Annotated in this window: 65 protein-coding genes, 2 pseudogenes and 1 riboswitch (1 of these 68 running past the window's edge); of the genes and pseudogenes, 14 read left to right on the top strand and 53 right to left on the bottom strand. The window is 36.6% G+C overall.

Translation table 11 applies throughout. From position 1 onward, the window contains the following. From WAK64_RS08785 to WAK64_RS08770, 4 genes are all read right to left on the bottom strand, one after another. Window positions 1-23, bottom strand: the start of a protein-coding gene (locus WAK64_RS08785; protein ID WP_336586589.1) for a hypothetical protein. It extends 487 nt beyond the left edge of the window; only the first 23 of its 510 coding nucleotides appear in the window; its start codon is at window positions 21-23; its stop codon lies beyond the left edge, outside the window. 358 nt (window positions 24-381) lie between these two features. Next, a complete protein-coding gene (locus tag WAK64_RS08780) occupies window positions 382-996 on the bottom strand; it encodes a CPBP family intramembrane glutamic endopeptidase (protein ID WP_336586588.1) in 615 nt (204 codons plus the stop codon). Window positions 997-1,000: 4 nt separating this feature from the next. Further along, window positions 1,001-2,467, bottom strand: a complete 1,467-nt coding sequence (locus WAK64_RS08775; RefSeq protein ID WP_336586587.1) for a RecQ family ATP-dependent DNA helicase — start codon at window positions 2,465-2,467, stop codon at window positions 1,001-1,003. Beyond that, the gene (locus WAK64_RS08770; protein ID WP_336586586.1) at window positions 2,464-3,516 is read right to left on the bottom strand and encodes a YpbB family protein; all 1,053 of its coding nucleotides are present in this window, start codon (window positions 3,514-3,516) and stop codon (window positions 2,464-2,466) included. Before WAK64_RS08770 ends, WAK64_RS08775 begins: the two co-directional genes overlap by 4 nt. Before the next feature lie 265 nt (window positions 3,517-3,781). Here WAK64_RS08770 and WAK64_RS08765 point away from each other — a divergent pair, with 265 nt between their 5' ends. After that, entirely contained in the window at window positions 3,782-4,030 is a 249-nt protein-coding gene (locus tag WAK64_RS08765) for a ferredoxin (protein WP_336586585.1), read from the top strand. A gap of 64 nt (window positions 4,031-4,094) precedes the next feature. Here WAK64_RS08765 and WAK64_RS08760 read toward each other — a convergent pair whose 3' ends face one another. The 16 genes from WAK64_RS08760 to WAK64_RS08685 form a co-directional block, all read right to left on the bottom strand. Beyond that, complete coding sequence (locus WAK64_RS08760) at window positions 4,095-4,676, bottom strand: ECF transporter S component (protein ID WP_336586584.1); 582 nt, start codon at window positions 4,674-4,676, stop codon at window positions 4,095-4,097. A gap of 155 nt (window positions 4,677-4,831) precedes the next feature. Further along, window positions 4,832-4,969: riboswitch (FMN riboswitch) on the bottom strand. Between the two features lie 272 nt (window positions 4,970-5,241). Further along, entirely contained in the window at window positions 5,242-6,438 is a 1,197-nt protein-coding gene (locus WAK64_RS08755; protein WP_336586583.1) for a hypothetical protein, read from the bottom strand. Next, window positions 6,404-6,964: an RNA polymerase sigma factor SigX gene (gene sigX / locus WAK64_RS08750; protein WP_336586582.1), complete on the bottom strand. Its 561-nt coding sequence runs from the start codon at window positions 6,962-6,964 to the stop codon at window positions 6,404-6,406. Before sigX ends, WAK64_RS08755 begins: the two co-directional genes overlap by 35 nt. Before the next feature lie 172 nt (window positions 6,965-7,136). Continuing rightward, window positions 7,137-8,921, bottom strand: a complete 1,785-nt coding sequence (locus WAK64_RS08745) for an ATP-binding protein (protein WP_336586581.1) — start codon at window positions 8,919-8,921, stop codon at window positions 7,137-7,139. Further along, a complete protein-coding gene (locus WAK64_RS08740) occupies window positions 8,918-9,640 on the bottom strand; it encodes a response regulator transcription factor (protein ID WP_419465923.1) in 723 nt (240 codons plus the stop codon). Before WAK64_RS08740 ends, WAK64_RS08745 begins: the two co-directional genes overlap by 4 nt. 80 nt (window positions 9,641-9,720) lie before the next feature. Beyond that, a complete protein-coding gene (gene ccsB / locus WAK64_RS08735) occupies window positions 9,721-10,908 on the bottom strand; it encodes a c-type cytochrome biogenesis protein CcsB (protein WP_336586579.1) in 1,188 nt (395 codons plus the stop codon). 14 nt (window positions 10,909-10,922) lie between these two features. After that, window positions 10,923-12,524, bottom strand: coding sequence for a cytochrome c biogenesis protein ResB (gene resB, locus WAK64_RS08730; RefSeq protein ID WP_336586578.1), 1,602 nt, complete (start codon window positions 12,522-12,524; stop codon window positions 10,923-10,925). A 16-nt stretch (window positions 12,525-12,540) separates the two neighbouring features. Beyond that, window positions 12,541-13,071 (bottom strand): thiol-disulfide oxidoreductase ResA, encoded by a 531-nt coding sequence (resA, locus tag WAK64_RS08725; RefSeq protein ID WP_336586577.1) that lies wholly within the window; start codon window positions 13,069-13,071, stop codon window positions 12,541-12,543. A 212-nt stretch (window positions 13,072-13,283) separates the two neighbouring features. Continuing rightward, window positions 13,284-14,009, bottom strand: a complete 726-nt coding sequence (rluB, locus tag WAK64_RS08720) for a 23S rRNA pseudouridine(2605) synthase RluB (RefSeq protein ID WP_336586576.1) — start codon at window positions 14,007-14,009, stop codon at window positions 13,284-13,286. Between the two features lie 173 nt (window positions 14,010-14,182). After that, window positions 14,183-14,713 carry a spore maturation protein gene (locus WAK64_RS08715; RefSeq protein WP_336586783.1) on the bottom strand — a complete coding sequence of 177 codons (531 nt, stop codon included), beginning with the start codon at window positions 14,711-14,713 and terminating at the stop codon, window positions 14,183-14,185. 6 nt (window positions 14,714-14,719) lie between these two features. Then, window positions 14,720-15,310, bottom strand: coding sequence for a nucleoside recognition domain-containing protein (locus WAK64_RS08710; RefSeq protein ID WP_336586575.1), 591 nt, complete (start codon window positions 15,308-15,310; stop codon window positions 14,720-14,722). Next, complete coding sequence (locus tag WAK64_RS08705; RefSeq protein WP_336586574.1) at window positions 15,303-16,436, bottom strand: D-alanyl-D-alanine carboxypeptidase family protein; 1,134 nt, start codon at window positions 16,434-16,436, stop codon at window positions 15,303-15,305. Before WAK64_RS08705 ends, WAK64_RS08710 begins: the two co-directional genes overlap by 8 nt. A gap of 114 nt (window positions 16,437-16,550) precedes the next feature. Next, a complete protein-coding gene (locus tag WAK64_RS08700) occupies window positions 16,551-17,429 on the bottom strand; it encodes a superoxide dismutase (protein ID WP_336586573.1) in 879 nt (292 codons plus the stop codon). 52 nt (window positions 17,430-17,481) lie between these two features. Then, on the bottom strand, window positions 17,482-17,973 hold the full coding sequence (locus WAK64_RS08695) for a YpuI family protein (protein ID WP_336586572.1): 492 nt from the start codon (window positions 17,971-17,973) through the stop codon (window positions 17,482-17,484). Window positions 17,974-18,096: 123 nt separating this feature from the next. Continuing rightward, the gene (scpB, locus tag WAK64_RS08690) at window positions 18,097-18,687 is read right to left on the bottom strand and encodes an SMC-Scp complex subunit ScpB (RefSeq protein ID WP_336586571.1); all 591 of its coding nucleotides are present in this window, start codon (window positions 18,685-18,687) and stop codon (window positions 18,097-18,099) included. Continuing rightward, complete coding sequence (locus tag WAK64_RS08685) at window positions 18,674-19,438, bottom strand: segregation/condensation protein A (protein WP_336586570.1); 765 nt, start codon at window positions 19,436-19,438, stop codon at window positions 18,674-18,676. Before WAK64_RS08685 ends, scpB begins: the two co-directional genes overlap by 14 nt. Window positions 19,439-19,630: 192 nt before the next feature. On the opposite strand from WAK64_RS08685, the gene WAK64_RS08680 reads away from it, so the two are divergent. Beyond that, on the top strand, window positions 19,631-20,149 hold the full coding sequence (locus tag WAK64_RS08680; RefSeq protein WP_336586569.1) for a DUF309 domain-containing protein: 519 nt from the start codon (window positions 19,631-19,633) through the stop codon (window positions 20,147-20,149). Window positions 20,150-20,184: 35 nt separating this feature from the next. On the opposite strand, the gene WAK64_RS08675 is transcribed toward WAK64_RS08680, so the two are convergent. The 17 genes from WAK64_RS08675 to spoIIM all read right to left on the bottom strand — a co-directional run bounded on the left by WAK64_RS08675 (window position 20,185) and on the right by spoIIM (window position 35,555). After that, window positions 20,185-20,532 carry a GNAT family N-acetyltransferase gene (locus WAK64_RS08675; RefSeq protein WP_336586568.1) on the bottom strand — a complete coding sequence of 116 codons (348 nt, stop codon included), beginning with the start codon at window positions 20,530-20,532 and terminating at the stop codon, window positions 20,185-20,187. Window positions 20,533-20,901: 369 nt separating this feature from the next. Then, window positions 20,902-22,215 (bottom strand): diaminopimelate decarboxylase, encoded by a 1,314-nt coding sequence (lysA, locus tag WAK64_RS08670; protein WP_336586567.1) that lies wholly within the window; start codon window positions 22,213-22,215, stop codon window positions 20,902-20,904. An 83-nt stretch (window positions 22,216-22,298) separates the two neighbouring features. Next, complete coding sequence (locus WAK64_RS08665) at window positions 22,299-23,783, bottom strand: spore germination protein (RefSeq protein ID WP_336586566.1); 1,485 nt, start codon at window positions 23,781-23,783, stop codon at window positions 22,299-22,301. Next, window positions 23,776-24,345, bottom strand: coding sequence for a stage V sporulation protein SpoVABEA (gene spoVAEA / locus WAK64_RS08660; protein WP_336586565.1), 570 nt, complete (start codon window positions 24,343-24,345; stop codon window positions 23,776-23,778). The genes WAK64_RS08665 and spoVAEA overlap by 8 nt, the downstream gene beginning before the upstream one ends. A 23-nt stretch (window positions 24,346-24,368) precedes the next feature. Beyond that, window positions 24,369-24,791 (bottom strand): stage V sporulation protein AB, encoded by a 423-nt coding sequence (locus tag WAK64_RS08655; protein WP_336586564.1) that lies wholly within the window; start codon window positions 24,789-24,791, stop codon window positions 24,369-24,371. Next, window positions 24,781-25,401, bottom strand: coding sequence for a stage V sporulation protein AA (locus tag WAK64_RS08650; RefSeq protein WP_336586563.1), 621 nt, complete (start codon window positions 25,399-25,401; stop codon window positions 24,781-24,783). The genes WAK64_RS08655 and WAK64_RS08650 overlap by 11 nt, the downstream gene beginning before the upstream one ends. 115 nt (window positions 25,402-25,516) lie before the next feature. After that, the gene (gene sigF / locus WAK64_RS08645; protein WP_336586562.1) at window positions 25,517-26,275 is read right to left on the bottom strand and encodes an RNA polymerase sporulation sigma factor SigF; all 759 of its coding nucleotides are present in this window, start codon (window positions 26,273-26,275) and stop codon (window positions 25,517-25,519) included. A 12-nt stretch (window positions 26,276-26,287) separates the two neighbouring features. Further along, the gene (gene spoIIAB, locus WAK64_RS08640) at window positions 26,288-26,728 is read right to left on the bottom strand and encodes an anti-sigma F factor (RefSeq protein WP_336586561.1); all 441 of its coding nucleotides are present in this window, start codon (window positions 26,726-26,728) and stop codon (window positions 26,288-26,290) included. Continuing rightward, window positions 26,729-27,088, bottom strand: a complete 360-nt coding sequence (gene spoIIAA, locus WAK64_RS08635; protein ID WP_336586560.1) for an anti-sigma F factor antagonist — start codon at window positions 27,086-27,088, stop codon at window positions 26,729-26,731. A 146-nt stretch (window positions 27,089-27,234) separates the two neighbouring features. Next, window positions 27,235-28,395: a D-alanyl-D-alanine carboxypeptidase family protein gene (locus WAK64_RS08630; protein WP_336586559.1), complete on the bottom strand. Its 1,161-nt coding sequence runs from the start codon at window positions 28,393-28,395 to the stop codon at window positions 27,235-27,237. Window positions 28,396-28,704: 309 nt separating this feature from the next. After that, complete coding sequence (locus tag WAK64_RS08625) at window positions 28,705-30,009, bottom strand: pyrimidine-nucleoside phosphorylase (protein ID WP_336586558.1); 1,305 nt, start codon at window positions 30,007-30,009, stop codon at window positions 28,705-28,707. A 15-nt stretch (window positions 30,010-30,024) separates the two neighbouring features. Then, window positions 30,025-30,840, bottom strand: coding sequence for a purine-nucleoside phosphorylase (locus WAK64_RS08620; protein WP_336586557.1), 816 nt, complete (start codon window positions 30,838-30,840; stop codon window positions 30,025-30,027). Window positions 30,841-30,853: 13 nt separating this feature from the next. Further along, entirely contained in the window at window positions 30,854-32,038 is a 1,185-nt protein-coding gene (deoB, locus tag WAK64_RS08615; RefSeq protein WP_336586556.1) for a phosphopentomutase, read from the bottom strand. Window positions 32,039-32,231: 193 nt separating this feature from the next. Beyond that, window positions 32,232-33,125, bottom strand: coding sequence for a site-specific tyrosine recombinase XerD (xerD, locus tag WAK64_RS08610; RefSeq protein ID WP_336586555.1), 894 nt, complete (start codon window positions 33,123-33,125; stop codon window positions 32,232-32,234). Between the two features lie 4 nt (window positions 33,126-33,129). Continuing rightward, complete coding sequence (locus WAK64_RS08605) at window positions 33,130-33,357, bottom strand: YqzK family protein (RefSeq protein ID WP_336586554.1); 228 nt, start codon at window positions 33,355-33,357, stop codon at window positions 33,130-33,132. A gap of 986 nt (window positions 33,358-34,343) precedes the next feature. Then, on the bottom strand, window positions 34,344-34,793 hold the full coding sequence (fur, locus tag WAK64_RS08600) for a ferric iron uptake transcriptional regulator (protein ID WP_336586553.1): 450 nt from the start codon (window positions 34,791-34,793) through the stop codon (window positions 34,344-34,346). Window positions 34,794-34,910: 117 nt separating this feature from the next. Further along, a complete protein-coding gene (gene spoIIM / locus WAK64_RS08595; protein WP_336586552.1) occupies window positions 34,911-35,555 on the bottom strand; it encodes a stage II sporulation protein M in 645 nt (214 codons plus the stop codon). Between the two features lie 147 nt (window positions 35,556-35,702). On the opposite strand from spoIIM, the gene WAK64_RS08590 reads away from it, so the two are divergent. Then, entirely contained in the window at window positions 35,703-36,317 is a 615-nt protein-coding gene (locus WAK64_RS08590) for a GNAT family N-acetyltransferase (protein ID WP_336586551.1), read from the top strand. Window positions 36,318-36,459: 142 nt separating this feature from the next. Here the strand turns inward: WAK64_RS08590 and WAK64_RS08585 are convergent, their stop codons facing one another. Both WAK64_RS08585 and WAK64_RS08580 read right to left on the bottom strand, forming a co-directional pair. Beyond that, window positions 36,460-36,930, bottom strand: a complete 471-nt coding sequence (locus WAK64_RS08585; RefSeq protein ID WP_336586550.1) for a GNAT family N-acetyltransferase — start codon at window positions 36,928-36,930, stop codon at window positions 36,460-36,462. An 88-nt stretch (window positions 36,931-37,018) separates the two neighbouring features. Then, window positions 37,019-37,157 (bottom strand): annotated as a pseudogene (locus tag WAK64_RS08580) (IS1595 family transposase); the annotation flags it as partial. 84 nt (window positions 37,158-37,241) lie between these two features. Between WAK64_RS08580 and WAK64_RS08575 the strand changes: the two are divergent. Continuing rightward, entirely contained in the window at window positions 37,242-37,601 is a 360-nt protein-coding gene (locus WAK64_RS08575; RefSeq protein ID WP_336586549.1) for a hypothetical protein, read from the top strand. A gap of 200 nt (window positions 37,602-37,801) precedes the next feature. On the opposite strand, the pseudogene WAK64_RS08570 reads toward WAK64_RS08575, so the two are convergent. The 4 genes and pseudogenes from WAK64_RS08570 to WAK64_RS08555 all read right to left on the bottom strand — a co-directional run. Continuing rightward, window positions 37,802-37,903: pseudogene (locus WAK64_RS08570) on the bottom strand (excalibur calcium-binding domain-containing protein); the annotation flags it as partial. A gap of 87 nt (window positions 37,904-37,990) precedes the next feature. Further along, window positions 37,991-38,785, bottom strand: a complete 795-nt coding sequence (locus tag WAK64_RS08565) for a thermonuclease family protein (RefSeq protein ID WP_336586548.1) — start codon at window positions 38,783-38,785, stop codon at window positions 37,991-37,993. 168 nt (window positions 38,786-38,953) lie between these two features. Next, window positions 38,954-40,117 carry an endonuclease Q family protein gene (locus WAK64_RS08560; protein WP_336586547.1) on the bottom strand — a complete coding sequence of 388 codons (1,164 nt, stop codon included), beginning with the start codon at window positions 40,115-40,117 and terminating at the stop codon, window positions 38,954-38,956. Further along, on the bottom strand, window positions 40,117-40,671 hold the full coding sequence (locus WAK64_RS08555; RefSeq protein WP_336586546.1) for an NUDIX hydrolase: 555 nt from the start codon (window positions 40,669-40,671) through the stop codon (window positions 40,117-40,119). The genes WAK64_RS08560 and WAK64_RS08555 overlap by 1 nt, the downstream gene beginning before the upstream one ends. A gap of 69 nt (window positions 40,672-40,740) precedes the next feature. Here WAK64_RS08555 and mciZ point away from each other — a divergent pair, with 69 nt between their 5' ends. Both mciZ and WAK64_RS08545 read left to right on the top strand, forming a co-directional pair. After that, window positions 40,741-40,875 (top strand): Z-ring formation inhibitor MciZ, encoded by a 135-nt coding sequence (gene mciZ, locus WAK64_RS08550; RefSeq protein WP_336586545.1) that lies wholly within the window; start codon window positions 40,741-40,743, stop codon window positions 40,873-40,875. A gap of 70 nt (window positions 40,876-40,945) precedes the next feature. Then, on the top strand, window positions 40,946-41,884 hold the full coding sequence (locus tag WAK64_RS08545; protein WP_336586782.1) for an aldo/keto reductase: 939 nt from the start codon (window positions 40,946-40,948) through the stop codon (window positions 41,882-41,884). A gap of 122 nt (window positions 41,885-42,006) precedes the next feature. Here the strand turns inward: WAK64_RS08545 and katA are convergent, their stop codons facing one another. From katA to WAK64_RS08520, 5 genes are all read right to left on the bottom strand, one after another. Further along, on the bottom strand, window positions 42,007-43,452 hold the full coding sequence (katA, locus tag WAK64_RS08540) for a catalase KatA (RefSeq protein ID WP_336586781.1): 1,446 nt from the start codon (window positions 43,450-43,452) through the stop codon (window positions 42,007-42,009). A 718-nt stretch (window positions 43,453-44,170) separates the two neighbouring features. After that, window positions 44,171-44,425: a YqkE family protein gene (locus WAK64_RS08535; protein ID WP_336586544.1), complete on the bottom strand. Its 255-nt coding sequence runs from the start codon at window positions 44,423-44,425 to the stop codon at window positions 44,171-44,173. Window positions 44,426-44,527: 102 nt separating this feature from the next. Further along, entirely contained in the window at window positions 44,528-45,193 is a 666-nt protein-coding gene (locus WAK64_RS08530; protein ID WP_336586543.1) for a 3-oxoacid CoA-transferase subunit B, read from the bottom strand. Between the two features lie 15 nt (window positions 45,194-45,208). After that, window positions 45,209-45,901: a CoA transferase subunit A gene (locus WAK64_RS08525; RefSeq protein WP_336586542.1), complete on the bottom strand. Its 693-nt coding sequence runs from the start codon at window positions 45,899-45,901 to the stop codon at window positions 45,209-45,211. A 13-nt stretch (window positions 45,902-45,914) separates the two neighbouring features. Then, window positions 45,915-47,102 (bottom strand): acetyl-CoA C-acetyltransferase, encoded by a 1,188-nt coding sequence (locus tag WAK64_RS08520; protein ID WP_336586541.1) that lies wholly within the window; start codon window positions 47,100-47,102, stop codon window positions 45,915-45,917. Window positions 47,103-47,241: 139 nt separating this feature from the next. Between WAK64_RS08520 and WAK64_RS08515 the strand changes: the two genes are divergently transcribed. The 3 genes from WAK64_RS08515 (at window position 47,242) to WAK64_RS08505 (ending at window position 49,610) form a co-directional block, all read left to right on the top strand. Then, window positions 47,242-48,135: a hydroxymethylglutaryl-CoA lyase gene (locus WAK64_RS08515; protein WP_336586540.1), complete on the top strand. Its 894-nt coding sequence runs from the start codon at window positions 47,242-47,244 to the stop codon at window positions 48,133-48,135. Window positions 48,136-48,191: 56 nt separating this feature from the next. Continuing rightward, window positions 48,192-48,320: a hypothetical protein gene (locus tag WAK64_RS08510; protein WP_336586539.1), complete on the top strand. Its 129-nt coding sequence runs from the start codon at window positions 48,192-48,194 to the stop codon at window positions 48,318-48,320. A 378-nt stretch (window positions 48,321-48,698) separates the two neighbouring features. Beyond that, complete coding sequence (locus WAK64_RS08505) at window positions 48,699-49,610, top strand: alpha/beta hydrolase (protein ID WP_336586538.1); 912 nt, start codon at window positions 48,699-48,701, stop codon at window positions 49,608-49,610. 117 nt (window positions 49,611-49,727) lie between these two features. Here WAK64_RS08505 and WAK64_RS08500 read toward each other — a convergent pair whose 3' ends face one another. Next, a complete protein-coding gene (locus WAK64_RS08500; RefSeq protein WP_336586537.1) occupies window positions 49,728-50,750 on the bottom strand; it encodes a hypothetical protein in 1,023 nt (340 codons plus the stop codon). Between the two features lie 373 nt (window positions 50,751-51,123). Between WAK64_RS08500 and WAK64_RS08495 the strand changes: the two genes are divergently transcribed. From WAK64_RS08495 to WAK64_RS08485, 3 genes are all read left to right on the top strand, one after another. After that, window positions 51,124-51,738, top strand: a complete 615-nt coding sequence (locus WAK64_RS08495; RefSeq protein ID WP_336586536.1) for a BMQ_0737 family morphogenetic spore coat protein — start codon at window positions 51,124-51,126, stop codon at window positions 51,736-51,738. 209 nt (window positions 51,739-51,947) lie between these two features. After that, window positions 51,948-52,526, top strand: coding sequence for a hypothetical protein (locus tag WAK64_RS08490; RefSeq protein WP_336586535.1), 579 nt, complete (start codon window positions 51,948-51,950; stop codon window positions 52,524-52,526). Then, entirely contained in the window at window positions 52,516-52,812 is a 297-nt protein-coding gene (locus tag WAK64_RS08485; RefSeq protein WP_336586534.1) for a hypothetical protein, read from the top strand. Before WAK64_RS08490 ends, WAK64_RS08485 begins: the two co-directional genes overlap by 11 nt. Window positions 52,813-52,908: 96 nt before the next feature. Here the strand turns inward: WAK64_RS08485 and WAK64_RS08480 are convergent, their stop codons facing one another. Beyond that, entirely contained in the window at window positions 52,909-53,682 is a 774-nt protein-coding gene (locus WAK64_RS08480) for a class I SAM-dependent methyltransferase (RefSeq protein ID WP_336586533.1), read from the bottom strand. Between the two features lie 373 nt (window positions 53,683-54,055). After that, complete coding sequence (locus WAK64_RS08475) at window positions 54,056-54,385, bottom strand: iron-sulfur cluster biosynthesis family protein (RefSeq protein WP_336586532.1); 330 nt, start codon at window positions 54,383-54,385, stop codon at window positions 54,056-54,058. A 142-nt stretch (window positions 54,386-54,527) separates the two neighbouring features. Here WAK64_RS08475 and WAK64_RS08470 point away from each other — a divergent pair, with 142 nt between their 5' ends. Continuing rightward, a complete protein-coding gene (locus WAK64_RS08470) occupies window positions 54,528-54,737 on the top strand; it encodes a CDGSH iron-sulfur domain-containing protein (RefSeq protein ID WP_336586531.1) in 210 nt (69 codons plus the stop codon). A gap of 105 nt (window positions 54,738-54,842) precedes the next feature. Here WAK64_RS08470 and moaA read toward each other — a convergent pair whose 3' ends face one another. After that, entirely contained in the window at window positions 54,843-55,847 is a 1,005-nt protein-coding gene (gene moaA / locus WAK64_RS08465; protein WP_336586530.1) for a GTP 3',8-cyclase MoaA, read from the bottom strand. A 72-nt stretch (window positions 55,848-55,919) separates the two neighbouring features. After that, window positions 55,920-56,516: a molybdenum cofactor guanylyltransferase gene (locus WAK64_RS08460; RefSeq protein WP_336586529.1), complete on the bottom strand. Its 597-nt coding sequence runs from the start codon at window positions 56,514-56,516 to the stop codon at window positions 55,920-55,922. A gap of 206 nt (window positions 56,517-56,722) precedes the next feature. Here WAK64_RS08460 and WAK64_RS08455 point away from each other — a divergent pair, with 206 nt between their 5' ends. Then, on the top strand, window positions 56,723-57,436 hold the full coding sequence (locus WAK64_RS08455) for a Crp/Fnr family transcriptional regulator (RefSeq protein WP_336586528.1): 714 nt from the start codon (window positions 56,723-56,725) through the stop codon (window positions 57,434-57,436). Window positions 57,437-57,671: the final 235 nt, after the last annotated feature.

Here is a 57,671-nt window from a genome sequence, read left to right as displayed (position 1 = left end):
TATTTTTTTAGTGTTTTTTTCATTTATTTCCACTCCTTTAAGGGCTTACTCAAGACTTTCTCCTACATGCTTTATGTAGAATAACTATAGGAACTTTTTATACTGTTATACTACCCGTTAGTTTAATTAGAAAATTATGTATAAATATACTTTAGCATAATTTGTCAAGGAAGATAAGTATTTGTTCGTGCGCCAACGGAACAGCCCAGTTACTTCCTAGCAAAGCCCTAATCCCTTCCTATCTATCTCTTCAAGATTGCGACAGTTGTTTTCGAATTGGTCGTGATAAATTTTTTTAACCTTTTCTTTTTGACGCTCGTTAATGGTTTCGTGCACAATCCCTTTAAAATACATTACGTTGTAAAAATGAATACTTGATTCTCATCCATGATCTACGTTTCTTTCTACAGTTTTTCCGTGCATAGAAGTCATTCGAATATGTAGCCCTAATAAAAAATCGATTATAAAATGGATGATTATCGTGACAAGCAAGCTACCTGTCCACTCAAAAATCCAACCGATCGTTAAACTTAAAAGTGTGACATTCATAATTAAAAACCAACTTGTCCAATAACGAATATGAACAACAGCAAATATCAAACTTGCCCATAACCATCCTATATTCGTTTGAATAATCCCTCTGAATAATATTTCTTCACAAAGAGCAATCAACAATGCTAAGAAAGTAATATTTAAGAAACTTCGTTTTGAAAAGATCCTCTCATTAATTCCTCCATCATCATAATAATGCGCCGGAAGAACTTTCATCAATATAAGATCGATTCCAACAACAACTAGACCGATTGTAACGGCTATAATGAAGAGTTTTACATCGATAACAAACAACCCTAAATAGTGTTCCCACTCTGTTTGAAAAACCCAAAATAATATTATAGATAAACCGATCATCAACCCTTGTGTAAAAAGGAGATGGAAAGTAAGTTCTCTATCTGAAAGCTGCTTGATCAATTCTGCTTGACGATTCCTCTTTTTCATATTCTCAACTCAATTTTAGTAAATTTTGTAACAATACGTCCCATTGAGGAACATTTTCATTTTTAAGAGTATCTTTCATTTGGGTATACAAACTCATGTCTACTCGACAAACATCACAACACGAGCTAATTTTCTTATGATATTTCTCATTAAAATAGGTAAGAATCGCTTCTCTGCGGCACGTTTGTAGGTTGATCCAATTAACCATGTTATCTACATGCTCAAACTTTTGCGATTGCCTTTTCTTCATGAATTGTTCAATGTTTGTAGAAAACGTCCTTAAATCCGATTCAGGCTGTTTCAAAAAAGCTTGTTGGTAGTAATGTAACAAACGTTGATGAACATCGTTTAAACCTAGAAAATGAGCTTTTTCCTCTTCATTATAAACACTTGGTTCCAAATAGGTATATATTTGTTCTTTTGTCATGCTTTCATTTTCAATCATTCGCTGTGGCAATTGTTCATCACCGGGCGCATATAGAAGAACAGCTATGCTTGCTAATCCATCTCTTCCTGCTCTACCTACTTCCTGGAGATACGTTTCCATCGACGACGGAAAATGAAAATGAACAACAAACCGCACATTTTCTTTGTTTATTCCCATACCGAATGCACTTGTCGCGCAAATAACATTCAATTGATTATATAAAAACTGTTGTTGGATTAATATCCTTTGTTCTTGATCTAGCCCAGCATGATAAGCAGCACATTTAATACCTTTTTTTTGTGCTAACAGACTTGCCATTTCATCTGCCACTTTCTTACTTGAAAAATAAATGATTCCCGGCTTTTGCCATTCAGAGATGATCGCAATTAGTCGATCAACTTTCTCATCATATTGAGTAAATTTCTCGACAGAAATCGCAATATTACTTCGATCCACCGAACCTATCCACTGTGATGCTCTTTCGATCCTAAGAGTAGATAAGATCTCCTGTCTTACCTTTTGTGTTGCAGTAGCAGTTAAAGCAAGTGTAATGGAAATGTTCAATCTTTCTTTAACGTCTCCAAGCTTTAAATAATCCGGTCGAAAATCTGGTCCCCATTGGGATATACAATGGGCTTCATCCACAACAAATAATGAAATTTTCATCCTGGATAATCGAAATAAAACCTCTTCATTGGCCAACATTTCAGGTGAAATATATATAAATTTATACGTCGACAGCTTACGAAAAACCCTTCTTTTCTCTTCAAATGTTAAGAAGGAATTTAGTGCTACTACTGCCTTCTCCCCGTTGGCCTTCATTTGCTCAACTTGATCCTGCATTAAGGATAATAGCGGTGAAACAATGAGCACTGATCCTTGTAAGAGATATCCTGAAAGCTGATAGCAAAGAGATTTTCCTGTTCCTGTTGGGAGGAGTGCTAAAGTATTTTTCCCTTGAAGAACGGACTCGATAACCTCTTTTTGTCCCTCACGAAAGGAAGAATAACCAAATCTTCTTTCAAGTTCTAGTACCAAATTCATCTCTCTACTCCTTTAGCCAAAGCAAGTCTAATTTGAAAATAAGATAGATGAGGAAATTGTTCTTTTAATGGCTTTAATCTCTTTTGTGATAATTGCTTCGACTTTTTCACTACACTAAATGCTTCTTCTTTAGAAATGAAAGGGTCGATACTAAACTTATTATCATTTAGTGTAATTTCGATAATATGATCTTCAATTGTAGCCAATTTTAAGCCCCTGTTTAAGGATATTTCTTCTTTTGTTAACCCGTTTTTCAGCCCTTGATACGTTTTACGTGTTGATTCGGTTAAAGAAATTGGCGCTAAAAGGTCAGCCATTATACTATAAAGGATAGGGTACGATTGTTCATGGTCCATTATAGATTGTAGGAGGTAATGCATCCCATTCTGAAATAAATATCTATATTCAAATTCCTCTACCCGAAAGGCTTCTACACATTGAGGAATGGTTAATCCAATATATTGAACACCACTAAATCGTGTTACGATGAAATTTGGGTCAATCGGAAACTGAGTGTTAGCTAAAATTTTTTGTAGCTCACCGTATAAATAACTAGATAAACGGTCTATTGGTAAGGGGTTCTTATGGAGATACTGTTTAATCCAATGTTGAATTTCATTGTCTCGCTGTATCGGAAAATATTGCTTATTTTCATGTAAATGGTGCGACACCACCTGAATAAAAAGTGTAAGGCGCTTCCAAAATATATCGCTAATTTTTTGAAGCTCCCAACCTTTTATATGTAATGGAAAGTCGTGCAACTCCCAATAAGTGTTCAAAGCACCTTTTCCATCGTTTGTTATTTTATATATACCATCTGTTTGGTTATCAACCCATCCTTGGTTTTTCATTACTGTTATGCGATTTTCAAACTGTTCCCGTGTTAAGTAGGAAGCCGTTTCAAATAAAAAAGAAAGATGATAAAGGTGAGCATCCTGAATCGTTTGGGAGGAACGTTTTCCGTTTAATAAATGAAAAACACTATTTCCTGTTCGTTCTCCATTTATTTGCTTTAGACAATGTAGAATAATGGCGTCTAAATATGTCAAATCTACTCCTCCCTCTGTCATGTTCTGTATATATTTTACCATGAAGTACCCATCTATCGGTTGTTTTCTTTTCGAATAAATAGGGGAATCTTATTTATAAGCAATGAAAAATCGCTTACGTTCTTTTTATATATTCAGTATCTTTTTATTGAAAATTTGATCAATCACCTTTAGAATAATTATTAAGACAAAGTTTATACATTTTTTCACATAGAGAAAAAAGTATATTTGTTAATAAATTACATTTCACTTAGGAGGGTTTCGTGTGGCAAAATACACAATAGTGGATAAAGATACATGCATTGCATGTGGAGCTTGTGGTGCAGCTGCTCCAGACATTTATGATTATGATGATGAAGGTATAGCCTTTGTTACGTTGGATGACAACACTGGAACAGTTGAAGTACCAGAGGAACTAGAAGAAGATATGGTCGATGCGTTTGAAGGCTGCCCAACTGACTCAATTAAAATTGCTGAGGAGTCATTTGACGGAGACGCATTAAAATTTGAATAGTCATTCGTATTCATTACGAATTTTCATAAAAAAAACGAGTGCTGAAATTTCAGCACTCGTTTTTTTATACTCCTCTATATTGAGTCTGTTTGTCAATCCAAGAACGTAAACGGACAAACATTAACATAAATACGATACTAATGAGAAACCCTTTAATGACATTAAAAGGTAAAATCCCTTTCACGATAAGTTCGCGTGTTGCTTCAGAGCTCATTGCTTCTAGGTTTAAGAAAAATGAGTATGCCGGTAAAAAAACAAAATAATTTAGCACGCTCATCATGATAGCCATAAAGACCGACCCGACAACGAGACCTAACGTCATTCCTTTTTTCGTTTTAAATTTATTGTAGATATAGTATACAGGTAAAATAAATAATATTCCTGCCATAAAATTCGCAATATGTCCAACCGGTACTCCCGTTTCAGAACCTGATAAGAAGTAATCCAAGATATTTTTGAATAACTCAACCAGTATTCCTGCTAACGGTCCAAAAATAATCATTGCAATTAAAGCTGGTACATCACTAAAGTCTACCTTCAACATTGTGGGAAACGCTGGAAGCGGAAACTTCAATATCATTAGCACAAAAGCTAATCCGCTTAACATCCCAATACTGACATACGTTCTTACATTAAATTTTTTCATGTTGTCCTCTCTCCTCTTGACGATTCATCTAACGTCAGAAGAAAGGTAGTGCCAATTGGATGACATAATTAAACCCTCAAGTATGTTTACTTGAGGGAGAAAACAGGCACATCCAAATAAACGTCCTGACAAATGTCATTTGAACGCTGACATACCTTCATCTTCTCCCATCCAGACTTTACTGTCGGCTTTGGATTTTCACCAAATCAGCCTACCGAAAGATAGGCTCACGGGCTTAGAGAACAATTCTCCTTACCGCCGGTCGGGAATTTCACCCTGCCCCGAAGACGAATCTATATTTTTTTACATTACCGATTATACAGGATAAATTAGTTCTTGTGAAGAAAAAAGTTTTGAATTCGAGAGAATTCATTCTACCTTCATTGCAAGTCCCATTCAATCTGTATAGACGTACTAGTGAATGGGACATTATCAAGAGTATAAAGCTTACCCAACTATTTTTGTCAATAGCTTTCGTACGCCATAGTGATTAATGAGCAAGTACATGATAGACGACCTTCATGTTCGCCTAGCCTATAACGATGTACACGATAAATAATTATCATCATGATGGAGAAAAGACAAATTTATTAGCGCTATAAGGTACCTCTACCGGGTTCGAAAAATCCCATCCATTCCAGTTAGTAAAGTTCAAATTATCAAACTGAACCTGTTGATAGCCAAAGCTTTTCGCTGTCAATAAAATGCCTTCAATCAAATGTTGTAATGCCCTCTCCTCTATCTCATCTAGAGATATCGATGGTTGAAACCCAACTTCTAGTATCCCTTTTTCATTCTTCACTAAAATCGCTTGTTCTTCTGGAATGATCGGATTAATAGAACTATTTTGTTTTTCTGCCATTGCCAAAAACGCATCTGATATATTCTCAAAAGAAGAAGAGGAAGGAACATATAATTGCTTTCCGGTATTCTTCACCTCGTATAAAAAATATCCTCTCTTCGTTTGTTCTGTTATTTCAAAAGAATTTATCGTTCCGTAGTTCGGGAGCTGAGGAACCGTTCCGTCGCTGACCTTAAATTCAATTTCTTTCACTCTTCCACTAAATGTATATTCTAGACTGCGAAAGAAATTGGTTTCTGAATCTGAACTTCTCCCTATCTTTTCAACTACTTCTTTAGAAGGAAACGTGTAGAGAAGCTTTTGCTGCTTATCATCATATGAAAGCTTTGCATTTATGGGAAATTGATCTTGAAATCCCCATTCATGTTCAGGAATCATTTTTTCTAGTTTTAAGTAATTTTCAAACCAATTGTTCTCCTCATCTTTTTCAGAAAGAATCGTAATTGGGACAACAATACCATGATCTGTTTCTACGCCAAACGATTGGGCTGTATGAGATTGAACATCCTTTTCATATACAGCATTTTTAACAGAAGACTTTTTGGGCTCCATTATGCCTTCCTCGTTATTCATTGCGCTATGATTAGCCCCCATCTCAGTCTTAGGTTCCGTTACAACATTATCCTCCGCTATTGATTTATCTAACGTAAACTCACGATTCACGTCGTCTTTATTATGAACAGGGTTATATAATAAACGAGTAGATACGACCGATAGTAGTATGACTGCAGCTACAATAGCCAAGGAAGGAACTACTTTCCCCTTTATTCCACGTCCCTTCTTCGTTATCTCCTTTTGAACGGATAAGTATATGTCTTCCTTTGAGCGCGCATCTTTCACTTTTGGCATTTCACGAAGTAACTCTTTAACTTTGTGTTCTTCGAAAGGTTGTTTGCTCATGGTATATTCCCTCCTCCTGCACACGTTCATTCATCGATTTTTGTAATACCTTTAATGCTCTATGTTGAGTTGTTTTCACTTTACTTTCCGTCCAATCCAATGCTTCAGCTGTTTCTGAAATGGATAGTTCCTGCAAATATCGCATAATAACAACCATTCGTTGATCAACCGTACATTGATTTAAACATTCGTACATCAATTGTATCTCTTCATTTTGTTGAACAATTTCTTCAGGCATACGCTGAGTATCTTTAAGTTGCGAACGACCCCAATCGAATTTCTCAGCTATTTTATTTCTCCAGCCCTTTTGTTTACGAAAATAATCGATGGCAACATTTTTTGTAATTGAAAAAAGCCATGTTTTCTCTGAAGATTTCCCTTGAAATTGCTGATGTGATTTAAGCACTCGAATGTAGACTTCTTGAGTTAAATCTTCCGCTAAATCTCTATCTTTTGTTAAATATATTAGAAATTGAAACACATCCTGATGATAGTGATCATACAGGTAATGGAAGTCGGAATTCATCCCTTTCCCCCCTCATCTCATTAGTCGTAAATCAGCAATTTACGTTACATTAAATCTATCATAGTATGACTGTACGAAAAAAGGAAGGAGCACATTTCTCCTTCCCTCTTCGATCATTATAATCATACATGGTATTCCGACAAATCTAACAAAAACCAATATCTATTCGACCTTAATTAAGTAAATTCTCACTTGGTAAAAAGAAGGAAAATATCGTACCTTGTCCAAATTTACTTTCCACATTTATTTTACCGTCGTGTGCTTCGATGATGTTTCTGGCAATCGCAAGGCCAAGTCCAGTTCCAGAACGCCCTCTAGTCCTTGCTTTATCTGCCTTGTAGAAACGTTCAAAAATAAACGGTAGGTCTTCTTCAGGAATCCCAGTTCCAGAGTCTTGAATGGAAAAGTGAATGCCATTATCAACCTCATTAGCTATTACCTTAACATACCCTCCTTCAGGTGTATGCCTAATTGCATTATCAATAAGATTTGTAAATACTTGTTCAATTTTATCAGGATCAATTTTTAGAGAAGAGGTTTGGTTGAGCTTATTCAAAGCAATCGAGATTTCAACCCCTTTTTCTTTCGCAATCCCATTAAATTTATGAGAAACCCTTTCCACAAACGAACTCACGTTAACGACATCCTTGTGTAGCGTTACATGTCCCGCTTCCATTCTTGCGAGGTCAAGCAGATCATTTACTAATCGACCCATTCGCAGAGACTCATCATAAATAATTTTGGCAATTTCCTTTTTCTCCTCTGCTGATTCTGCAATATCATCTACGATCGCCTCGGAGTATCCTTGAAGCATTGCAATCGGCGTGCGAAGCTCATGAGAGACGTTCGCAATAAAATCTTTTCGCATCTTATCTAACTTTCTTTCTTCACTCATATCTCTTACTACTGCCACCGCTCCTCGAACGGATTGATGATTATAGAGAGGGCTAATAATAATGACATAAGATGATCCATCTAGGGATAATTCTTCGGTTTGTTCACTTTCGGATTCAACCACTTTTTCTAATAGATTACTCATTAAAGGTGGAACAGCTAACGCTTCATTTCCACTCTGTTCTTGATACCAATTTTGTAAAAATCGATCAGCAGGAGGATTGGTTATTAATACCGTACCATCTATATTAAACGTAATAACTCCATCTGCCATGGAGCTTAAAATAGAAGAAAGCTGCTCTTTCTCCTGGTTTAATGCATTAATGTGGTATTTTAGTTGTCTCCCCATTTGATTAAATGCTGTTGCTAACTCTCCGATTTCATCATGAGTCAAAATGGGAACCTTTGTATCGAATCGCCCTTTTGTTACTTCCGTTGCCGCTTCACGCATTTTTCTTAAAGGTGCCGTAATTCGTGTTGAAAGAAAGAAGGCAAAAATTGTCGTTAAAATAAAGGCTATTCCCGCTGCCAGGATTAAGATACTTGTAGTATGTTCCGTTGTTTTTTGTACAACAGCTAATGACTGGTAAACAAAGACAGCCCCTTCGTTTCCATCAACATTTAAAGGTACACCAACAGCAATAACATTTTTATATTGACTTGAAACGTCTTGTTCTGAAAAGGACATTTCTTTTACGATACTGTTTCTATTATTAAACACTTTTTGTAGCTCTGGATCATTTAAAATTTGATCCTTTACAAAATATAGCTCCTGACTCATGTCTGAAGGATACTGTATATTATTACCATCAAAAGCAATAATAGTGGCAGCAGGTTCTTCCACAATTTCCTTCACGATTTCTAAACCAAGACTACTATCATCATGCTTCTCAATAATACTCGCTATTTTTTCTGCTGTCCTTGTTAATTCGTTCTCTACTTCATTCACGTGATCATTTTGAAAAAATTCAAGTAGTAATATCGTTAAAATGAATAGAACAAAGGAAACGAGGAGCAGAATCGTCATCCACAGCTTTCCTACAACGCTTCTCCAAAGCCTCATTCATTCGCTACCTCAAATTTATACCCTACTCCCCATACTGTAACAATCATTTTGGCCGCATCTTCAGATACTTTGTTCAATTTCTCGCGTAAACGCTTAACATGAGTATCAACCGTTCTTAAATCACCAAAAAATTCATAATGCCACACCTCTTTTAATAGATGCTCACGATCGAACACCTTATCGGGTGCTTTAGCTAGGAAATATAATAGCTCATATTCCTTCGGTGTTAAATTCACATCTTTATTATCTGCCGTAACACGATGTGCATCATGATCAATAGTTAAATGTGGGTAAACTATTAAATCCTTTGTAACTGTGTCTGTTTTCACGTAAGCAGTAGGGGAAGAACGCCTTAATAATGCCTTCACCCTTAACACAACTTCCCGTGGACTAAATGGTTTCACAATATAGTCATCTGCCCCAACTTCGAAGCCTTGAACACGATTGGCTTCTTCTCCTTTAGCAGTAAGCATAATAATAGGAGTTGCTTTATGCTCTCTAAGTTCTAAACAAACCTCAGTCCCATCTTTACCAGGCATCATCACATCTAACAATATACAATCATATTCTTGCTCCATAGCCATCTTTAAAGCTGTTTCTCCGTTTTCAGCTTCTTCAATAAGGTAATTTTCTCTTTCTAAGTACATTTTCAATAGTCGTCTAATTCTTTCCTCATCATCAACAATTAAGATTTTTACAGAATGGTCCATTTTTATACCCCCTAATATTCACAAGTTCTACCATCTCTATTGTAATAAGAAAAAGCCCCCACATAAAGTGGAGGTTGTCATTTTAATTACGCGTAAGAATGCAACCCAGCAATAACAAGGTTAACGGCGATTAAATTGAACATAATAATCACAAAGCCAATCACAGCAAGCCATGCTGATTTCTCCCCGTGCCAACCTCTTGATAAACGTAAATGTAAAAATGCCGCATAAAAAAGCCACGTAATAAGGGCCCAAACTTCTTTTGGATCCCATCCCCAAAAGCGTGTCCAAGCGATTTGTGCCCAAATCATAGCAAAAATAAGGGCTCCTAATGTAAAGACAGGAAATCCGATCAAAACCGATCGATAACTGACTTCATCCATTAAGTTTGAGTTTACCTTTTTAGTTAGAGGCTGTAATAACTCACCTACTCGTTTTCTAAAAACTAAACGGATAATAAGGTAAAGAATTGTTCCGGATAGAAACGACCAAATGACCGTATTTAATTTCCTAGCTGAAATAAAGTCAGGTGTAAGAACTAATGGGTCCATTCCACCTTCTGTTAACGCTTTTGCTTCATATGGACCAACAAGTGGCGGTAATTGGTACTCTTCAACTGCTGATGCGCCATCTTTTGTCACATATTCAAAGCTTGCTTCATAATTCATTAGTGAAAAGGATGTTGTAATAACTACAAAGCCAATAACTGTTACTAATCCAAACAGTACCACTTCTAACCAAGTAGTTTTTTTACTTTTAACGGTTTGATCTATATTTTTAATTAAATAGATTAAGCCAGTCACAAAGCTAATCGCTAAAATCGCTTCTCCAGCAGCAGCTGTTGTTACATGAATGTACAGCCAATGAGTGTTAAGCGCTGGAATTAATGGGCTAATTTCCCTTGGAAACATACTAGCGTAAGCAATAATTAGTACAGCGATAGGAAGCGCAAACAAACCAATAACAGGTGTGCGATACATGAAATAAATAATAATAAATGCTCCAACTAGCATCATGCCAAAGAAAGTAGTGAATTCAAATAAATTACTAACAGGTGCATGTCCAGCAGCAATCCATCTTAAAATAAAATATCCTAGCTGTGAAATGAAACCAATACTCGTGAGAATTATTCCTATTTCCCCCCAACGATCCCCTTTTGTCATCTTACTTTCACTTTCTTTAGACCGAATGGCTCCTCCAAAAAAAACAGTAGCAATCAAGTATAAGACGAATGAAACATATAATAAATTACTACTCCAAAGTACAAAATCCATTCCGCCACACCTCCTTATTTTTTATCTTGTTGATCTATAGGCATACCGATATCCGTATCTTTTAAAACATATTGTAAATCCTTTTTAATGCTATGCCAATTCTTATTTGTATGACCTGATATTAGAAGTTTTCCTTCTTTACGCTGGAACCAAATACGTCGGTGATTCCAATAAGACCCTTGGACGACACCAATCATAAATATGAGTCCCCCTAACCCTAATACCCAAAGCGTTAAATCTTTTCTAACTGTTAAAACGGATATATTTTGTGTCTCTATCCCAGCAAATGACATCTTATAGTCATTTCCAACATCGACATTTTGCATTATACCTACAAAGCTCACTTCACCATCTGGATGTTCCGGCGTAAACATTTTAAATAGGAAGGCTGGATTATTCGGAAGAGAAGAAGCTGTTTCTGGCTCCCCTTGATCGTTTAACCCTGTAAAATCCGGATAATATCCCATCAGTTCAATTCTCATTGTATCATTCAAAATGTATTCTTCTTCTGGTTGAAACAAGTCAATCGTTATGGTTCCGAAGCTCTCTTCCGTATCTTGCTTTGTTAAGGCGAAGCTCATCGTCTTATACTCATTTAATTTATAAGACGTTTGGTAAAGAGCAAAACCATCAAATTTCAACGGCTCATTTACACGAATTTCACTTTCCTTCACTTCGGTTAATTCAGCTTTTTCTCCAGGTAGCAAATCTTCTGGTTGCTGATATAAGATAGCGTTCGTTTGAAAGTTTTTTGCAATCGTTCCAACTCGATCAATTGCCTCTTCAAACACTTCATCATCCGTTTCTTTATCATATGTTTCAAAAATGAACTGTTTATTTTCCAAGTAATATTGCTTATCTGTTCCTGGAATAGGGAGCGTTTCACCTTCACGAATCCACAATGTTTCATCTATATACATACCTGGGACAAGCCTTAACATGCCGCCAAATAAGAAGACAATTAAACCTAAATGGTTCACATACGGACCCCAGCGGGAAAATCGTCCCCTTTCAGCTAATAGATTTCCATTTTCTTCACGGATCTTATAGCCTTTTTCTTTTAATCTTTCTTCAATAATTGGAAAATCCTTTTCAGAAATAGCTTCTGATTCTGAATACAAGCGTTGCCTTTTCATAAAGCTTTCGTGCCTCGTAACACGCTGATTTTTTAGCGATTTATATAATGGAAAAAGTCGATCAATACTGGCAATAACGAGAGATACTGCTAGAGATGCGACAAGTAATATATACCACCAAGAGCTATACAAATTATGAAAACCTAATCGGTAGTATAGTAAGCCAACCCAGCCATACTCTTCTTCATAAAATTGTTCTGGCGTTCTTGACGGAATATACATTTCCTGAGGCAATATCGTTCCAAAAGCGGAAGCAATTAACGTCAATATAATGATCCAAACTCCTACTTTTACAGAAGAAAAGAAATTCCATATTTTATCTATAACGGTTTTATTGTATGTTTGAGAGCGGCGAGCACTCCCTTCATATCTCATGTCATGTATTTTTTCTTTTTGTGCCTCTTCTGTTAATGCCCTACCACATGATTGACAAAGGACTGTACCAGGGGGATTAACATGGCCACATTCACATTTCATCATAATGAAACTCCCCTATTTATGGCTTTATTTTCTCCATGTGCTCTGAAATTGTTTGTTCAGATAATTCACCCTTCAAAATTCTCTCTATTTCCCCGTCAGGATTTATTAAAAAGGTAACAGGAAGGTCAAACACACCATATGCTTGTTTTACATCTTCTTCTTTATCAATTAAAACTGGAAAATCTAATTTGTACTTATCGACAAATTTCTTCACTTGATAATCGGACTCACCAACATTAACAGCTAATATTTGAACACCTTGGTCCTTATAAACGTTGTATTGGCTATTCATTGCAGGCATTTCCTTTTCGCAAGGTGGGCAATATGTACCCCAAAAATTCAGAAACACACCTTGACCTTGATAATCCGACAACTTATGTGACTCCCCACCTAAATCCGTCAAAACAAAATCTGGAGCAACTTGGCCTGCTTTGATGGCTTCCCTGCTCTCTTTTGTCGTCGCAGCATATAATGTGTATCCTACTGCCAATAACAATATCACTAATATAGCGGAACGCATCAGAAGTCTATTTTTTTTCTTTTGCATCTCGGCGCCTCCCATTCAGAAATACTTTTTAAAGCTCACCTATCCTTTTTGGCATCATTTCATTGTATTATCCCTACAATAATGAAAATTTCCTAACTAGCAAGCGAAAAGGGACAAGAAAATGTCCCTTTTAACATACTTAGACGATTATCATTATAGCATTTTTCACTTTTAGCATAGGGACAATATTTTGAATAGTATGTGACAACTTTCTATTTGCCTGTTTGTGCAAGTGCTCTTAACTGTTTTACCTCATGTGGAGTAAGTTCTCGTACTTCACCAGCATTTAATCCATGTAAAGACAGCGTTCCAAACATTTCTCGTTTTAGTTTGTCGACGGGAAAACCAATAGCTTCAAACATTCTTCTCACTTGACGGTTTCTACCTTCATGAATGGTAATTTGCACAATACTTTTCCCTTTTTTTCGATCACCACTATTAAATTTCACTTTTGCAGGCGCTGTTTTTCCATCTTCTAGCATTACGCCCCTTTCCAACATACGAAGCTGTTCTCTCGTTGGAATTCCTTTTAATTTCGCAACATACGTTTTATCCAATTCATATTTTGGATGAGTTAATAGATTAGAAAACTCTCCATCGTTTGTAAGCAAAAGCAACCCTGACGTATCATAATCAAGTCGACCAACAGGGTAAATCCGTTCTTCAACACCATAAACGAAATCGGTTACTACCTTACGGCCTTTGTCATCCCTTACGGCTGATATTACACCACGAGGTTTGTATAATAAATAATAGACCTTTTGTTCTCTCTCAATCTTAACGTCGTTCACTTCAACAGTATCAGAATCTGTTACTTTTACACCTAATTCTCGAACCGTTTTCCCATTTACTTTTACTTTTCCCTCTATTATAAGCTCTTCAGCCTTTCGTCTAGACGCAACACCTGCATGAGCTATCACTTTTTGAAGTCTTTCCATTTTGTCACTTCCATTTCAAAATCATAGTCTGAATTGAATTATTACATAAGTAAGCAGAAAAGCAAAGGGATTTTCGTTATGAATACACCTTGTGCTTCTTATTCTTTCCATTTATTTATAAATTTAAAAGACTCTAGAAATTCTAGAGTCTTTATAGAATAAACATAATTAAGTTATGAAAACAGAATTGTGACGACAACAATTGCCGCAATAAAGCCAGCAAGGTCAGCGAGAAGACCGACTTTTAATGCATCCCCCATCCTTTTAACCCCAACAGCACCAAAGTAAACAGTTAAGATATAAAAGGTTGTATCCGTACTCCCTTGTATGGTAGAGGCTAATCGACCAAGAAATGAATCTGGCCCATGTGTTGCAATAATATCACCCGTCATACCGAGAGCAGCTGAACCTGATATCGGTCGAATAATGGCCAATGGAACGATATCCGAAGGAATGCCAATCCAACTCAATATCGGTTTTATACTATCAACAAAAAACTCAAGCGCACCCGACGTACGAAAAACCGTAATTGCAACTAGCATGCCTACTAAGTAGGGGACGATTGACACAACTATTTTAATCCCCTCTTTCCCACCCTCTACAAAGCTTTCATATGTAGGGACTTTTTTTAATGTTCCATATAAAAGGATGAAGCCAATAAAAACAGGAATGATCCAAATTGAAATAGTAGAGATCCATTGCACGTTCAATTAACCTCCCTTCCGCTTTCGTTTATAGTAAAAATAACGATCAATTAAAATAGCACTTGTCGTAGAAATAGCGGTAGCGATTATTGACGGCCCTACAATTTCAGTAGGTGAAGCAGATTCATATTTCATTCGTATCCCAATGACCAAAGTCGGTATAAGCGTTAAACTTGACGTACAAATGGCCAAAAAGGTAATCATGGACCGACTTGCCTCATCTTTATTGTGATTTAATTTTTTTAATTCCTTCATTGCTTTGATCCCTAACGGAGTAGCTGCATTCCCTAATCCAAAAAGATTGGCCATCATATTAGATAAGATATACCCCATTGCCGGATGTTCTGGCGGTACATCTGGAAAAAGCCGAATGACAAGTGGTTTAAAGAGCTTTGCCAATTTTTCAAGTAAGCCAGCATCCTGTGCAATCCGCATGATGCCCAGCCAAAAAACAAGAACACTTATTAATCCGATTGAAAGCGTCACGGCTTCATTCGCAGATGTAAAGATCGCTTTGTTCACTTCCTCCATTCTTCCATTGATTATGGCAAAAACAATACCGATGATAAACATCGCTACCCATATAATGTTAACCATTTGGGTTCACACCAATAGCAATCGTAAAAAGATGCTTCCATATTTTCCACCATGGCTCTTTAGGCGAAGTACTTTCATAATAGATCGGTACAGATCTAAATAACTGCTTTCCAACGTAATAGTTAGCTTTTCCAATCACATTAGGTATCCCTGTACTTTCCCACTCTGCTTTTGGTGTCAGAAGCTTATATTCTACGCGTACCTCCTTTTGTTCTTTTTTTGATAACGGAACAAGGACTTCCTCTTTTAAATAAACATGTCCTTTATATATTTCCTCTTTCACAGCTATTTTTTTCCCTTTTTCCGCTAATTCAAAAAGATCGTATTGCTGAAAACCGTATTCATACATTGAAATATGATCATTCCAGTCATCTGGACCATTTAAGGTAACAGAAATAAGGTTTTCATCATTTTTGGACGCCGTTGTAACAAGTGTTCGCTTTGCTCGTTTCGTATAGCCTGTCTTTCCTCCAGTGCAGTATTCATAAAGCTGAGTGAGCAAACGGTTTTTATTATGCCATGTTCTGCTCCACTGGCTTTCAGGATCTGGCGCTTTATGAACCTCAGTTCCCGATATCTTTTGGAAGGCTTTATTGTTCATCGCATACTTCATTAATAAGGCCATATCATATGCGGTCGAATAGTGATCCTCATGATCATCCAGTCCGTGAGGATTAGCAAAATGAGTGTTTGTCATGCCTATTTCTGCTGCTTTTTCATTCATTAAATAAACAAACCCATCCAAACTTCCCCCGACATGCTCTGAAATGGCTACAGCAGAATCATTCCCTGATCGAAGCATCAACCCATACACAAGATGTTCAAGAGAGATTTCTTCCCCTGGTTTCAAATAAATAGAGGAACCTTCTGTTAAAGTTGCTTCCTTACTGATTTTTACGATGTCCTCTAACTTATTCGATTCTATCGCCAAAATGGCGGTCATAATTTTGGTTATACTTGCTATTCTCATTTGTTGATGAGCATTCTTCTCATATAAAACCCGTCCACTTTCTTGTTCCATTAGAATAGCGCCATGAGCGGATACTCCTGGCTGTGCATTAACGGGAAAACTGAGTGTCCCTACCAGAAAGATAGTGAGTAACATCGACCATAATAGACGTCTCATTCAAACTCTCGTCTCCTTTACACCTTTTACAGTTGGCTTTGTACAAGTGTATGCAGGACAAGGTTACTTATGAATAATAAAAAAACTGAATGCCAAATGCATTCAGTTCTCGTGTTAATAAGGTTGCCAAGTCAGTTCCTTCGCCATCTTATATCGTTTCTCAACTTCTTTCCAATTAACAAGATTCCACCAATTCTCTACATAATCTTTGCGTACATTTTTATATTGTAGATAATAAGCATGTTCCCATACATCTAGAACTAATAATGGTATTGTATCCCATTGAGTTAATAGCATATGTCGTTCTGACTGAAGGATTTCTAATCGTCTCGTTCTAGGAGACCAAACTAACAAAGCCCAACCTACACCTTCTACTGCATTGGCAGCAGGCGAAAATTGTTGTTTAAATGCAGCATAGTTTTTAAAAGATTCGTTTATGGCTGATAACAACGGGTCACCAGGAGTTCCGCCACCATACGGACTCATTACTTCCCAAAAAATTGAATGTAAGTAATGGCCTGAACCGTGGAAAGCCAGTTCCCTTTCCCAATGTTTAATTAGAGAAAAATCCCCGACTTTCCTTGATTTCTCTAACTCCTTCTCCGCATTATTCAAGCCGTTAACGTATGAAAGGTGATGTATATCATGATGAAGTCTCATAATTTCTGTTGAAATATATGGCTCAAGCGCACTATACTCATATGGAAGAGGAGGAAGGGTATGACCACCAATGGGGACAATATATGGCTTCCTTTTATTCTCTCCACTATGCTCCCGATTACTTACAAAGCTCATGATTTTTTGATTAATTAAGGTTGCAACTGCTTGAAGATTTGTGATGTCATCTTTATTTGGTGTACGGTGCTCACATTGCTTTAAACTTTTATCTAATATAGCTATGTCAGCATCTAACCAATTTTGTTCATGAGTGACCATCCAATTTTGTAGCTCTACTCTCCAATTCCGAATTTGAACTACGAATTCTTTAAACATTGCACTCCCCCTTTAATATACTCAATAAATTAAGTAATGAGCAGGAATGGATTTAACCTTTTGATTGCATCATTTTAGTGCGATAATCCGTTTCATAGTACTCTAATTCTTCTCGAATATGTTGAAATTTTTCTTCAAGCTGCGCGATGAGCAACTGTATGCTTCTTGGAACCTCTTCCCGGAATGAAATCGCATTTTTTCCTGTGTACGCGGCACGACTATCTTCATACCAAAGGTCATATTTCGGAGCAAAAAACTCATCAATACATTGATGATAAATTTTATAAAGCGTTTTTTCAGCTGCTGCTTTATTAAACGATGTGTTCTGAGCGACAATGACACATGCATCTAACCCTTCCTCACAATACACCAATAGTCTGCGAAGATTAGAAATAATCCCTTTATAATAAGCTTTATCCCCTTCTTTTTCACTTAACAATGAAGAAATGGTAATATCATTTAAATAACATTCCAACGTTTTAACACTACTGTCTAGAAATACTTTCACTTCTTCTACTTGAGTTTTGACCATTAAATTACCCACAAAGGATCCCTCCATACAGTTTAGGTTCAATCCACTCTCATTCTATTAACGAAACATTCTGAATATCCATCTTATAAAGAAAAAGCTTCTTATGAAGCTTTCTTTTTTCATCTTAGCATAACTTTATGTTTCCGTATCTAGTGATTCTTGAAATTTTTCAAAGAAAAGGTCTGCCTCTTCCAACGATTCATCTTGAATAGTGTCAGGTAGTGGTGGAAGTTCCTCTAAATCCTTCAATCCAAAGTAGTCTAGAAATTCTCTTGTCGTACCATAAAGAATCGCTCTACCTGTTCCTTCTGCTCTTCCCACCTCTTTTACTAACCCCTTAGAAGACAGTGTTTGAATCGGCCGTTCCGTTTTGACTCCCCGAATATCCTCTACTTCTACTCGTGTAATAGGTTGCTTATAGGCAATAATGGCGAGTGTCTCCAATGCAGCTTGAGTTAGAGAGGTCATGTTTGGAGATTCGACCAGTTTTTTTATATACATCGCATGATCTTTTTTAGTAGCAAGTTGATACGTATCAGCAATCTCAACGAGAGTTAACCCTCGCTTTTCATCAGATTGATATTCACTTTTTAAATTCGTAATAATTTCTTTTCCTTGAAACTCTTCTATCTCTAATACTGTGCAAATCTGTTTTAGGGATAACCCTTCATCCCCTGCGGCAAATAGAAGACTCTCTAATATGCCTGTCCAATTAATGAGGTTCATGGAGTTTTCCCCCTTCTCTAGGTTGTAAGAAAATATTTTCAAAGTTCTCGCTTTGCTCGACAATAATCTCATTTCGTTTCATTAATTCTAAAATGGCTAAAAAAGTAACAACAACATGTCCCTTTGATTGATACTCAAATAATTCCGAAAAACTTGTTACTCCCTTTTTCAATTGAAGTTTTTCAAGTACTTCTTCCATCCTTCTTTCAATCGGAATCTCTTGTTTTGTTATTCTAGTCGAGAGGGGTTTTTGTAGTTTTTTCCTCCGCAATAATTTATTAAATGCTCCAAGCATGTCATAGATCGTAACATTTTGTGCAACTAAATCTTTAGGCTGTTCATCGGCATAGGATGATAGGTCTAGAGGAGGTTTTGTAAATATCTGCCCTCTCTCTTCTTCTTTTTGTTTCAAATCTTCTGCCGCTTCCTTATACTTACGATATTCAATTAATCTTTCTACTAATTCATCCCGTGGATCCTCTTCCATAAATTCAAATTCATTATCAAAGTCCTCTTCTTCATGCGCTGGAAGAAGCATTTTACTTTTAATCGCTAATAACGTTGCTGCCATTACTAAATATTCACTTACGATATCGAGTTGTAGTTCTTGCATAGTATGAACGTAAAGTAAATACTGTTCTGTAATTTCAGCCATAGGAATATCATATATATCGATTTCTAATGAGTTAATTAAATGAAGAAGAAGATCAAGAGGGCCTTCAAATGCATCAATCTTCACTTTGTATTCCATTTCATCACCAATCTAAACTTTGTCTCTTTTAGGATATTTACTAGTATAGTAGATAAGGCGTCATTCTCCAATAAAAATTTTACTATTTCACTTTTTAATCCCTTTTATTAAATTCGAAGAAATACAATAGTAAATTTGTTCATCCTATAATACACTATAGGAAACTGTCGAGTGATTATCAAGGAGGAACATATGAATATCCCTAAAGAGTTCATTCAATACTTAGTCTATTTCCACGGAAATCGAGATTATTTCGAATGTCATGAAGTGCTGGAGGAATATTGGAAAAAAGTAGATAGTACAAATCGAGCCTCTATTTGGGTTGGTTTTATTCAAGTGGCAGTGGCCATGTATCATTACCGTCGCAACAATCTAAATGGAGCGCAACGTACACTTATGAAGGGGATGACTAATTTACAGCTAAATGATCAAAAATTAGCAACACTTGGTGTTGAAAAAGATCGTTTTTTATCAATTTTACATGATCAAATGAAACGTATTAACGAGCATAAGCCTTATCAAAGCATTAATATCCCACTAATTGATGAAGATTTAATACGTACCTGTATAAATTTATGTGATTCTTATGGATATAGGTGGAGACAAGAAAGCGATTTATCCAATTCCTTGATTGTTCACAAGCATCAATTACGTGACCGTTCAGATGTCATTTCAGCAAGAGAAAAAGCTCTTAAAAATAAAAATGGCTAGAGTATTTCTTATCTCTAGCCATACAAATTATTCTTCTATAATTCACATTGCTTGTAGAAGCTCTCAGTATCTTTATTTGGCCCTATTTCATAGTCAGCATAGTATTCATGCAATGCTTTTATCATCTGAGTTCCAACCCCTTCAAACCGGTGAGAAGGGTTTACCGAAATATGCTGCACCTCTATTGAGCTTTCTCCAAATAGTTGTACACCAACAAGTCCAATTACATCCTCTTCCTCTTTCCAAAGAAATAATCGCCATTTTTTTTCAGTTTCATATAACTTTATCGTTTCTTGAAGTTTTTTTAAATCTTTTTCTTTTGGCATAAAAGAAAGCAAGCCCATTGCAATCTTTTCGAATGCTTTATTATAACGTATAAGCATAATGACTCCTTCACCATTTTAAAATACCTTTTTCAAGCTGTTAAGCATTATCGTCATGAATCGTTATAATCTTACTAAATAAAAGGGAAATGTTCAAGCTGTCCGTCTAATTATTGGCAAAAAATATCCAATAGATTACTCCCCAACCAATGGCAAATAGAACAAGTGATAAATATAAAATAATATTTTCTTTTTTCATCATGAGCACCTCGGAAAAATCATTCTCGGTATATTGTAGAACTTTTTCTACCATCGTGCAAACAAGAAATACGATTGTACAATAAATGGACTCTACTAGCACACTTCACTTTTCAAAGTATTACTAAAAAAAGCTGTTGAATTTCAACAGCTTTGAAGTACTATTCTACATTAAAAAACATCTAATTTCACAAGGTCTTCATAGCTTTCTCTTCGTACAATCAATGAAGCTTCTCCGTTTTCAACGAAAACCACAGCAGGCCTTGGTATTCGATTATAGTTATTGGACATGGAATAACCATATGCTCCCGTACAAAACACTGCTAAAATATCACCAGCGGCTGCTTCTGGTAATTCGATATCCCAAATAAGCATGTCACCAGATTCACAGCATTTTCCTGCAATCGAAACCTTTTCTTGCTCCTTGTCATTCATACGATTCGCAATGACTGCTTCATATTTCGCATCATACAGTGCTGGACGTAGATTATCACTCATTCCACCATCAACACTTACATATTTACGAACATTCGGAACTTCTTTCGTTGAACCTGTTGTATATAGAGTTGTACCAGCGTCTCCAACTAATGAACGCCCAGGCTCAATCCATATTTCTGGCATTGTTAAACCAAGCTTTTCCGACTGATTAATCACTTCTGTTACAATTTCATGTACATATTCAGCTGGTGTTATTGGGTCATCTTCATCCGTATATCGAATTCCAAAGCCACCACCAAGATTTAGTACCGCAGGTTCATAGTCAAAAGCATTTTTCCATTCTAATAGCTTTCCCATGATTTTTTGAGCGGCTAAGACAAAACCAGTTGTATCGAATATTTGCGATCCAATATGGCAGTGTAAACCGATGGGTTGTAGGTGAGAAGATGAAATCGCCATTTTCATAGCACTTTCTGCCTGTCCATTTTGAAGGTCAAAGCCAAATTTCGAGTCTTCCTGGCCTGTTAATATATAATCATGAGTATGGGCTTCAATCCCTGGCGTTACCCGAATGAGTATCTCCATTTGTTGATTATATTCTACACATAAACGTTCCAAAAGCTGTAATTCATAAAAATTATCCACTACGATACAACCAACCTTATGTTCAAGAGCCATTCTTAATTCATGTTCACTTTTATTATTACCATGAAAATGGATTCTCTCAACTGGGAAATCTGCTGCAAGAGCAGTATATAGTTCCCCACTTGAAACTACATCTAAGGATAATCCCTCTTCTTTTATTAATTGAAACATTCCTACGCTTGAAAATGCTTTACTAGCATAAGCAACTTGTGAAGTTACGCCTAACTTGTCAAACGTCGCCTTAAAACCGCGTGATCGCTCACGAATTAGCTCGACATCATACACAAATAAAGGTGTACCATATTCCTTTGCTAGCATTAACACATCTACCCCACCAATTTCAAGGTGGCCTTTCTCATTTACAGTTGTTGTACCATTAAAATGTCTTGTTTGATGCTCCATTTTCTCTCCCCTTACAACATTATGCCTTTAGTAATTAAGAGATAATGTATCATAAGATCACTAAACTGTGCAACAAAACATTCCTATGAATTACTCGGCTGTTTGTAACGATTACGAGGTTGCACAATACTTGGTCTGATTTTCGTTCCCGGAACAGATTGGCGAACAAGAATTTGCATAAATGCACTTGGATTAAATGGTATGAACGGCCATAAATAAGGGGTATCCAATGAGCGAATTCTGATTAAAAAAAGAATAAAAAGCGACGACCCAATGAGTAAGCCCGGTACACCAAATATTGCTACTACAGCCAATAAGATCAATCGTGCCATTTTATTCGCTATTCCTAGCTCATAGCTAGGTGTAGCAAAAGTTCCAATCGCTGCTACGGCGACATATAGGATGACCTCAGGTACAAATAATCCAACATCAATGGCAATTTGCCCCATTAACACTGCCGCAATTAAACCCATGGCAGTGGATAATGGCGTAGGTGTATGAATCGCAGCAATCCTTAAAAACTCAATCCCTATATCCGCAATGAATAATTGAAGAATAACAGGAATGTTTGATTTTTTATCTGGCCCTACAAATGAAATAGCATCAGGTAATAAGGAAGGGTCTAATACCATTGTAAACCATAAAGGAATAAAGAATATTGAAGCCAATATACCGATAAACCGTACCCAACGGACATAGGTTCCGACCGCGGGAGATTGACGATATTCTTCCGCATGTTGAACATGATGAAAAAAAGTAGTAGGTGTTATGATCACGCTAGGTGAAGTATCAACAATTATCAGCACATGCCCTTCTAATAAATGAGTAGCCCCAACGTCAGCCCTCTCCGTATATCGTACGAGTGGATACGGATTAAACCCTTGCTTCACTATAAACTCTTCTACGGATTTATCCGACATTGTTAATCCATCAATTTTTATATTCTGCAATTCCTTCTTAAGAACATTTACTAAATTTGGATTTGCGACATCCTCTATATAAGCAATAGCTATATCCGTTTTCGAACGCTCTCCTACTTTAATCATTTCAAAGCGAAGACGCTCGTCCCTAATTCTTCTTCTAGTTAAAGCTGTATTAACAATAATATTCTCTACATACCCATCACGAGAACCACGTACTACCTTTTCTGTATCAGGCTCTTGAGGGGTACGACAAGGATAACTGCGGACATCAACAATCAAGGCCTTCTTTTCACCTTCTACTAATAAGGCAATGAGCCCCGACAATACTTGGTCGACTACTTCATCTACCGTTTCAACAGGTTCTACAGACTGATGAACTAGTCTGTTTTGGACAATCTCATATAATTTATTTGAAAACGTCTCATTATCATTAATTTCTACAAGTTCTTCCATAATTTGAATGATAAAGCCTGTATCACATAATCCATTTACATAATATATATGTACTGGTTTTTTCACTAATTTTAATCTACGAACACCTAAATCAAAACTAGTCCCTAGTCCTACCCTTTGTTTCATAATCTCTTCAAAATCCGTTAATTTACTAGGAATCAAAGTGGCTCTTGATAAATCATTTTTAGGCATTGAATCCACTCCTCTCTAAGATGATTTGAACAGCCTTCTTTGTAATAGGAGCTCCTATTTTTACATGATCCTTTCTTGCCATTTTACCAATGTCACCAATTCCAACAACAATTGGAATATTTAATTCATCTATACTATAAACTGTATCACCATTAATCCGACCCATTTCCATTTCAGGAATACCAAACTTATCTACACCAAATGGTGTTAATTGACCATCACGATCCACACAAACGGAGACCCTCGTCCATTCTGCCTGTCGCGTTTTAGAGGCTACTGCTATCACACCTAAAACATTGACCCCTTCGTGCTTTGCTACATATTTTAACGCTCGTTCACCACTTCCTTCCCCTAAGTAGCCACTATCATCAAACATCACAAAAACAGGATCATTTGGGGCTTTCATAATGAGAGACACAATTCTTTCCCCTGATAATACTGACGGATTTCCATGTGACTCCGAAATACAGCGTCCGCCCATTTCTTTTGCAATCAGCTCCACTACTTTTCGGGCATAATCATCTCCATCTGTAATAATTATCACATTCCGTTTTTGATTCATGATGTTGTTCCCTTCTTTACTTGTTATAGGTCAACATAATAGATCCAGTGAAATAATGAACCAATAATTTTACCAAATACAATTGCCATTAACAGAAGAACAATTCGGTCATCTACTCCAATGCGCTTTGCTAAAATGGGAAGAACATTCAACACCTCTGTCAGTGCAGCTGCCAGCATCCCAATAAAAACGCCTGAAAACAGACCAATAAAGATTAAGACAAAACGTGATAAATGCAAGGACGGCGGGCTTAAACTAAACCAACCACCAATTAGTGCTCCAACGATAATGGCTAGTTCGTACGAATGAATCATTTTCATTGTTTTTGTCAGTTGTGTTAATCTTGGAATGATTCCAAGAACGGTTAAAAAGGCTACGAACCCTGAACCGACTGCCAATCCACCAGCAAGCCCCACTGCTATTACGACTAAAACACTAATGGTCATTTAAATTCTTTACACTTTCCTTATTCTCATTCATGATGACATACTGATCTAGATCTTGTTGATAATTAAACATTTCAACTTCTAGTGGGCTAGGCTCTTCATTAAGTCGTTTTCGGAACACATGATTAAAAAACAAAATCATCCCTAAACCTAAGCCAATTGAATATGGAATTTGCAATAATAATGGTTTGTCTTTTTCTTCTCCTGTTATGACTTTGTATAGGTTTTTATGAACAGCCATCATGCTGACATCTTCATGAAAATTCATGATAGCCAGCGCAGCGCCAATAAATAGTAATAACCAAACAAGAACAAAAAAGGGTATAGACATCTTCTTCTTTTCATAGATGACTTCTACAATGACCTGTGAGGGCCCTATTGTTTGGATATCCACACTTTTATAAGCAGAAGTGATGAGCTTGATCACTTTCATGACGTCAATGACAATCATATTATTATCCTTAGAGGTAACATTATGAACCTCTAACTGTTCAATCTCCGATAAATAATTGTCCGGCGCAATAATTTGAGCTATTTGCCCCACAAAGATAGGACGATTCACGCTCACTTGAACCCTGTGACGCAAACGGATATAAATCGCTTCTTCCATCTGTTTCACTTCCTATACATGATTTACCTTTCTCTATAGATAGTATGGAACATAGACATTTTTTTCATCAATCCAATAAATGTTAATCATCAATCCATAAAAAAAACGCATTGATCTATGTTTGATCCATGCGTTCTTTCATATTTTGTAATATTTTTTTCTCTAATCTTGATACTTGCACTTGAGATATACCTAGTCGTTCAGCAACCTCAGACTGTGTTTGATCTTTATAATAGCGTAAATAAACAATCAACCGCTCTCTTTCGTCCAACTCACGAATCGCTTCTTTTAAAGCAATTTTATCGAACCACTTTGTTTCATTTTGATCAGAAATTTGATCAAGTAACGTAATAGGATCGCCATCATTTTCGTACACTGTTTCATGAATTGAAGACGGTGCTCGACTTGCTTCTTGAGCCATTACTATTTCCTCAGGAGAAAGTTCCAAGTGATCTGCCAACTCATTAATGGTTGGGATTCGATTTAGCTTTTTGGAGAGTTCTTCTTTTGCTCGACGTATTTTATTACCAGTTTCTTTTAATGAACGACTTACTTTCACTGTCCCATCGTCTCGAATAAAACGCTGGATTTCTCCAATTATCATCGGAACTGCGTAAGTTGAAAATTTAACATCATAAGATAAGTCAAACTTATCTACAGATTTTAACAATCCGATGGAACCAATTTGAAATAAGTCGTCTGGTTCATACCCTCGATTCAAAAAACGTTGTACAACAGACCATACAAGCCTCATGTTTTTTTGAACAATTACATCTCTCGCTTCTTGATCTCCATCTTGACTTCGTTTAATGAGCTCTTTGACTTCTTCGTCCTTTAAATACGGTTGCTTAGTAGATTTAACCTCCACATCCATAGGCACGACTCCTTAATTGAATATCGCATTACTTTTTGCCAATAATTTCTTTATTCGGACTACGGTGCCTTTTCCTGGTTGCGATTCAATTTCCACTTCGTCCATAAAATTCTCCATGATCGTAAACCCCATACCTGAACGCTCTAAATCAGGTTTTGTCGTAAAAAGTGGCTGACGCGCTTCTTCAACATTAGCAATTCCTACTCCTTCATCACGGATCATCACATCGACCATTCCATCTTCTAACCGAACAGAAATATAAACAATCCCTGCAGGGTTATTATCATATCCATGAATAATTGAATTAGTAACTGCTTCAGAAATCACAGTTTTAATCTCAGTTAATTCGTCCATCGTTGGATCAAGTTGTGCAATAAATGCTGCTACCGTAATACGTGCAAATGATTCATTTTGACTAAGAGCACAAAATTGTAGACTCATCTCATTTCTCATTCACGCTACCCCCAATCGTTGTAAAGCATTTTCTTCTGAAGGCTCCATTCGAATAATTTTAAATAAGCCTGACAGATCAAATAATCTCTTAACGGAAGGAGAGATTGCGCATACAACCATTTCTCCATTTTGTTGCTTAATTTGTTTATATCGACCTAAAATAACACCAAGACCAGAACTATCCATAAACGTTAAGTTCTCAAGGTTTAGAACGATGTGGGTGATTCGATGTTCTTCAATTAAGTTTGTAGCCTGCTCTCTAAGAGTAGCAGCCGTATGATGATCAAGTTCCCCACTTAATCGAATTAACAAAATATTCGAAGCACTTCCTTTTACATCAAAATCAATCGTTAGACTCACTATTCGAAAGCCCCCTTTTCTTCGTATAGTGAGTCTATTCTACGCTGTTCTTTCCTTTTCCTTCTTAAAGACAAAAGTAGAAGAATTTCGCCATTTTTCCCTAACGACACACAAGAGATTCTGATGCTTAATAATCGCACATGTATTTAATTTATTTTCGAAAACATGCCAAATGATCGTTTGAATAATTGCCACCAGCTCGCTTCATCTACATCGGATTTTGCCACTAGGGCAGATTCACTTAATACTTTTCCATCCTTCTTTATGGTTAATGTACCTATAACATCACCTTTTTTTACTGGTGCCTTTAACTTTTCCATTGTGACCGTTTCCTTAACATCGTCTACCTTCTCGCCCTTTTTAGTCAGCACGGAAATTGACTCACTAGTTAAAGCACTGACTATTTTTTTCTCACCTTTTGATATATCAGCTTTCATTAATTCTGTATTTTTTTCATAAAGAGGGTGGGTCGTATATTGATTAAAAGCATAATCCAGCATTTTGGTTACTTCAGCATTTCTCTCTTTCGGAGTAGGAACACCGAATACAACCGCAATCACTCGCATATTGCCTTTTTTCGCCGTTGCCGTTAAGCAATATTTTGCTTCGCTTGTAAAACCCGTTTTTAACCCATCGACCCCGTCATAAAAACGAACGAGTTTATTTGTGTTAACAAGCCAAAACTTTTTTTCTGTATTTTCTCGTAAATAAGATTCATATGTTCCTGTAAAATTAGTTATTTCAGGATATTTGAGTAACTCTTTTGCCATCATGGCCATATCGTGTGAGGAACTATAATGATCGTCTGCAGGTAAACCAGTTGGATTTTGGAATTTAGTATCCTTCAAGCCTAGAGTAGCAACTTTTTCATTCATGATTTTTACAAAGTTCTCTTCACTTCCAGCTATAAATTCCGCCATTGCCACAGATGCGTCATTTGCAGAGCCAATCGCTATCCCTTCAAGCATTTTCTTTACTGTCATTTCTTCGCCTGGCTCTAAAAAGATTTGCGATCCTCCCATACTTGCAGCATATTCACTTGTCCTAACTTTATCTTCCCATTTGATTTGCCCTCTTTCAATTGCCTCCATAATGAGAATCATCGTCATAATTTTTGTCATTGACGCTGGTGCAAGTTGTTCATGACTATTTTTTTCATATAGTACTGTCCCAGTATCTCTTTCAATCAATACCGCTGACTTGGCTACCTTGGCAATCTCTGATTTTTCTTCCTGTGCAGATGGAAAAGGTACCCATAAACTTAAACTTAAAAACGATATCATTAATAGGGTCATTACGTACTTCATTCAATTGCCTCCATTCACTCTAATACAGTTACTAGCCCCATTCTTTCCACTTCTATTTTTTTTATACAGATTAATAGAGATTTCATTAACTGAAAACTGATGAATTCCTTAAGCCTAAGGGACAATTCTTTGGCTTATGCTTAATGAAATACACTTATGGTTCATCAAAATGTCATGTGAAGGGCTTATGTACTGGTAAGCGGTAGAAATAGGAGAATGCGGCCATCTTTTAGACTAGACGACAAGTAGAAGCTTAGTAATCGGTACATAAAAAAAACCTGTGATGATAATCATCACAGGCATACCCTTTTACAATGTAATTTCTTCGTGAATTAACGTTGGGGCTGACACTTTTTCTTTTGTAACCGATATATTCTCATACAATTTCTGTTTAACTTCTTCGATATCTTCCTGGTTACTATAAATCGTGACAAGAGCTTCCCCTTTCATTACTTCATCACCGATCTTCTTCTTCAATTCTAACCCTACTGCTAAATCGATAATCGATTCTTTAGTAGCTCTACCAGCTCCAAGCAGCATAGCAGCTGTTCCTACTTCATCCGCCACAATTTCTGATACGAAACCTGCCTCTTTTGCTGGAAGATCTATTTTATATTTAGCTTGCGGAAGCTTTTCCGGTTGATCTACAAGTGAACCATTGCCACCTTGGGATTCTAAAAAGACTTTAAATGCTTTTAACGCGCTACCGTCATTCATCGCTTTAATGAGCATTTCTCTAGCTTCTGAAAGAGTACTTGCTTGTTCAGCTAAATACACCATATGACTACCGAGGGTTAAACATAGTTCCGTTAAATCTTCAGGACCCTCTCCTTTTAGAGTGTCAATCGCTTCTTTCACTTCAAGCGCATTTCCTATCATGTAACCAAGTGGTTGACTCATATCTGAAATAACAGCCATCGTTTTTCGGCCCACGTTATTTCCGATACTCACCATCGCAGATGCTAATTCACGAGAGTCCTCAAGGCTTTTCATGAAAGCCCCAGCACCTGTCTTAACATCCAATACAATTGCATCCGCTCCAGCAGCAATCTTTTTACTCATTATGGAAGAAGCTATCAATGGAATACTATTAACCGTTGCTGTGACATCACGCAGAGCATATAGCTTTTTATCAGCAGGTGTTAAATTACCACTTTGCCCTATTACAGCAATTTTATTTTCATTGACTAAACGAATAAAGTCCTCTTTTTCAATCTCAACATGGAAGCCGTCAACTGCCTCTAGTTTATCGATTGTTCCACCTGTATGTCCTAATCCACGTCCACTCATTTTTGCTACAGGTACACCAACTGCTGCAACGAGTGGCCCGAGTACAAGTGTTGTCGTATCTCCAACTCCACCAGTCGAGTGCTTATCTACTTTAATACCGTTAATGTCTGAAAGATCTATTTGATCTCCTGACTCCACCATTGACATTGTTAAATTCGCACGTTCTTGTTCACTCATTCCTTGGAAGAAAATCGCCATCGTAAGAGCACTTACTTGATAATCTGGAATTGTTCCTTCTGTATACCCATCAATAATAAATTGGATTTCTTCTGTTGAAAGTTCTCCACCATCACGTTTCTTCTCAATCAAATCGACCATTCTCATTAGTTATCACCTGTTTTAGATAGATTTTACAATTTCTTTTACGTATGTTAAGAAATTGCTACGAACTTTTTCTGTTGTTTCGATTACCTCATCGTGTGTTAACGGTTGATCTAATATACCTGCAGCCATATTTGAAATACAGGAAATTCCTAAAACCTTCATTCCACCATGACGAGCAACAATAACTTCAGGAACGGTTGACATCCCTACAGCATCTCCCCCTAAAATACGCGCAAGACGAACTTCAGCTGGCGTTTCATAAATCGGCCCAGTATTACCAAAATACACACCCTCTTTAATATTTAAAGAGATTCGTCCTGCGACATCTCTTGCAAGCTGTTGAAGAGATTTTGTATACGCTTCCGACATATCTGGGAATCTGTCTCCTAATGTTTTATCATTTGGACCGATAAGTGGATTTCCTCCCATATTGTTAATATGATCAGTAATAATCATTAAGTCACCAGCTTCAAAGCTTTCATTTACACCACCAGCAGCATTCGTGACAATCATTGTTTCAACCCCAAGTTGTTTCATTACACGAACAGGAAACGTTACTTGTTCAAAGGAATACCCTTCGTAATAATGAAAGCGACCTTGCATAGCTACAACTTGCTTTCCGGATAATTCACCAAATACTAATTGTCCTGCATGCCCTTCTACTGTAGAAACAGGAAAATCAGGAATTTCGTTATAAGGGATTTTGACAGCATTTTCAATTTCATCAGCTAAAACACCTAATCCTGACCCTAAAATTAACCCAATTGTCGGTTTGACAGATGTTTTATTTTCTAAATATGTTGTTGCATTTTTTATCTTTTCAATGTTCATTTCCTGTTCCTCCTTACGTTAAATCCTTTAAGAAACTTGTACCAAACTGAGGCATCTTCACATTAAAATTATCCGCAACCGTTGCGCCTATATCAGCAAATGTTTTGCGAATTGGTAGTTCTTTTCCTTCTTGCATCCTTGGAGAATAGGCTAATAATGGAACATATTCACGCGTATGGTCCGTTCCTGGTGCAACTGGATCATTTCCGTGGTCAGCTGTAATAATCAAAAGATCATCGTCTGTCATTTTCTCGAACACTTCTGGAAGTCTAGCATCAAATTCTTCTAATGACTCACCGTAGCCCTGCGGGTCACGTCTGTGCCCAAACAAAGCATCAAAATCAACAAGGTTTAAAAAGCTTAACCCGGTAAATTCTTTATCAAACACAGAAATGGTTTGATCCATTCCATCTTTATTGGATTTGGTTCGAATCGATTCCGTTACACCTTCTCCGTTAAAGATGTCAGAAATTTTTCCAATTGCTATTACATCTAAACCTTCGTCCTTCATTTCATTCATAACAGTCCGCTCAAATGGCTTCAATGCATAATCATGGCGATTTGCTGTGCGCTTAAAATCACCTGGCTCTCCGATAAACGGACGAGCAATTACACGGCCTACTAGAAATTCTTCTTTATTCGTAATTTCGCGTGCAATTTTACAGATTTCATATAATTCTTCTAATGGAACTACTTCTTCATGTGCAGCAATTTGAAGAACTGGGTCAGCAGATGTATAAACAATTAAAGCACCTGTCTTCATATGTTCTTCACCTAATTCATCTAATATAGCTGTCCCACTTGCCGGTTTATTTCCAATAATTTTACGGCCTGTTCTTTCTTCTAGTTCGTCCAGTAATGCCTTCGGAAAACCTTCGGGATACACTTTAAATGGTTGATGGATGTTTAGACCCATAATTTCCCAATGACCCGTCATTGTATCTTTTCCAACAGAAGCCTCTTCCATTTTGGTAAAATACGCTAATGGTTTGTCCTCTTTTTGAATCCCTTTAATTTCACGAATATTTGAAAGACCTAGCTTTCCTAAATTCGGCATCTTTAAACCATTCATATGTTCGGCGATATGCCCTAATGTATCTGCTCCCTCATCATTAAACTTCGCTGCATCCGGTGCTTCTCCAATCCCAACTGAATCCATAACCATTAAATGGATTCGTTTATATGTAAAATCCTTCATTGTTTTTCCTCCCTCGTAACTAATTTTCATGTACATTCTTTGAGTTAATTTACCCTGAAAATTAGCTGGTAATCAAATAAATAATTTGTCAGAAGTCTGACCTCTGCTCTATTGTAAATCTTCTTTTCATTTTAAACAAGCTAAACCGTTTACAAACCTGTGACAATTCTATAAAACTATTAATCTATATGCATTATGCTCGTGGATGGAACTTTGAATAGACCTCTTTAAGCCTTGTTTTCGTCACATGTGTATAAATTTGTGTTGTCGATATATCAGCATGTCCTAGCATTTCTTGGACAGCTCGTAAATCAGCTCCATTTTCAAGTAAATGAGTGGCAAAAGAATGCCTCAATGTATGAGGAGTTAATTCTTTCTCGATATTCGCCTTAGTCGCTAACCCTTTTAAAATCTTCCAAAAGCCTTGGCGAGTTAATCGGTTTCCATGATGGTTTAAAAAGAGTGCATCCGTATTATATTTAGGTTTCCTTAACTTCGGTCGTCCCGTTTCCAAATAAGTGGTCAACACTTCAATTGCTTTACTTCCAAGTGGGATAATCCTTTCTTTATTTCCTTTCCCTATACATCGTACGAACCCCATTGTTAAATGAACATCGTCCATATTTAAAGAAATCAACTCACTTACACGCATACCCGTTGCATAAAGAATTTCAAGCATTCCTTTATCTCTCTTTCCTATTGGGGTAGACTGTTCTGGTGTTTCAAGTAAGGCTTCTACTTCTTCTAAACTGAGAATTTTCGGTAGCTTCCTCTCTAGTTGAGGAGTCTCAAGATGGACAGATGGGTCTTGATCGGTTACTTTTTCGCGCAGTAAAAACTGATGAAATGATCGTATTGAAGCAATATGGCGAGCAAGTGTTTTAGATGACTTCCCTTGTTCTGATAAAAATTTTAAAAATTGGACGATATTCATTCGGGAAATTTGATTTAAGATGGTTACATCTTCTATGTTTCGAATAAATTTCAAATAATTTTTTAAATCACGTTCATATGAAACAACTGTATTCTGTGATAATCCTTTCTCAACAATTAAAAAGTGAATAAAATCCCTTAGTCTATCCTCCACAATCTCATTCCCCTTCTCTATAAAAAAGTATCAATCGATCAAGAAAAGGAAATTGTCCTTGATGAATGGGCTGGAAAACCTTCACAGCTGCTCCCTGTGGTTGATCGTATCGATGATAATTTTCATATTCTTCATTTATCCACATCATACCATAGTAGAACAGGATGGTGGAGCCTGTAAAAAGAATAAATACCTTTAACATTTTCCATAGCATTATCACCATTTCTTTCATAGCTCATGTCCCCTTTGTAAAAATGGAAGAAAGGGTATCGTAGAGTTACAGGACTACTACATTTTACTCAGCAAATTATCTTACGCTTGCTTCCCCGTTTCCATCCTTTCTTATTATTACAAGCTATGACGTTTTAGGACGTTTTTATACCTTTGAAAGAAAAAAAACAGATGGTAGTTTGATCAAAAAATAAGGCTAAATTTTTTTTACATCAATTTTGTTTTCGATAGTAAAGTGAAAATAGTAGTAAAATCAAGGAATTAGGATCGAGATATAATGGAAATTATAACGGTCAATACAGTTGCAGAATTAATAGGAAAAGGTGTTTTGCCTTTGTACAGCATTTGGGTTGTTCACAGAGAATAAAATGAGGAAACATTTGATGTCAATGTATGGGGTATGGGATGAAATTGAAAATAAATGAGATGGAAGAAAGTTGTTTCGGAACATTAGAAGGATCAGAAAAAACACTTGATCGTATTGTTGAACAAAACCATGAATTACATGATTAGATTACCAAATGAGAATAACTAAGAATTAATAAACTAAAATATAAACCTCTTTCATATTTGTGAAATTCTATAGAAATAAATATCTATTTAATCACTAAAAAAGAAACCGGACACTACTCCAGCTTCTTTTGTGTTCTAAGAAAGTTAATATCATTTCAATTTTTACTAAGCTTTTGAATTCCAACGTGCAAAATTAAACCTATTACACTCCAAATGTTAAGAATAAGAGCAATTGTAACCAAAACCCAATGTAACAGCTCTGGTAACATTGTAACCTGAGTTATTACTAAAGTACTATTACCTATCAATAATAATGAAAATAGAAAGGGTAAGTTCTTTACCACAAAACACATCTCCCTTACATATCCAATATTTATTAAATTATACTTAATTTTCTTCAAAAAACAACAATCTTTGGAAAACAACCAATAATAAAGAAAGGGGCATGACGAATCCGTCATGCCCCTTTCTTTACTATTCTTTATTTTTTTCTTGGCAGCGAGAACAAATACCGTGGAAAGTTAAACGATGATCTTTTATTTTAAAATGCCAATCCCTCTCCACAATTGCCTCAACATCTTCTAAAAGGTCATCTTGTATTTCATCAACGGAACCACATTCAATACATACTAAATGGTGATGAAAGTGCGCAGCACCTTCTTGCCTTAAATCATATCTAGATACACCGTCTCCAAAGTTAATTTTATCAACAATTTTCAATTCGGTTAATAATTCTAAGGTGCGATACACTGTTGCTAATCCGATTTCTGGAGATTTTTCTTTAACGAGGAGGTATACATCTTCTGCACTTAGGTGATCTTCTTCATTTTCCAGAAGGACTCTTACCGTCGCTTCTCGCTGTGGCGTCAATTTATAACTGGCAGAATGTAGTTGTTTTTTTATTCGATCTATACGGCTTTCCATCTATTTCAACCTCCCTCGTCACTCTCCTAATTATTATAACAAAAAGGGACAAAGAAGGAAAATAAAATTATTCTAAACAGTTGTTTATAATTATTATTAAGTGTAAATAGTCGATTTTCAATTAACTGTGAGGACGCTCTTCATTAATGATGGGGATAAGTATGCTTCTATTCCGGCTGCAACAGAAATAACGATGATGGCTATGACGAATGCTAAAATATATTTTGAAAACAACGGCAAAATTTGAATATTTGTCGTGCGCTGAGTAAACAATTTACGGATTAGTTGCATAGTAATACCCACTGCTAAAACCGCAATAACAATAAAGACAGGAATAATGATTAAATTTTGTGGAAGAACAGATACAAAAGATAGAAGAAAACCATGCCATTCCATCTGATCGACAAGAAAACCAATGGAAAAGCCGATGACCATCCCCTTCATAAACAAAAATATAAAAATCAACGGAAGTCCGATAATTGAAATGCCTAGCACCCATAATAAACCGATATATTTTAAATTATGAAAAAAACTTTGACGAAATAAATCTTCTGAAGCAGCAACTTCTCCATCCGCCATTTGACCAAAAAATTGACTTAAATAAAAATCTAAATCCTCTTTCTGTGTGAAAGAAAGGGAGTTGACAACAATTGCACCAAAAATAACGCCCATCATAAATAGCGTTATGATGAAAAAATAGATTGAGGAGTACGTTTTCAAATGGATCATTATAGGATTATTGGCTGCGATTTGTTTGTACATTAGAGTACCTCCTTGAAATCAATTACTAGATTATATGAATTCAAGTGTACAAATATTACAGTGAAAAACTAGAGAATATGGTTGATTATTCCACGAGTTTCCTTATATAATATGACGAAAATACAAACACACAAGGAGTGAATTGATATGAATCCTATTCTTCTTGATTTCCCTGACAAAATAGAATCGAATCGATTGTATATTCGACCGTGTTTACCAGGTGATGGTCCAATTGTCCATGATGCTATTATCCATTCAGCTCCTGAACTAAAAAAGTGGCTTCCTTTTGCAAAAAAAGAGCAACCTCTTGAAGAGGTCGAGGAAAATATAAGGAAATCTTATAGCGCTTTTATTAGCCGCGAAGATATTAGACTACATATTTTCCGAAAGAGTGATGACAACTTTATTGGTTCCACCGGTTTTCACCGCTGTGACTGGGAGATTCCTAAAGTTGAGATTGGGTACTGGATTGATACAAGGTATAGTGGAAAAGGGTATATGGCCGAAGCTGTTCACCGCCTAACTCTTTTTGCATTGGATTTCTTCAAGGCTAACCGAATAGAAATTCGCTGCGATGATCAAAACCTTGCTTCACGAAGGATTCCAGAACGATTGGGTTACCACTTGGAGGGTATACTTCGTAATGATAGCGTAAGTGTAGATGACAACAATCTATTACGTAACACTTGTGTATTTTCATTGCTATCATCTGAGAAAGACAACTTCATCATTAATGGAGAGCGACTATTTAAGAGCAGTTAACTTCTTATGCTCTATAAAACTCAACTAACATACCTTTCCATTTCGGGGGAAAGAATTTCCCCTGCTTATTCCGTTTGTTTTTCATATTGGCTATGTTAAATAATATTGTTGATTTCTCTAGTGAAATTAAGAGAACTTCCATTTAAGAAAGTGACTTTGACATATCCAACATATTTTTAAATCCGAGATTTTCATAAACCTTTCTCCCTGTCGAACTTGACCACAACCTTGCTCGTTTTGCCCCTTTATCTTTAAGCCATAAACAAATTTCATCTACTAATTTATAGGCTAATCCATTATTACGATGCTTCTTTAATGTATATACTGAAATCACCCGACCGAAAAGACTAGGTTTTTCAGCAAGCGGGTAGGAATACCCCGTTCTAATTAGCCCTCCTGCACAAGCAACAATATTATCATTGCTATCTACGGCAACTCTGAATTTTAAATTACCTAATTCAGATTCACTAATAAACAAGTTCTTAACCTCTTCAATCCTCAGTAAATCAGGTTTTGGAATTCCATCGTTTTCTCCCATTTCACTTGCCATTTTGCACCAAAAATCTACCATTATAGTAATTTCATCATTAGTAGACCATCGTGTTTCATACATTCAATCACCTCCAACATTTAAGGACTTTTGATTTTGTTTGTTCGATTTTTGTTAATTAATATTGCCTTTTCTTGAACAACGCAGTTATTTATTTGGAAAATCCTGATAATATCAATTTAACATAGGTTTCGACTGTTGAGAATAAACAACGTTCTATTATTATTTTACTTACAGTACCATCGTTGTACCAATGCCTAAAACTATCTGAGGTATTGGAACCAACTTGCTTGCGGTTTATAATACATTTAAACAGATAATACTAATGACAATTTAACCGATATCCATATTTTAATAGAATGGAGGAAGACTAGTTGAAAAAATCAATTGCTGTTTTTTCATTTCTGTCAGTTCTAATAATGATTGTGAGCTGCACTCAAAGTAATTCTTCTAGCAAAGATTGGAAGTCTAGTTTTATTGTTTGGCAGAAGGATTTATATGCAGTGACGAGTGATATTGTTAAAGAACAGGATGTGGGTGAATCAATCGGTAAAGTTACAAGCTACTCTGATCAAGAGGTAAATGCAAGAAAAGGGGAAGTATTCTCAAATGAATTTCAAAAAGGTTCTATAATCTATGAGATTCAAGGAATGAGTACAGAAGAAGCGATAGTAGTTAAGGAGCAGGGGGTATTGACAAAACTAATAAACAAAGGTGGCTATGATTATAGATAACCTGATTACTCGCCGGGGGTTTGGTTTACTTCCCAAATAAAAGAAACCATTTTAATAAGGATAATTGATAATCAAATGGTTTCTTCTCTTATGATTATTTTTTAGGTTTATTCATAATTGTTCCTCATACATTAATCAAGTCACTTTAATAAGAACCATTCATAACTACATTTCCTCCCTTTTTTGATTATCTCAATCCTTTATTTTTCACATGCCCAGCCATCTTTATCTCTGTCGTGTTTAGATTCGTAAGCTGGATGATCCGCAGCAACACCACTAGGATATACTTTTCTCATTTCAGTACAGTTTTTGTATGATTCTGTTACTGTAGATGTAGAGCTATTATTTTCTTCACCTTCTGATGACGTAGTTTCACTACTTTGTCTAGGTCATTCATCAACTTCCGTATCTAAATCACCCTTAGTTGTCCCATTTTTGCCGAACGCCCATAAACCCGTTTCTTTATTTCGTGCTTCACGAGCAAGCTTAACAAACCAATCACTATACTTAACATCTGGTTGATATGTAGATGGTTCAGCATACCCATTAATCACTAAATCAGCATTGAACATTTTCTTTCTAATTTCATCTTCATCCATATCATCAGTTGGAATGTCTAACCATATAATTCTTAATAAACGGTGATAGCTGTCTTTTTCTGATACATCTCGTTGCATCCAAACTTTTTTACCGGTTAATTTATCTTGAGTATATTTACTAGCTTCCTTTCCGTACTCTTCAGTCCTAATTGTTGATTCAGGGGTATTGACCCCTACTAATCTAACTATTCGTCCATCGTTTAGCTCCACTGTGTCACCGTCAACTACCTGACTTACCGTAACTTCCTCTAAGCCATATAATTTAATGAGATCTTGTTGTTCTTTATCTTCCACTGTCGTTTCTTCAGACGCAACTTCCTTTTCTTTATCAACTCTTTCTTCTGCCTTTTCCGTCTCCTCATCTGCTTGAACAAACGTTATTGCCATGATAGAGCTAAAAAGAAATCCCGTTATAATAAATATTCTTGGGTACTTATAGGTTCCATTCCCAACTCTATTTTGAAGAGATTGGTACACACCAATTAAAACAACTGTAAACCCAATCCATGCCAACGGTGTAATCGTCAAAGACGAAAGCAAAAGCAGGATAGCAAAAATTTGTAACGGTATTTTATATTTTTTCACTACTATTCTCACCCTTTAATTTACCGATTTAATAGAGTTGTATTGTTGCAATGTATTAAAGTGAATTATAATGAATTCTTACCCAGTTATTCCTTCTCACTTCTCACTCATACGGTTCATCCATTACGATTTAAAAAGCAATAAAATATTGTTAAAAACAACAATACTTTATTGCCTATCTATCCATTTACCATATCTTCCTCCTCCACCAGCTTGAAGCTCCACTTTCCCATTTCTAGCTTGGATTATTCGATGAACGAGTATATCAGGAATCACCTTTCTTAGTTGCTCTTCCGTGACATGGTGAAGAATGTTCATTTCGCTTTTAAAAGCCGACAATAATTTATCTCTCGTTTTCTTGCCTATACCCGGAATGTTCTCTAACGGGATTTGATGAATATATGGTGGTCTTAATTTCGTACTCTCAACCCTTTTTAGCTCACTAATTCGGGTTTTAACACCTTTTATCCAATTTTGTCCACCACATTTCTCACAACTACCCCCTCTCCAAATGGCACCACATGCTTTACAGGTACTTTCATAGTACTTACCTAGGAGAGGATTCAATCCGTAATTACCAATAATACTACGTCGTTCTGATGAACTTAAAGCCTTTTGAATTTCTTCAAATGAAGCGTTCTCTAACCTAAAAACGGTGTATTCTCTGGCCATTTTCCCAAGTGAATGAGCATCTGAATTGGAAAGAAAGGCAAAACCTTGTAGTTCACCAATTTGACCGGCCATTTTTGTATTTGCACTTAGTCCCAGTTCAACTGCATCGATAAGGTCGGGAGAAAACATTTCAGTTAATGAATTTTTCACCCCTTTGCCGTACAAGCTTTTAAATGGAGTAAAAATATGAGCTGGGATGAAAAGCCCGTTATACTCTTTAATTTTATGTTGCAATGTTATACCATCAACATTAATACGTTGGGTACTCAAGTGAGGATTTTTTACGACTGTTGTATACCATTTTGAGAACTTCTTTAAACTCATTAATGTTGGAAAATAACTGAGCACATGAACAGGTCCTGAAGAGCGGTGGTCATTTATCTCCATTTCACACCCAGGGATGAGCGTAACTCCATTGTGATAACGAAAACCTCCCCCTTGAAGCTCTTGTAGTAATTCAGCATTTAGTAATAATTGTAATTCCTCAATCACTTCGGGCGAATGACAGTCAATAATTCCGACAATATCAATTCCTTTCGGATACCGAGCATACTCTAAAATTTTTTTCACCCGCATCTCTTTACTTGCAGTAATTTTGACAGGATTGTTCTGGTATGTCCGTCCAATATGAATATGAAGATCGGCAATAAATGATCTCATTATGAATTTTTTAGAGCTTGTTGTAGTTGTAAATATTGAACAGCATAGGATGTTTTGGCATCATAAATAACCTGATTTTTTATTAAATTCAATGCTTCATCAACCGTTATCTCCACTAATTCTACAAATTCATCCTCATCTGTCCCCTTACTATCTTCCATTACGTAGAGACCCTCTGCAATATATAGATGAACTAATTCATCTGCAAATCCTGGAGAGGTATAAAAACTAATTAAATGACTCATGCTTTTACAGCCATACCCGGTTTCTTCCTCTAACTCGCGTTCTGCGGTCACCTTTGGTTCTTCTCCCTCATCTAATTTTCCTGCTGGAATTTCTAGCAATGACCGCTCTAAAGCCTTTCGATACTGTTCAACCATAATGATTTTCCCGTCTTCTTTCACAGCTAAAACAGCGACAGCTCCAGGATGGTTAATAATTTCTCGTTTGGAAGTCTTTCCGTTTGGCAATTGCACGTCGTCTACTTTTAATGAAATGACTTTTCCTTTAAATAGTGTCTCGGATTTGATCGTTTTTTCTTCGAATTTTTTCACTGCCTATTCCTCCTTGTTCTAACACAACAATTTCATCATACATTTTATCATACTCCGGGGGTGAGAAGCTTGAAGGTATATGTACGAAAAAATGGCGTCATTATTAGTGGCAAAGCATGGGAAATCCGTGCGGCGCTTGTACATTATCAAAAGTCTTATCGATTTGTGAATGAATGGATCAAGGAAATTCATAAAAACGGCTAACCCATCATTGTCCCAAGTTCCTATTTTTCGTTATGATAAAAAGGGAATAAGCGATGAGAGGATGATAATGATGGAAAAGCGGCAGCTTGGAAAGTCAAATATATTCGTAAGTAAAATGGGACTTGGTTGTATGTCTCTAGGAACCGATGAAGCGCGAGCAAAAGATATAGTAGAAGCTGCATTATCGCATGGAATCAATTATTTTGACACAGCAGATTTGTATGACTTTGGCGAAAATGAAAAGATTGTGGGAAAAGCGCTTCAAGCCGTTCGTAACGATGTCATTGTAGCAACAAAAGTAGGGAATCGTTGGGCAAAAGACCGCTCTTCTTGGAAGTGGGACCCTTCCAAACGGTATATTAAAGAAGCCGTTAAAGCAAGTCTACGACGATTAAATATGGACTATATTGATTTATATCAGCTTCATGGCGGAACCATTGATGATCCTATAGATGAGACGATTGAAGCATTTGAGGAGTTAAAAAGCGAAGGATTAATTCGTTCGTACGGAATTTCCTCAATTAGACTCAATGTAATAAAGGAATACGTAAAGAAAGCTTCAATTGATACCATCATGATGCAGTATAGCTTACTTGATCGCCGACCAGAAGAAGCCTTCACTCTCTTAAGGGAAAATGAAATAAGTGTGGTTGCACGCGGTCCATTAGCGAAAGGAATATTAAGTAATACCATGTTAGAAAAGGCATCCGATAAAGTGTTAACAGAAGGATATTTAGATTATTCTTATCATGAGCTGACTCACCTTTTTTCTAGTATTCAAGATAAACTTGGGGATTTCCGATCGATGACTGAGCTATCTCTGCAATATACATTATCAGATCCCGCTGTAGGAGCTATTCTCCCTGGCGCGAGTTCAATTGAACAACTTATAGAAAATGTTCAAGCTCTGAATGCACCTCAACTTACCACAGAGGAAAGGCAGTTATTAAAAGACATAACAAAGATGTCCCGTTACCTTCAGCATCGAAATGGCCCTTATGAAATATAGAAAAGAAAAGTAGAAGCAGCGTGGCTGTTTCTACTTTTCTTTTAAAATATCCTGTATGATCCCAATACAATTCAAATATGATATAACCCGTCCCAAATATTAACGTTCTTTTTTCTTTAGAGTTAATTAAATATAGCTATTCCTAATCCTTGTGCAATCCGTTTCCCAAAAGTAGGGTCTACTTTATAAAAATGTTGAATTTGACGGAGTTTAATTTCATCTTTCGTTACAGGTGCCATTGAGGCAACAATTTGTTGAATAAGTCGTTCTTGCTCTTCATCACTTAGCAAGCGATATAAATCTCCAGGTTGAGTGTAATGATCATGGTGATCGAAACCTACACTTTCAGCTAAACCAGAAACCACACTCGTTGATGGTCGATGCTCAGGAGATTCTTCTGGACCATCAAAACTGTTTGGTTCGTAATAAGGGGATTTCCCCCCATTATCATCAAAGCGCATTTGTCCATCTCGTTGATAAGTCCTAACCTCTGATTTAGATCGGTTGATTGGTAAATGTTGATGGTTAGCCCCTACGCGATATCGATGAGCATCTGCATATGCAAAGAGACGTCCCTGTAGCATTTTATCTGGTGATGCCTCAATACCAGGTACAAATGATCCAGGAGAGAAGGTGGCTTGCTCCACTTCAGCAAAATAATTTTCCGGATTCCTATTCAAAACGATTCGACCTACTTCAATCATTGGATAATCTTTATGAGACCACACTTTCGTCACATCAAATGGATCGAAGCGATACTTGTTTGCATCTTCTAATGGCATAATTTGAACAGACACCTTCCATGACGGAAAATCACCCTCTTCAATCGAATTAAATAAGTCCTCTGTATGGTAATCTGGATTTTCTCCAGCAATCTCCACAGCAACTTTAGGTGCTAAATTTTTAATACCTTGTTCCGTCTTAATATGGTATTTTACCCAAACTCCTTCTCCCTCGGCATTCACCCACTTAAACGTATGACTTCCATAACCATTCATATGGCGGTATGTTGCTGGAATGCCACGATCCGACATAAGAATCATGATCTGATGCAAAGATTCAGGGGAAAGAGACCAGAAATCCCATACGGCTGTCGGGTTTTTCAAATGAGTTTGCGGGTCTCTTTTTTGTGTATGAATAAAATCAGGAAATTTAATGGCATCTCGAATAAAGAATACTGGGGTATTGTTTCCAACTAAATCATAGATGCCTTCTTCTGTGTAAAACTTCACAGCAAAACCTCGTGGATCTCTTACTGTATCTGCTGAGCCATTTTCTCCAGCTACTGTTGAAAAACGAATAAATAAGGGAGTGCGCTTCCCAACTTCTGACAAGAAATTTGCTTTTGTATACTTTGATACATCATTGGTTACTTGAAAATATCCATGGGCTCCTGCTCCTTTCGCATGAACGACTCTTTCTGGAACCCTTTCACGGTTAAAATGTGCTAGTTTCTCTAATAAATGAACATCTTGGATTAAAGTTGGTCCACGTGAGCCTGCTGTCATAGAATGCTGATTATCGCCAACAGGAGCGCCCCAGCTAGTTGTCAATTTGTTTTTATTTATAGTCATACGAAAACCACCTCATCAAATTAATATAATTTATAATTATTACAATCTAATAATAACATTCACTAATTAAAAATCAATACTTTTTTATAATTATTATAATTAAAAACTATATATTATTTTTGTAATAATCAGTTAATTACTGCTATATGCTAGTGTTCGTTACAATATCAAGAACATTGTAGAGAATGATTCTTAAGAAACACAATTATTTAGGGTGTAAATGGAACTAGTTCTTAAATAAACTATTTTAATTGAGAATCGGAGTAATGACTAGTTTAGAAGAACTATAACGAATGTTACATAGTCAGGTAAATGGGGATCAAAACTTCAGAGGAATTGATTGAGAAGGATGATTGTATAAAATGATGACTTTTTTTATCTATCACTTTTCTTAATGGCAATCTATCTATATGGCATTTGCCATCCTTTGCTACTAAGTCCGTACCTATTTTTCCTTCATCATATACATCATACTGAAGGGAGATTGTTACTCCCTTCACAAATATTAAGATGATAGGTTTCACAGTGCCTTGTAACAAATGAATCGAAACATCCTTTTCATTGCTCGAATTCGTTCATATACTTCTCTTCCATCGTTCTTTCAAAATTAATAAAGTTATTTATTTCGTAATAACGAGGCTTTTTTTTGGGAAGTTCAATGGCTTTTTTCTACAAATATGAAATAGATAGGGAATTATCTTTACTTCCCTTCTTAATCTTTAAACTCTTTCCAATCCATTTGACTTTCTTGTAATAATTGTTCAAAGCTCTTATTCTTCTCTTTCTGCTTTCGTTCTTCTTCTTTTCGTTTTGCTTCCAGCTGCTTCTTTTTCACTTCCTGTATTTCTAGTTCTTTCTTTGTATTTTGAAGCTGCTGAAGCAATGATACATCTAACGCATCCTTTAAGGTGGCTTTTTTTTCTGTTGTTTCTTTTTTGCGCTGTGGTTGTTTTCTCTTTTTACTCATCCTACTCTTCCTTTGCTCTATATTGTTTTACAATATGATGACTGTAACGCTTCTTCTATTCAGTATACCAAAAAAGCAGCCATTTCAGCTGCTTTTTACTTTTTATTCATATGCTTCTGTAAGTAGCTCTTCACCTATCGTTAACTCAGGTTCTGTTGAATCGATAATGTCTTGAACGGTAAATCCTTTTGCTACCTCTTTCAAAACAAGCCCTTTTTCGGTAACGTCGATCACAGCTCTTTCGGTAATGATTCGATCGACAACACCTTTCCCTGTAAGTGGTAACGTACACGTTTTTTTCACTTTTGAAGAGCCATCTTTACTGACATGGTCCATGATAACAATTATCTTTTGAGCACCATGCACTAGATCCATCGCTCCACCCATTCCTTTAATCATTTTACCAGGAATCATCCAGTTGGCAAGGTCACCATTTTCAGCTACTTCCATGCCCCCTAGAATGGCTATATTTATATGACCTCCTCGGATCATGCCAAATGACTCTGCACTATCGAAAAAGGAAGCTCCCTTAATAGCTGTGACCGTTTCTTTTCCAGCATTAATTAAATCCGCTTCCACATCTTCTGTATGAGGATATGGGCCAATTCCAAGAAGGCCATTTTCAGATTGAAGGACCACTTCCTTATTGTCTTCAATATAATTAGCTACTAATGTAGGCATCCCAATTCCTAAGTTTACGTAATAGCCATCCTTAATTTCTTTTTCCGCTCTCCTAGCAATTCGTTCTCTTATTTGCGCTTTATCCATTATAAACACTCCTCTCTACCCTATTATGGTCATCCGTCTTTCAATTCGCTTTTCTTGTTTTCCTTGAACGATTCGTTGAACATATACACTTGGTGTATGGATTTCATTAGGGTCTAGAGCACCCACATCCAACAACTCTTCTACTTCCGCAATCGTTACCTTCCCAGCGGCAGCAATCATTGGATTAAAGTTTCGGGCCGTTTTGTTATAAATTAAATTGCCCATTTTATCTCCTTTGGCTGCTCGTACAATGCTATAATCAGCAGTTATTGCTTCCTCTAACAGATATTCCTTTCCATTAAACCATTTCGTTTCCTTTCCCTCCGCAATCGGGGTTCCTACTCCAGCGGGTGTATAAAATGCAGGAATGCCAGCTCCACCTGCTCGTATTTTTTCTGCTAATGTTCCTTGCGGAATAAGTTCTACTTCTAATTCTCCAGCTAGAACTTGCCTTTCAAACTCTTTATTTTCCCCTACATATGAGCCAACCATTTTCTTAATTTGTCTATTTTTTAATAGTAATCCAAGTCCCCAGTCATCAACACCACAGTTGTTACTAATGACCGTTAAATCCTTTACACCAGATTCTACTAAAGCTAATATGGTGTTTTCTGGAATACCACATAAACCAAATCCCCCAACTAAAAGCGTACTTCCATCTTTTATATCAGCAATAATTTCAGGAAAAGATGTATAAACATTTTTCATATCCATTCTCCTTTTATTTTACTCTTTCTACTATTGTCGCTACACCTTGTCCTCCACCAATACAAAGTGTCGCCAACCCTCGGTTCCCCTCTTGTCTTATTAATTCATGTATTAAGGTAACCAGAATTCTTGCACCACTAGCTCCAATTGGATGCCCCAATGCTATTGCGCCTCCATTGACATTTACCTTATCAAAATTGAATTGAAGTGAGCGCCCTACCGCCAAGGATTGAGCTGCGAACGCTTCATTTGCTTCAATCAAATCCATGTCTTGCATCGTACAGCCAGTTTTCGCCATCACTTTATTCACAGCGTTAACAGGACCTAATCCCATTACACTTGGGTCAACCCCGGCACTGGCATTTCCCATTATCGAAACAAGCGGCGTAATGCCTAGTTCATCGGCTTTTTCCTTCGACATAACCACTAAAGCTGCTGCCCCGTCATTAATGCCCGAAGCATTTCCAGCTGTTACACTTCCATCCTTCTTAAAAGCAGCTCGCAGCTTTCCTAAGCCTTCAGCAGTGGTTCCTTTTCGAGGATATTCGTCCTGATTAAAAAGGAGAGAATCTCCCTTCCTCTGAGGTATTTCGACACTGACAATTTCAGCTTCAAACTTTCCTGACTCCATTGCTTGTACCGCTTTTTCCTGAGACTTTGCAGCAAATTCGTCTTGCTCACCTCTTGTCAGTTCAAAGCGTGAACAGAGATTTTCTGCTGTCATCCCCATATGGTAATCATTGAAAGCACACCATAAGCCATCAGAAATCATGCTATCAATGATATTCTGGTCACCCATTTTATACCCTTCTCTAGCTCCCTTAAGTAAATAAGGTGCTTGGCTCATATTTTCCATTCCACCTGCCACCACGATTTCAGCATCTCCTGCTACTATCGCTTGTGTCGCTAGATGTACAGCTTTCAACCCTGAACCACACACTTTATTTATCGTCATTGCTGGTACATCCTCAGATAAACCTGCTGTTAATGCCGCTTGACGAGCGGGGTTCTGACCTAATCCTGCCTGCAATACATTGCCCATAATGACTTCATCAACTTGATCTAAAGGTACTCCAGATTTATGTAAGGCTTCCTTAATAACGATACTCCCGAGTGTAGGAGCCGTTATATTTTTTAATGTACCGTTAAAGCTTCCTATCGCTGTTCGCACAGCACTCACAATGACAACATCTCTTCCCATCTGTATTCCTCCTCAAAATCTACTAACCTTAACACTATTCGATGTAAGCGCTTTAAATACCTTTCTGAATGTTTGAAAATTTTTGTTGATTCTTACTGTTTTGCTTTCTACAATAAAAGAAAACAGAGGAGGGGAAAGCATGAATTTACCACATAAAGCCACGATTATTGAAGTTGGTCCACGAGATGGTCTGCAAAATGAAAAACAATTTGTACCGACTGATATAAAAAAACAATTTATTTCCTTACTAAAAGCAGCCAATATTTCTGAAATGGAATTAACTTCATTTGTTTCACCTAAGTGGGTGCCACAAATGAAAGATGCACAAGAAATTGTGAATTCTTGCTTAGATGACCGACAAAATATCGTCCTTGCGCCAAATCATAAAGGAATTGCTCGTTTAAAAGAAACAGATTGTCGATCGGTCGCTGTCTTTGTAGGTGTTAGTAATACGTTTAATCAAAAAAACATTAATAAATCAACGACTGACAGCTTACTGGAGCTCGAGCCGTTAATTGATTCATTAAAACAAGAACATTATTTTGTTCGAGCTTGTATTTCAACCGCTTTTTATTGTCCTTATGAAGGAAAAATGAATCCTGAATCTACCTTAAATCTATGTCGATCCTTTGCTGAAATGGGAGTAGACGAGCTAAGTGTGGCAGACACAATAGGCATGGCCGCGCCTATGGAAGTATACACATTATTTTCAATGCTTTTAGATAAACTTGAATCCATTTTGTTAACAGCTCATTTTCATGACACTCGAAAAATGGCCCTGGCAAATGTGTTAGCTGCCCTACAAGCAGGAATCACACGCTTTGACACATCGGCTGGTGGACTTGGCGGCTGTCCGTTTGCACCTGGTGCATCCGGCAACGTTGCAACAGAGGACGTTGTTTATATGTTAGAGAGAATGGGCATTTCTACAGGTATCAATCTTGATACACTGTGCGAAGCTATTGACGTGATTCAACCACACCTTTCTCGTCCAATTGAAAGTGGGGTTTATTCTTTAAAATCTCGTACATAGTCCTTCTAGTTTTTGCTCATTCTAAAGATACGATTTCAGAGAAGGGAGGACATCGAATGAGTAAACGAGAAAAAGGCTTTAGCCAAAAAGGACAACCAAATGCCAATAAAGGAAAGCAAGTGATGGCCGCTGAAGATGTCGAAACTGCTATTCACCCCACTAAAAAGCATAATGCGAAGTCTTAAAGAGTAAAGGGTAGTGCCGATTGACACTACCCTTTTAAAACGCTTTTTAACCAACTCCAATCGTTAAACTATTAGTGGTTTGTCTCACCGATATTAAAATCGTTGAGACTCTTCTTTATCAAATCAAAAAGGAAAGAATGAAACGTTCCAGCATATTATTAATAGAAAGAAGCCATACATTCATGTTAAAGTGCTGCTTTATTTAAAGCTTTGTCGATTGTCTTACCTCCCCATTGAAACTAAACAAGTTAGCCGCCAAATCAAATGAATGAAAATAGAAGAAAAGTAGGTATGCTTTCCCTTTATAGAGAAAAATAAAAAGAAAGAACAAACCGTCGGAATGAACCAATAGTATCTAAGTCGAAAGGAGTGCTGTACTTGAAAAAATGGCTCGCCGTTACTTGGGGAATCCTTACAGCTGGATTCATTACCTTCTTCGGCCTGTATTCTTCGAATCGACTACTCTATATGAAAAAAAAAGAAGAGGAAGACATCATCAAACGTGAATCGATGGCAAATCGATTGAGCTTAGCTGATTTTAACACACTACCAAAAGAAGAGGTTACCATCCCTTCTCCGTTTGGCTATGATCTTCACACTTACTTTATTCACCCTTATAATTCGAAAAGGTATGTTGTTTTTTGTCATGGCGTTACGGAAACAAAGTGGAATTCCATCAAATATATGAATATTTTCCTAAAGCGTGGCTTCAATGCAGTCATTTATGACCACCGACGCCACGGTCAATCAGGCGGAAAAACAACCTCCTTTGGTCATTATGAAAAACACGACTTAAAGGCTGTCATCGAGGAATTGCGTAGACGAATAGGAGAGGATGCCTTCATTGGCATCCACGGTGAATCGATGGGAGCTGCAACGATGCTTCTATATGCAGGTGGACTGAAAGATTGTGCCGATTTTTATATTGCCGACTGCTCCTTTTCTGATTTTCAAGCACAATTTCTATACCGATTCAAAATGGATACAAAGGTAAATGGAAAATGGCTGCTTCCTATAACGAACCTCTTTTTAAAATATCGAGGAGGATTTACGTTTAAGGAAGTCTCTCCGTTATCAGTAATGCGTAATATAAGCAAACCCATCCTTTTTATTCATAGTCAAGATGATGACTTTATTTTACCTATCATGACGAAAGCACTCTTTCAGCAAAAGACAGGGGATAAAATGCTGTACATAGCTGATAAAGGAGCCCATGCTCAGTCTTACAACGAAAATCCTGAACAATATGAACGAGTCATTGACGAATTTTTAACGACCTATCTAATGTGAACAGAAGCAAACGTAAACGATTTTTACCGCTAACATCATTATCTATATGTAAGAAGGTATTTTCTATTATATTAAATAATACCTTCTTCTTCGTAAAATGACTTTCACCTTCCTGTTTTATATTCTAATAATAATAGTTTGGATAAAACCTTTTACCCATGACAATATAGATTTTTTTCCTGTTTTAGTAGGCAATTCTTCGGAAGTTGTGTTCGTTTCGTTCTTCGTTTTACTATCAACACTTCTTAATGGATTGTGAATAGAGCTTTTTTCTACTTCCACTTTAGGGGGTACCGCTCTCCCTATATTTTGCTGGACAGGATGTTGGTCATTCTTGAGATAACCTTTTGGTTCCTTCGTTAAACGGTCGTTCGTTTGTCTTCCTTCAATATCCTTGGCAGCATGTGAAGCTAACCGTTGATTGGTGTTATTTCCTTGAAGTGGAGCTTGTTGCCTTCGTTGCTTCCTGTTCATCGTATTACGCGGAAATCCTGGCTGCTGATAGTTTGATTGTGACATATGATTATTCTTTACTGTCCAATTTGCACTATTGAGTAATGATTGTAATTGTATATAGTCAGGTGGATGTCCGTGAGTTTCTTGTTGCGAGGTTTGAAGAATGTCACTAAGAGGATGATTGGGTTGAATACTTGTTTTTTTGACTTTTTCCTTCTCTTTCTTTTTCTTTTTTTTCTTCTTTTTTGAAGGCTTCTTTGTTTTTTCTACTTTCTCACTACTTTCTAGAATTTCTGAAGGCTCTCCTTCAATTAGTTGATGGTAATGATTATCCTCGAGTTGATTTTCTTTAACCACCTTTCCGTCTTCACTTTTTTCCGCTAGCAGTAGCGTAAGTGTTTGTTGCATCGTGGCCAGAGAAGAAGATAGCTCATCTAACTTTTTTGTTACGTTATCAATTTGTTCTTGTTGCTTGGACATCTGCCTATTAGAAGGTCCTCCCAAATCATGACCTCCTTCTTTCTCCTCCCACTCTAGGATTGTTTCCTCAGTTTTTATTCCCCCTGTTCCGTCACTCTCCCTATGCTCTTCGTTCTTCGTCTGTGCTAATAATTTTGTATACAAGAGTAAGAGCATTTTTAATTTTTCCAGCCTTTCCCTTTCACCGACATGTTGAATGTCCATATTCACACCCCTTTACAACTGTTTGTATAATATTTTATTGGCTATTTTTCTAGTTGTTACTCTTTTCTATTCATTTGTGCCATTTATTTTAAACAACCTCACTAAAATGTTGAAAATGGGTACAAAAACCATTATTTTATTGTTTTCACATTCCTTTCGCATTTTTCTATATCATTTAAAGGGTCACTCTTTAATAATTAGACTGAATATCCTTTGGAACGAGAGGATATTTAGATTGTAGTAGCTATTCTACCTTCTTAAAAACATAGTCATTAACCTATTTTCACTAAATATATACAAATGTCCAAACCTCCTATTGCTTCTCACATACTCTATTAATGTAATGAGAATCTGATAAGGAGGTGTTTTCATTTTGACTGAACATTCTACGAAAAAAGAACGTATCTGTATTAAAACGGAAAAGGTGTTTGATTGGATTGTAAATGAGGCAGATTTTACTGATATGCAAACTATAGCCCTTTCACCGGGTTCTTGTGATACATTAGACACTGTTACTTGTGAAGTGACAGATGTCGTGATTACAGAGGTACCAGGAACACGACAAGACCAAGAGTTTATCATTGATAAACTTCCTGTTACATTACAAGAAGTGATGCTTCAAAAAGTTATCACCTATACAATTACTGCAACATTTAATGATGGTACCCCCCCACTAGAAACTCCTTTTACACTCACTCGCTTTGAACAAGTCTTTTTATGTGCCCCAGAAGGTACAACCATAGTAGCCAATGATCTTGAGAATGATTGCTTTATTACAAGCCAAATGTGTCCGCAAGGTACTGCAGATCTGACCGTTGAAGTTAACTTAAAAATCTGTCAAAACATTCTCGTTTGCTTCCCAGTAGTTGTTGAACTGAAAACGGAATTTTGTACACCACGAGATGTTATTCCATTTACTTGTCCAACACCAGGTGTCCCGCAACAATGTCCAGAGCTTTTCCCACCACCAAAAAAGAAGCATCACTAGGAAGTCATTTCAACCTGAGCTTAGGAACTCCCTAAGCTTTTTTCTATTTCTTTAGAAACACTAGAAGTCCACACTCATTGACCTTCGTTCTCTTTTGAGAAAAGTCTATTATTCCCTGTTTTTAGAATGCTTTACGGTTCTATTCTTCAGTCAGCCTTCGTAAAGATGAATAGAGTACACCTCGCTCAATAATGAAGGAGTGAACGATTTTGAGTCACGAATTGGATAAGGTATTGCAGAAAATCCAGCGCTTAAGTAAGCAGACAGATGACTATATTACAAAACTTGAGTATGTTATCCATGAAGAGCAGCGTCAAGCTGAATATAATATTATCAGTTATTTTTCTTATTCTGAGAGAATCGTCCATCAACCGGACGTTGAAGGCTTGTTAATTGGCTCTCTGCACATATTAAATATTGGAAGAAAGTCTATCTCGAATCCCTATATCTGTATTCAACTTTCAGAAGAATCACCTTTTCATTTTTCCGGTAAATTTCTTCAAGGAAATACCTCCTATCCAATTCCTACAGGAGATACGTGGGAACGGTTCGATGATGTAAAAAATCCACGAGAGTATTGGTTACGTCCTGTTCATCAGAACGTGTTAAAACCGAATGAAAAGGTTAGTTTTTCTCCTTTTCAATTAAAGTGGTTACCATCCGCCAATTATTCAGGAATCGTTTCTTCTTTTACGTATTTCCATGAAGTTTCCGAAGGAATCCCTGTGCTCAATCCTATTAGTATTTCTGGAACAATCACGAAAGGAGGCGGTTTTCATGAGTCCTGAACACGAGACAATGGAAGATTTACTACAGAAGCTAACGAAGGAATGGATAAAGAGTCAATTGGATGATGAGAATAGGACTGATCAAAGCGTTATATTATTAGATTCTAAAACCATTCAGTTGTTATTGCTGATGGTACTCGCACGTGAGCTGAAGAATGATGGGACCAAACCAAACGAACCGATTCCTCAAGCTATCCACGACGCTTTAGACCATGCACTTGATACTCAACAAGAAAAATTCGAAACACTCTTGAAAACTCTTCAAGAGATTTATTTTCAGGACTAGTACTGTTCAATAGAGAACGAAAAAATGAAAAAAACATACACCATTTATATCGTTATGGTATATGTTTTCTTTTTATTTCTCTCCGAAACCGACAGTTTAGTGACGTTTCTTTGCTTTAATGAGAACAGATTTCCCTTGGAAACTAACAACTCTTCCGTTTTCTTCTTTCACACGATAATAGTTTCTCGTTTCAGGGGAAGCACTTAACATATACTGCTCCAATTCCCTTTTCTCCTGTACTGGTAACCCCATACGCGCAAACCATGATTCGAATGTAAACATTTTCCAAAATGAGGTCAGTTGCTCTACTTCAAACCCTACTCGTTCAATCATCGTCAACCACTCGGTTTTCTTCCATGCACGAAAATGACTAGGGTCACGTTTTTTCTCAATCTCATTATAAAATATATCTAATTCATTCTGTTCTGGTACGACGTTATCTATTAACAGAAACGTTCCTCCATCTTTTAAAACGCGATAACTTTCTAAAACGAAATCATTTACATTTGGAAAATGATGCGGTGCAATTCGGCATGTGACAGCAGAGAAGGTTTTCGATGGGAACGGCAATTTTTCGGCATCCCCCTTGATAAATTCAACATTTTCATACCCATTTTGACGAATAAACCTCTCAGCTTCCTTTAACATCTTTTCCGTCAAATCAAGTGCGACTACTTTTTTCGCGAACGGCGCAATCCCGTTTGCCACATGTCCTCCTCCTGTTGCTATATCTAACACGACATCCTTTGGCTTAACACCAGACAAGGCAATTAAAGTGTGTAAATCCTCCCCCTTTGCATGAATTTCACTTGTAACATAATTCCCAGCAAATTGTCCGAACTGCTCCTGCACCTTTTTTTTAATATCCATCCCTATCTCCTCCTTTTTCTCCCTTTACTTATAGAGTATCCGATATCATGCAATTAGAAAATTCGATAATACTTCTTAAAGTACATAATTTTTACTTATCATAAATTCATTAAAAGGTAAAAGGAATATATGGGTGAAATATAAATGAAGGAACACATGGAAACAGATAAGTAATGTATAGGCATGCATGGCAAAAACCGCCTCTTACAAAGAAGAGGCGGCATTCTTACTAATAACGAATAAAAAGGTGGATGGACAAATAAGTAAGCTTTAGTTAATTTGAGTGAATGAAGACCTTCAAACACCTAATCAAAGTTTTACTTGAGCATTTTATCCATACTACCTCCACGTATTCAACAATTAACTTTCTATATTAATTCGTTTTATTAATAAAGCCCATTCGCCCATTTAAGATTTGTCCAGGTGTTTTCAGCATAAACGTATTAGACGTTTCAGAGAAATCAATGGTTAAATTTTCATCTAAGAAAACCATTTTAGACTTTTCAACAAGGATCGGCATCTGATTCGTTTCAATGACTACATCCTCACCTTCGTCTTTTTCATCGACAAGCCAAAGTGTCGGTACTCCACTAACGACACATCCACAGCCTTCTGTTTCATACTTTAATTTTAATAATCCAGTTTGATCAGCAATTTTTTCATTGATTTTATCTTGAGCAACATTCGTTAACGTTATCTTCATCTGTCAAATCCTCCTTAATATGCTTTCATTTTATCATATGGACTCGTTTTTTCGTCTTAAATTGCTCACAGATTATTGCTTTTTCTCATGTTTCCGCTTACTATCAAAGAAGAAATATCTACATAAAAAGGGAGGAAGTAGAATGTCAAAAGTTCAAATTAAAGTAAATGATAACGGTTCATTTCGTGTATCTGGTGACGTAGAGCTGCTAGATGGAGAAGGAAATAAGCTAGACACTAAACAAGTCTTTTCCCTTTGTCGTTGTGGCCTATCACAAAGAATGCCTTTTTGTGACGGAGCCCATAAAACAAAGTTTCACTCCGTCGTTCGTGCTGAAAATGAGGAGAAATAAGAAAGAAGAAGCAACCGCTTAATGGTATGCTTCTTCTTTTACTATTATACTCTGACTATTTAATAGTGTGAAATGTTTAACAGGAACAACAAAAGAACAGCTTCCTCATCCACCTATATAAGACATTTCAATTTTACGTTTTGACGTACTTTCTTCCGTTCGTATTTCGGAATAACGATCATCTCGTTTTTCCCAAACGTTTCTAATTCTCTCGACAATCTCTTCGTCAGTTGTATCACTCCGTAAGAGCGTACGTAAATCATATCCAGATGACGCAAACAAACAAGTAAATAACTTCCCATCTGTCGAAAGCCTTGCCCTCGTACATGATCCACAAAAGGTTTCTGACACGGACGAAATAAAGCCAACCTCAGCCTTTGTTCCTTTATAACGATAGCGCTTTGCTACTTCACCAAAGTAGTCTCGATCTATGGGCTCCAGAGGATATTGCTCATGAATTTTCTCATATAGCTCCTTCTTCGTCACGACGTCTTTCATATTCCAGCCATTCGAGCTACCGACATCCATAAACTCGATAAACCTCAAATTGATTCCTTCCTCTTTAAAAAAACGAACCATTGGCATTATTTGTTCGTCATTCAACCCTTTTTTGACAACCATATTGACCTTCACTTCTAGTCCAACATCACGCGCTTTAAAAATGCCTTTTAAAACAGGCTCAACCCCTATGTTCATGTTATTAATTGCTTTAAATACTTCATTATTTAAGGAATCTAAGCTTACATTTACTCTGCAAATCCCGGCATCTAGTAATGATTGAGCATACTTAGCAAGAAACACTCCATTTGTTGTTAAAGTAATATACTTTATTGAGGGAATTTTCGATAATTGCGTAACTAACTTAGGCAAGTCTTTTCGCAGCAACGGCTCTCCTCCGGTTAAACGAAGCTTTTCTACCCCTAACGTCGAAAAGAGCGTAGCTAGACGAACAATTTCTTCAAAGGATAAAATATCGGCTTGTTTCATAAAAGGATAATCCTTACCAAATATTTCTTTCGGCATACAATAACTACATCGAAAATTGCAACGATCGGTTACAGATATTCGTAAATCACGTAAAGGGCGAGCTAAGGTGTCTAAGCTATTCATGATTACGCTCTCTCCTTATTTTCTATTTGAAACACTCATTATTATTTAATCTTTACACTCCAAGGTGTACAATTATGATAAGTACATTTTATAATCCATTTGGGTATTAATATTATGAAAGAATGAATTTTCTCCATCTTGCTCGTCCAAGTACCGGACAGATAGTTTATCTAAGAAATTTGTTACTTGATAATCCTGTTTGTTCAGTTGCTCTCTCAATATATCTTTTACGGTAAAATGATAAACGGCGATTAACGGCTGTTTTTTTGTATGGATAACAGGCACAACAGCATCAACTTTTCCATCAATATAAGCAAGCATTCGCTGTAGCATCCTTTTATTCATTAGTGGTACATCGATCGGTAAAACAAGATACCAATCTGCTTGCCACGAAGTTAAAGCCGTATATAGTCCACCAAGCGGGCCACAGTTTTGAAATGGTGGCAAATCACTTTTAATTTCAAGGTCTGTTTTGTCTCGGTAAGTTTGAAGCAAATTGTCGTTTGTCACCATGACTGTTTTATTCACAACTTCCGTAAGAGTTTTGATGGAGTATTCATATAATGGCGTGCCTTGATAAAGAGCGAACGCCTTATCACTCCCAAATCTCGTCGATTTGCCACCAGCCATTACTACTCCTATGATGTCAGCCGTCATTATTTTCACCACTATTCTTTCATTCTTGTATTGTATTGCCTATATTATCATGGTAACTTTATATTGATAGTGATGAATGTCACAGGTACTCGTTACTCCCTAATTCGCACCATTATTTTTTATCACACATGATTATGACGGTGCAGTAATTAGAGTTTATAACAACTTTTATTTTAAATAAACATAATCCACATTATGATAAAGATAGGAGGATGTACATGGAGGTCACCAAAATTAAACGTGACATTGATTTAATTTCAGATGAGTTGGCAAGATTATTAACTTCCATTAGTACTCCTAGAAAAGTGAAAGCAGGTAACTTTCTTTTTCAAGAAGGAGAAGATGCCTCTGAAATATATTTAATTAACACAGGCATGTTTCAAATTAGCCAATTAACTCCAGATGGGAAGCAACTAAATTTGCGTATTTGTAAAGAAAAGGACATTATTGGCGAATTAACCCTATTTACTGCGAACCCGAAATACATGCTAAGCGCACTTGCCTTAGCCGATAGCGAAGTACTCGTGATTAAAAATGATCTTCTTGAAGAAAAACTATTAAAAAATGCAGACCTAACCTTTGAATTTATGAAATGGTTAAATAATCATCTTCGTAAATTCCAAACGAAAATACGAGATTTAGTCATGAACGGAAAAAAAGGAGCTCTTTATTCTACTCTTATCCGTTTTAGTAACAGCTATGGTGTAAAAGTCGCTGATGGAATCTTAATTGATATTCATTTAACAAACCAAGAGTTTGCAAAATTTTGTTGTGCGACTCGAGAAAGCGTAAACCGAATGCTAAGAGATTTAAAGAAAAGTAATGTCATTGATACAACTAACGACGGCAGAATTATCGTGAAAGACCTTGAATACTTAAAGAATGAAATTGGCTGTGAAAATTGCCCTATTGAAATATGCAATATCGATTAAAAGTTTAAGAGGCTGGGACATAACTAGCTTCAAAAAGTGAGAAAGGTGAATTTGAGAGTTCTCAAATTCACCTTTCTTTTATTTTTGGGTTTGAATACTTGTATAACCTTAGTTAATGGCAGTGAATTTTCTTAAATTCACTGCCATTAATGCGAGGCCCATTTCGTTTTCTACCTTCGATTTTCCACGTACAGAAAATCGGGAGAAACACAAATTCGCTTTCAAGAATCCAAAA

It is taken from the genome of Bacillus spongiae, from assembly GCF_037120725.1.
In the GTDB taxonomy this organism is placed as follows: Bacteria; Bacillota; Bacilli; order Bacillales; family Bacillaceae_K; genus Bacillus_CI; species Bacillus_CI spongiae.
Note: the sequence above shows the minus strand (reverse complement) of the source record. Positions and strands in the feature narration are given on the sequence as shown.

What these genes read in the sequence shown, in the direction of transcription:
- WAK64_RS08590 (WP_336586551.1), top strand. Translation starts at nt 35,703, where the DNA reads ATGAATCCTATTCTTCTTGATTTCCCTGACAAAATAGAATCGAATCGA.
- WAK64_RS08520 (WP_336586541.1), bottom strand. Translation starts at nt 47,102, where the DNA reads ATGGGAAGAGATGTTGTCATTGTGAGTGCTGTGCGAACAGCGATAGGA.
- spoIIM (WP_336586552.1), bottom strand. Translation starts at nt 35,555, where the DNA reads ATGTACAAACAAATCGCAGCCAATAATCCTATAATGATCCATTTGAAA.
- fur (WP_336586553.1), bottom strand. Translation starts at nt 34,793, where the DNA reads ATGGAAAGCCGTATAGATCGAATAAAAAAACAACTACATTCTGCCAGT.
- moaA (WP_336586530.1), bottom strand. Translation starts at nt 55,847, where the DNA reads ATGAATAGCTTAGACACCTTAGCTCGCCCTTTACGTGATTTACGAATA.
- rluB (WP_336586576.1), bottom strand. Translation starts at nt 14,009, where the DNA reads ATGGAAAGACTTCAAAAAGTGATAGCTCATGCAGGTGTTGCGTCTAGA.
- WAK64_RS08745 (WP_336586581.1), bottom strand. Translation starts at nt 8,921, where the DNA reads ATGAGGCTTTGGAGAAGCGTTGTAGGAAAGCTGTGGATGACGATTCTG.
- WAK64_RS08620 (WP_336586557.1), bottom strand. Translation starts at nt 30,840, where the DNA reads ATGAACATTGAAAAGATAAAAAATGCAACAACATATTTAGAAAATAAA.
- WAK64_RS08525 (WP_336586542.1), bottom strand. Translation starts at nt 45,901, where the DNA reads ATGAAAAATGTTTATACATCTTTTCCTGAAATTATTGCTGATATAAAA.
- WAK64_RS08535 (WP_336586544.1), bottom strand. Translation starts at nt 44,425, where the DNA reads ATGAGTAAAAAGAGAAAACAACCACAGCGCAAAAAAGAAACAACAGAA.
- WAK64_RS08675 (WP_336586568.1), bottom strand. Translation starts at nt 20,532, where the DNA reads ATGCTTATACGTTATAATAAAGCATTCGAAAAGATTGCAATGGGCTTG.
- spoIIAB (WP_336586561.1), bottom strand. Translation starts at nt 26,728, where the DNA reads ATGAGAAATGAGATGAGTCTACAATTTTGTGCTCTTAGTCAAAATGAA.
- WAK64_RS08605 (WP_336586554.1), bottom strand. Translation starts at nt 33,357, where the DNA reads ATGAAAGAAATGGTGATAATGCTATGGAAAATGTTAAAGGTATTTATT.
- deoB (WP_336586556.1), bottom strand. Translation starts at nt 32,038, where the DNA reads ATGAAGGATTTTACATATAAACGAATCCATTTAATGGTTATGGATTCA.
- WAK64_RS08475 (WP_336586532.1), bottom strand. Translation starts at nt 54,385, where the DNA reads ATGAAGATAACGTTAACGAATGTTGCTCAAGATAAAATCAATGAAAAA.
- WAK64_RS08510 (WP_336586539.1), top strand. Translation starts at nt 48,192, where the DNA reads ATGAGTAAACGAGAAAAAGGCTTTAGCCAAAAAGGACAACCAAATGCC.
- WAK64_RS08705 (WP_336586574.1), bottom strand. Translation starts at nt 16,436, where the DNA reads ATGAGACGTCTATTATGGTCGATGTTACTCACTATCTTTCTGGTAGGG.
- ccsB (WP_336586579.1), bottom strand. Translation starts at nt 10,908, where the DNA reads ATGGATTTTGTACTTTGGAGTAGTAATTTATTATATGTTTCATTCGTC.
- WAK64_RS08780 (WP_336586588.1), bottom strand. Translation starts at nt 996, where the DNA reads ATGAAAAAGAGGAATCGTCAAGCAGAATTGATCAAGCAGCTTTCAGAT.
- WAK64_RS08665 (WP_336586566.1), bottom strand. Translation starts at nt 23,783, where the DNA reads ATGCCTAAAAATGATTTATCAAGAGCCACTTTGATTCCTAGTAAATTA.
- spoVAEA (WP_336586565.1), bottom strand. Translation starts at nt 24,345, where the DNA reads ATGAATCAAAAACGGAATGTGATAATTATTACAGATGGAGATGATTAT.
- WAK64_RS08760 (WP_336586584.1), bottom strand. Translation starts at nt 4,676, where the DNA reads ATGAAAAAATTTAATGTAAGAACGTATGTCAGTATTGGGATGTTAAGC.
- WAK64_RS08500 (WP_336586537.1), bottom strand. Translation starts at nt 50,750, where the DNA reads ATGGACATTCAACATGTCGGTGAAAGGGAAAGGCTGGAAAAATTAAAA.
- WAK64_RS08455 (WP_336586528.1), top strand. Translation starts at nt 56,723, where the DNA reads ATGGAGGTCACCAAAATTAAACGTGACATTGATTTAATTTCAGATGAG.
- WAK64_RS08515 (WP_336586540.1), top strand. Translation starts at nt 47,242, where the DNA reads ATGAATTTACCACATAAAGCCACGATTATTGAAGTTGGTCCACGAGAT.
- WAK64_RS08625 (WP_336586558.1), bottom strand. Translation starts at nt 30,009, where the DNA reads ATGAGAATGGTCGATTTGATTGAGAAGAAACGTGATGGTGGAGAACTT.
- WAK64_RS08755 (WP_336586583.1), bottom strand. Translation starts at nt 6,438, where the DNA reads ATGAGCAAACAACCTTTCGAAGAACACAAAGTTAAAGAGTTACTTCGT.
- WAK64_RS08655 (WP_336586564.1), bottom strand. Translation starts at nt 24,791, where the DNA reads ATGACCATTAGTGTTTTAGTCGTAATAGCAGTGGGGCTTGCTGGTGGA.
- scpB (WP_336586571.1), bottom strand. Translation starts at nt 18,687, where the DNA reads ATGAACCTCATTAATTGGACAGGCATATTAGAGAGTCTTCTATTTGCC.
- WAK64_RS08650 (WP_336586563.1), bottom strand. Translation starts at nt 25,401, where the DNA reads ATGGAAGAAGCGATTTATATCCGTTTGCGTCACAGGGTTCAAGTGAGC.
- WAK64_RS08680 (WP_336586569.1), top strand. Translation starts at nt 19,631, where the DNA reads ATGAATATCCCTAAAGAGTTCATTCAATACTTAGTCTATTTCCACGGA.
- WAK64_RS08585 (WP_336586550.1), bottom strand. Translation starts at nt 36,930, where the DNA reads ATGTATGAAACACGATGGTCTACTAATGATGAAATTACTATAATGGTA.
- WAK64_RS08710 (WP_336586575.1), bottom strand. Translation starts at nt 15,310, where the DNA reads ATGGTTAACATTATATGGGTAGCGATGTTTATCATCGGTATTGTTTTT.
- WAK64_RS08545 (WP_336586782.1), top strand. Translation starts at nt 40,946, where the DNA reads ATGGAAAAGCGGCAGCTTGGAAAGTCAAATATATTCGTAAGTAAAATG.
- WAK64_RS08470 (WP_336586531.1), top strand. Translation starts at nt 54,528, where the DNA reads ATGTCAAAAGTTCAAATTAAAGTAAATGATAACGGTTCATTTCGTGTA.
- WAK64_RS08700 (WP_336586573.1), bottom strand. Translation starts at nt 17,429, where the DNA reads ATGTTTAAAGAATTCGTAGTTCAAATTCGGAATTGGAGAGTAGAGCTA.
- resB (WP_336586578.1), bottom strand. Translation starts at nt 12,524, where the DNA reads ATGATGAAATGTGAATGTGGCCATGTTAATCCCCCTGGTACAGTCCTT.
- sigF (WP_336586562.1), bottom strand. Translation starts at nt 26,275, where the DNA reads ATGGATGTGGAGGTTAAATCTACTAAGCAACCGTATTTAAAGGACGAA.
- WAK64_RS08685 (WP_336586570.1), bottom strand. Translation starts at nt 19,438, where the DNA reads ATGGAATACAAAGTGAAGATTGATGCATTTGAAGGCCCTCTTGATCTT.
- WAK64_RS08485 (WP_336586534.1), top strand. Translation starts at nt 52,516, where the DNA reads ATGAGTCCTGAACACGAGACAATGGAAGATTTACTACAGAAGCTAACG.
- sigX (WP_336586582.1), bottom strand. Translation starts at nt 6,964, where the DNA reads ATGAATTCCGACTTCCATTACCTGTATGATCACTATCATCAGGATGTG.
- lysA (WP_336586567.1), bottom strand. Translation starts at nt 22,215, where the DNA reads ATGGAGCATCAAACAAGACATTTTAATGGTACAACAACTGTAAATGAG.
- resA (WP_336586577.1), bottom strand. Translation starts at nt 13,071, where the DNA reads ATGCAAAAGAAAAAAAATAGACTTCTGATGCGTTCCGCTATATTAGTG.
- WAK64_RS08775 (WP_336586587.1), bottom strand. Translation starts at nt 2,467, where the DNA reads ATGAATTTGGTACTAGAACTTGAAAGAAGATTTGGTTATTCTTCCTTT.
- WAK64_RS08560 (WP_336586547.1), bottom strand. Translation starts at nt 40,117, where the DNA reads ATGAGATCATTTATTGCCGATCTTCATATTCATATTGGACGGACATAC.
- WAK64_RS08530 (WP_336586543.1), bottom strand. Translation starts at nt 45,193, where the DNA reads ATGGATAAAGCGCAAATAAGAGAACGAATTGCTAGGAGAGCGGAAAAA.
- WAK64_RS08630 (WP_336586559.1), bottom strand. Translation starts at nt 28,395, where the DNA reads ATGAAGTACGTAATGACCCTATTAATGATATCGTTTTTAAGTTTAAGT.
- WAK64_RS08480 (WP_336586533.1), bottom strand. Translation starts at nt 53,682, where the DNA reads ATGGATATTAAAAAAAAGGTGCAGGAGCAGTTCGGACAATTTGCTGGG.